Source organism: Chitinimonas violaceus (genome assembly GCF_052601015.1).
In genome coordinates this window covers 1-57,147 of the sequence record NZ_JBQXDJ010000020.1, presented here as the reverse complement: position 1 = coordinate 57,147, position 57,147 = coordinate 1, and the positions used below count along the sequence as shown (strand labels likewise).

The 57,147-nt window shown below is 54.9% G+C and carries 56 protein-coding genes and 1 pseudogene (1 of these 57 only partly in view); 23 read left to right on the top strand and 34 right to left on the bottom strand.

Going from position 1 to position 57,147, the window contains the following annotated elements; all coding sequences use genetic code 11:
• From ACUHMQ_RS09315 to ACUHMQ_RS09295, 5 genes are all read left to right on the top strand, one after another.
• On the top strand, positions 1-1,503 hold the 3' portion of the coding sequence (locus ACUHMQ_RS09315; RefSeq protein WP_445295185.1) for an ABC transporter substrate-binding protein. Its footprint begins 90 nt before the window's first position; the window shows 1,503 of its 1,593 coding nt (coding positions 91-1,593); its start codon lies beyond the left edge, outside the window; the stop codon is at positions 1,501-1,503.
• A gap of 283 nt (positions 1,504-1,786) precedes the next feature.
• Positions 1,787-3,385, top strand: a complete 1,599-nt coding sequence (locus ACUHMQ_RS09310; protein ID WP_445295184.1) for an ABC transporter substrate-binding protein — start codon at positions 1,787-1,789, stop codon at positions 3,383-3,385.
• A 98-nt stretch (positions 3,386-3,483) separates the two neighbouring features.
• Entirely contained in the window at positions 3,484-5,064 is a 1,581-nt protein-coding gene (locus ACUHMQ_RS09305; RefSeq protein WP_445295183.1) for an ABC transporter substrate-binding protein, read from the top strand.
• A 240-nt stretch (positions 5,065-5,304) separates the two neighbouring features.
• Entirely contained in the window at positions 5,305-5,757 is a 453-nt protein-coding gene (locus tag ACUHMQ_RS09300; protein WP_445295182.1) for a VOC family protein, read from the top strand.
• Between the two features lie 190 nt (positions 5,758-5,947).
• Entirely contained in the window at positions 5,948-7,195 is a 1,248-nt protein-coding gene (locus tag ACUHMQ_RS09295) for a M20/M25/M40 family metallo-hydrolase (protein ID WP_445295181.1), read from the top strand.
• Between the two features lie 220 nt (positions 7,196-7,415).
• Here ACUHMQ_RS09295 and mnmH read toward each other — a convergent pair whose 3' ends face one another.
• Positions 7,416-8,447 (bottom strand): tRNA 2-selenouridine(34) synthase MnmH, encoded by a 1,032-nt coding sequence (mnmH, locus tag ACUHMQ_RS09290; RefSeq protein WP_445295180.1) that lies wholly within the window; start codon positions 8,445-8,447, stop codon positions 7,416-7,418.
• 11 nt (positions 8,448-8,458) lie between these two features.
• Between mnmH and selD the strand changes: the two genes are divergently transcribed.
• Positions 8,459-9,496 carry a selenide, water dikinase SelD gene (gene selD / locus ACUHMQ_RS09285; RefSeq protein WP_445295179.1) on the top strand — a complete coding sequence of 346 codons (1,038 nt, stop codon included), beginning with the start codon at positions 8,459-8,461 and terminating at the stop codon, positions 9,494-9,496.
• A 211-nt stretch (positions 9,497-9,707) separates the two neighbouring features.
• On the opposite strand, the gene bioB is transcribed toward selD, so the two are convergent.
• Entirely contained in the window at positions 9,708-10,703 is a 996-nt protein-coding gene (gene bioB, locus ACUHMQ_RS09280) for a biotin synthase BioB (protein ID WP_445295178.1), read from the bottom strand.
• Positions 10,704-10,809: 106 nt separating this feature from the next.
• Here bioB and ACUHMQ_RS09275 point away from each other — a divergent pair, with 106 nt between their 5' ends.
• Genes ACUHMQ_RS09275 through trmL form a run of 3 tightly spaced genes read left to right on the top strand, consistent with a single transcriptional unit; the run spans position 10,810 to position 12,481 of the window.
• Entirely contained in the window at positions 10,810-11,487 is a 678-nt protein-coding gene (locus ACUHMQ_RS09275) for a ComF family protein (RefSeq protein WP_445295177.1), read from the top strand.
• A 10-nt stretch (positions 11,488-11,497) separates the two neighbouring features.
• Positions 11,498-12,010, top strand: coding sequence for a cupin domain-containing protein (locus ACUHMQ_RS09270; RefSeq protein WP_445295176.1), 513 nt, complete (start codon positions 11,498-11,500; stop codon positions 12,008-12,010).
• Between the two features lie 3 nt (positions 12,011-12,013).
• On the top strand, positions 12,014-12,481 hold the full coding sequence (gene trmL, locus ACUHMQ_RS09265) for a tRNA (uridine(34)/cytosine(34)/5-carboxymethylaminomethyluridine(34)-2'-O)-methyltransferase TrmL (RefSeq protein WP_445295175.1): 468 nt from the start codon (positions 12,014-12,016) through the stop codon (positions 12,479-12,481).
• Between the two features lie 57 nt (positions 12,482-12,538).
• Here the strand turns inward: trmL and ACUHMQ_RS09260 are convergent, their stop codons facing one another.
• The 16 genes from ACUHMQ_RS09260 to ACUHMQ_RS09185 form a co-directional block, all read right to left on the bottom strand.
• Positions 12,539-14,389, bottom strand: a complete 1,851-nt coding sequence (locus ACUHMQ_RS09260; protein WP_445295174.1) for a GGDEF domain-containing protein — start codon at positions 14,387-14,389, stop codon at positions 12,539-12,541.
• Between the two features lie 158 nt (positions 14,390-14,547).
• Positions 14,548-14,997 carry a 50S ribosomal protein L9 gene (rplI, locus tag ACUHMQ_RS09255; protein WP_445295173.1) on the bottom strand — a complete coding sequence of 150 codons (450 nt, stop codon included), beginning with the start codon at positions 14,995-14,997 and terminating at the stop codon, positions 14,548-14,550.
• A gap of 15 nt (positions 14,998-15,012) precedes the next feature.
• A complete protein-coding gene (gene rpsR, locus ACUHMQ_RS09250; RefSeq protein ID WP_099405923.1) occupies positions 15,013-15,240 on the bottom strand; it encodes a 30S ribosomal protein S18 in 228 nt (75 codons plus the stop codon).
• Between the two features lie 28 nt (positions 15,241-15,268).
• Entirely contained in the window at positions 15,269-15,586 is a 318-nt protein-coding gene (gene priB / locus ACUHMQ_RS09245) for a primosomal replication protein N (protein ID WP_445295172.1), read from the bottom strand.
• A 14-nt stretch (positions 15,587-15,600) separates the two neighbouring features.
• Positions 15,601-15,972, bottom strand: a complete 372-nt coding sequence (rpsF, locus tag ACUHMQ_RS09240) for a 30S ribosomal protein S6 (protein WP_445295171.1) — start codon at positions 15,970-15,972, stop codon at positions 15,601-15,603.
• Between the two features lie 153 nt (positions 15,973-16,125).
• Positions 16,126-17,445, bottom strand: coding sequence for an NAD(P)/FAD-dependent oxidoreductase (locus ACUHMQ_RS09235; protein WP_445295170.1), 1,320 nt, complete (start codon positions 17,443-17,445; stop codon positions 16,126-16,128).
• Between the two features lie 134 nt (positions 17,446-17,579).
• The gene (locus tag ACUHMQ_RS09230) at positions 17,580-18,347 is read right to left on the bottom strand and encodes an MBL fold metallo-hydrolase (RefSeq protein WP_445295169.1); all 768 of its coding nucleotides are present in this window, start codon (positions 18,345-18,347) and stop codon (positions 17,580-17,582) included.
• On the bottom strand, positions 18,347-19,120 hold the full coding sequence (locus ACUHMQ_RS09225; protein WP_445295168.1) for a TatD family hydrolase: 774 nt from the start codon (positions 19,118-19,120) through the stop codon (positions 18,347-18,349). Before ACUHMQ_RS09225 ends, ACUHMQ_RS09230 begins: the two co-directional genes overlap by 1 nt.
• 59 nt (positions 19,121-19,179) lie before the next feature.
• Positions 19,180-21,558, bottom strand: coding sequence for a penicillin acylase family protein (locus ACUHMQ_RS09220; protein WP_445295167.1), 2,379 nt, complete (start codon positions 21,556-21,558; stop codon positions 19,180-19,182).
• 105 nt (positions 21,559-21,663) lie between these two features.
• The gene (locus ACUHMQ_RS09215; protein ID WP_445295166.1) at positions 21,664-22,059 is read right to left on the bottom strand and encodes a PilZ domain-containing protein; all 396 of its coding nucleotides are present in this window, start codon (positions 22,057-22,059) and stop codon (positions 21,664-21,666) included.
• 5 nt (positions 22,060-22,064) lie between these two features.
• The gene (gene holB, locus ACUHMQ_RS09210) at positions 22,065-23,075 is read right to left on the bottom strand and encodes a DNA polymerase III subunit delta' (RefSeq protein WP_445295165.1); all 1,011 of its coding nucleotides are present in this window, start codon (positions 23,073-23,075) and stop codon (positions 22,065-22,067) included.
• Positions 23,075-23,704: a dTMP kinase gene (gene tmk / locus ACUHMQ_RS09205; protein ID WP_445295164.1), complete on the bottom strand. Its 630-nt coding sequence runs from the start codon at positions 23,702-23,704 to the stop codon at positions 23,075-23,077. Before tmk ends, holB begins: the two co-directional genes overlap by 1 nt.
• Positions 23,705-24,748, bottom strand: coding sequence for an endolytic transglycosylase MltG (mltG, locus tag ACUHMQ_RS09200; RefSeq protein ID WP_445295163.1), 1,044 nt, complete (start codon positions 24,746-24,748; stop codon positions 23,705-23,707).
• Entirely contained in the window at positions 24,723-26,801 is a 2,079-nt protein-coding gene (gene yoaA, locus ACUHMQ_RS09195) for a DNA repair helicase YoaA (RefSeq protein ID WP_445295162.1), read from the bottom strand. Before yoaA ends, mltG begins: the two co-directional genes overlap by 26 nt.
• 264 nt (positions 26,802-27,065) lie before the next feature.
• On the bottom strand, positions 27,066-27,257 hold the full coding sequence (locus ACUHMQ_RS09190; protein WP_445295161.1) for a YjfB family protein: 192 nt from the start codon (positions 27,255-27,257) through the stop codon (positions 27,066-27,068).
• Positions 27,258-27,319: 62 nt separating this feature from the next.
• On the bottom strand, positions 27,320-27,619 hold the full coding sequence (locus ACUHMQ_RS09185; RefSeq protein WP_445295160.1) for a hypothetical protein: 300 nt from the start codon (positions 27,617-27,619) through the stop codon (positions 27,320-27,322).
• Positions 27,620-28,332: 713 nt separating this feature from the next.
• On the opposite strand from ACUHMQ_RS09185, the gene dapD reads away from it, so the two are divergent.
• From dapD to ACUHMQ_RS09170, 3 genes are all read left to right on the top strand, one after another.
• Positions 28,333-29,157 (top strand): 2,3,4,5-tetrahydropyridine-2,6-dicarboxylate N-succinyltransferase, encoded by an 825-nt coding sequence (gene dapD, locus ACUHMQ_RS09180; protein WP_445295159.1) that lies wholly within the window; start codon positions 28,333-28,335, stop codon positions 29,155-29,157.
• Between the two features lie 322 nt (positions 29,158-29,479).
• Complete coding sequence (locus ACUHMQ_RS09175; protein ID WP_445295158.1) at positions 29,480-31,087, top strand: GGDEF domain-containing response regulator; 1,608 nt, start codon at positions 29,480-29,482, stop codon at positions 31,085-31,087.
• A 65-nt stretch (positions 31,088-31,152) separates the two neighbouring features.
• Complete coding sequence (locus tag ACUHMQ_RS09170) at positions 31,153-32,523, top strand: phosphomannomutase/phosphoglucomutase (protein WP_445295157.1); 1,371 nt, start codon at positions 31,153-31,155, stop codon at positions 32,521-32,523.
• A 226-nt stretch (positions 32,524-32,749) separates the two neighbouring features.
• Here the strand turns inward: ACUHMQ_RS09170 and gspK are convergent, their stop codons facing one another.
• The 11 genes from gspK to ACUHMQ_RS09115 all read right to left on the bottom strand — a co-directional run bounded on the left by gspK (position 32,750) and on the right by ACUHMQ_RS09115 (position 40,191).
• Positions 32,750-33,670 carry a type II secretion system minor pseudopilin GspK gene (gene gspK, locus ACUHMQ_RS09165; RefSeq protein WP_445295156.1) on the bottom strand — a complete coding sequence of 307 codons (921 nt, stop codon included), beginning with the start codon at positions 33,668-33,670 and terminating at the stop codon, positions 32,750-32,752.
• Positions 33,667-34,260 carry a type II secretion system minor pseudopilin GspJ gene (gene gspJ / locus ACUHMQ_RS09160; protein ID WP_445295155.1) on the bottom strand — a complete coding sequence of 198 codons (594 nt, stop codon included), beginning with the start codon at positions 34,258-34,260 and terminating at the stop codon, positions 33,667-33,669. Before gspJ ends, gspK begins: the two co-directional genes overlap by 4 nt.
• Entirely contained in the window at positions 34,247-34,615 is a 369-nt protein-coding gene (gene gspI, locus ACUHMQ_RS09155; RefSeq protein ID WP_445295194.1) for a type II secretion system minor pseudopilin GspI, read from the bottom strand. Before gspI ends, gspJ begins: the two co-directional genes overlap by 14 nt.
• A complete protein-coding gene (locus ACUHMQ_RS09150) occupies positions 34,615-35,139 on the bottom strand; it encodes a GspH/FimT family pseudopilin (RefSeq protein WP_445295154.1) in 525 nt (174 codons plus the stop codon). Before ACUHMQ_RS09150 ends, gspI begins: the two co-directional genes overlap by 1 nt.
• A gap of 16 nt (positions 35,140-35,155) precedes the next feature.
• Positions 35,156-35,584, bottom strand: a complete 429-nt coding sequence (gene gspG, locus ACUHMQ_RS09145; RefSeq protein WP_445295153.1) for a type II secretion system major pseudopilin GspG — start codon at positions 35,582-35,584, stop codon at positions 35,156-35,158.
• Positions 35,585-35,613: 29 nt separating this feature from the next.
• Positions 35,614-35,934: a nucleotide pyrophosphohydrolase gene (locus ACUHMQ_RS09140; protein WP_445295152.1), complete on the bottom strand. Its 321-nt coding sequence runs from the start codon at positions 35,932-35,934 to the stop codon at positions 35,614-35,616.
• A 64-nt stretch (positions 35,935-35,998) separates the two neighbouring features.
• A complete protein-coding gene (gene gspF, locus ACUHMQ_RS09135) occupies positions 35,999-37,207 on the bottom strand; it encodes a type II secretion system inner membrane protein GspF (protein WP_445295151.1) in 1,209 nt (402 codons plus the stop codon).
• Position 37,208: 1 nt separating this feature from the next.
• Complete coding sequence (locus ACUHMQ_RS09130) at positions 37,209-37,781, bottom strand: hypothetical protein (RefSeq protein ID WP_445295150.1); 573 nt, start codon at positions 37,779-37,781, stop codon at positions 37,209-37,211.
• Between the two features lie 54 nt (positions 37,782-37,835).
• Positions 37,836-38,216 (bottom strand): hypothetical protein, encoded by a 381-nt coding sequence (locus ACUHMQ_RS09125; RefSeq protein WP_445295149.1) that lies wholly within the window; start codon positions 38,214-38,216, stop codon positions 37,836-37,838.
• Positions 38,217-38,306: 90 nt separating this feature from the next.
• Positions 38,307-39,161, bottom strand: coding sequence for a formyltetrahydrofolate deformylase (purU, locus tag ACUHMQ_RS09120; protein ID WP_445295148.1), 855 nt, complete (start codon positions 39,159-39,161; stop codon positions 38,307-38,309).
• A 205-nt stretch (positions 39,162-39,366) separates the two neighbouring features.
• Positions 39,367-40,191 carry an AraC family transcriptional regulator gene (locus ACUHMQ_RS09115; RefSeq protein ID WP_445295147.1) on the bottom strand — a complete coding sequence of 275 codons (825 nt, stop codon included), beginning with the start codon at positions 40,189-40,191 and terminating at the stop codon, positions 39,367-39,369.
• 1 nt (position 40,192) lies between these two features.
• Between ACUHMQ_RS09115 and ACUHMQ_RS09110 the strand changes: the two genes are divergently transcribed.
• The gene (locus tag ACUHMQ_RS09110; RefSeq protein ID WP_445295146.1) at positions 40,193-41,590 is read left to right on the top strand and encodes an FAD-dependent oxidoreductase; all 1,398 of its coding nucleotides are present in this window, start codon (positions 40,193-40,195) and stop codon (positions 41,588-41,590) included.
• Between the two features lie 70 nt (positions 41,591-41,660).
• Here ACUHMQ_RS09110 and ACUHMQ_RS09105 read toward each other — a convergent pair whose 3' ends face one another.
• Positions 41,661-42,077 (bottom strand): MaoC family dehydratase, encoded by a 417-nt coding sequence (locus tag ACUHMQ_RS09105; RefSeq protein WP_445295145.1) that lies wholly within the window; start codon positions 42,075-42,077, stop codon positions 41,661-41,663.
• Between the two features lie 439 nt (positions 42,078-42,516).
• On the opposite strand from ACUHMQ_RS09105, the gene ACUHMQ_RS09100 reads away from it, so the two are divergent.
• From ACUHMQ_RS09100 to ACUHMQ_RS09085, 4 genes are all read left to right on the top strand, one after another.
• Positions 42,517-43,266: an electron transfer flavoprotein subunit beta/FixA family protein gene (locus ACUHMQ_RS09100; RefSeq protein ID WP_445295144.1), complete on the top strand. Its 750-nt coding sequence runs from the start codon at positions 42,517-42,519 to the stop codon at positions 43,264-43,266.
• Entirely contained in the window at positions 43,267-44,202 is a 936-nt protein-coding gene (locus ACUHMQ_RS09095) for an electron transfer flavoprotein subunit alpha/FixB family protein (RefSeq protein ID WP_445295143.1), read from the top strand.
• Positions 44,203-44,300: 98 nt separating this feature from the next.
• Positions 44,301-46,085 carry an acyl-CoA dehydrogenase C-terminal domain-containing protein gene (locus ACUHMQ_RS09090; protein WP_445295142.1) on the top strand — a complete coding sequence of 595 codons (1,785 nt, stop codon included), beginning with the start codon at positions 44,301-44,303 and terminating at the stop codon, positions 46,083-46,085.
• Between the two features lie 107 nt (positions 46,086-46,192).
• Positions 46,193-46,942 carry a hypothetical protein gene (locus tag ACUHMQ_RS09085; RefSeq protein ID WP_445295141.1) on the top strand — a complete coding sequence of 250 codons (750 nt, stop codon included), beginning with the start codon at positions 46,193-46,195 and terminating at the stop codon, positions 46,940-46,942.
• 64 nt (positions 46,943-47,006) lie between these two features.
• Here ACUHMQ_RS09085 and ACUHMQ_RS09080 read toward each other — a convergent pair whose 3' ends face one another.
• Positions 47,007-47,312, bottom strand: a complete 306-nt coding sequence (locus ACUHMQ_RS09080) for a hypothetical protein (protein ID WP_445295140.1) — start codon at positions 47,310-47,312, stop codon at positions 47,007-47,009.
• 191 nt (positions 47,313-47,503) lie between these two features.
• On the opposite strand from ACUHMQ_RS09080, the gene ACUHMQ_RS09075 reads away from it, so the two are divergent.
• The 3 genes from ACUHMQ_RS09075 (at position 47,504) to ACUHMQ_RS21605 (ending at position 51,573) form a co-directional block, all read left to right on the top strand.
• Positions 47,504-49,807 carry a phosphocholine-specific phospholipase C gene (locus ACUHMQ_RS09075; RefSeq protein WP_445295139.1) on the top strand — a complete coding sequence of 768 codons (2,304 nt, stop codon included), beginning with the start codon at positions 47,504-47,506 and terminating at the stop codon, positions 49,805-49,807.
• A gap of 421 nt (positions 49,808-50,228) precedes the next feature.
• Positions 50,229-50,420, top strand: coding sequence for a hypothetical protein (locus tag ACUHMQ_RS09070; protein WP_445295138.1), 192 nt, complete (start codon positions 50,229-50,231; stop codon positions 50,418-50,420).
• A 478-nt stretch (positions 50,421-50,898) separates the two neighbouring features.
• A complete protein-coding gene (locus ACUHMQ_RS21605) occupies positions 50,899-51,573 on the top strand; it encodes a Pepco domain-containing protein (RefSeq protein ID WP_510182274.1) in 675 nt (224 codons plus the stop codon).
• 204 nt (positions 51,574-51,777) lie between these two features.
• Here the strand turns inward: ACUHMQ_RS21605 and ACUHMQ_RS09060 are convergent, their stop codons facing one another.
• A complete protein-coding gene (locus tag ACUHMQ_RS09060) occupies positions 51,778-52,626 on the bottom strand; it encodes an oxygen-binding di-iron domain-containing protein (protein WP_445295136.1) in 849 nt (282 codons plus the stop codon).
• 183 nt (positions 52,627-52,809) lie between these two features.
• On the opposite strand from ACUHMQ_RS09060, the gene fabI reads away from it, so the two are divergent.
• Positions 52,810-53,592: an enoyl-ACP reductase FabI gene (gene fabI, locus ACUHMQ_RS09055; RefSeq protein WP_445295135.1), complete on the top strand. Its 783-nt coding sequence runs from the start codon at positions 52,810-52,812 to the stop codon at positions 53,590-53,592.
• A gap of 272 nt (positions 53,593-53,864) precedes the next feature.
• On the opposite strand, the gene fliD is transcribed toward fabI, so the two are convergent.
• The gene (fliD, locus tag ACUHMQ_RS09050; RefSeq protein ID WP_445295134.1) at positions 53,865-55,232 is read right to left on the bottom strand and encodes a flagellar filament capping protein FliD; all 1,368 of its coding nucleotides are present in this window, start codon (positions 55,230-55,232) and stop codon (positions 53,865-53,867) included.
• A gap of 124 nt (positions 55,233-55,356) precedes the next feature.
• On the opposite strand from fliD, the gene ACUHMQ_RS09045 reads away from it, so the two are divergent.
• Together ACUHMQ_RS09045 and ACUHMQ_RS09040 are read left to right on the top strand one after the other, a co-directional pair.
• On the top strand, positions 55,357-56,124 hold the full coding sequence (locus tag ACUHMQ_RS09045; RefSeq protein ID WP_445295133.1) for a class II glutamine amidotransferase: 768 nt from the start codon (positions 55,357-55,359) through the stop codon (positions 56,122-56,124).
• A 35-nt stretch (positions 56,125-56,159) separates the two neighbouring features.
• The gene (locus ACUHMQ_RS09040) at positions 56,160-56,936 is read left to right on the top strand and encodes a L,D-transpeptidase family protein (protein ID WP_445295132.1); all 777 of its coding nucleotides are present in this window, start codon (positions 56,160-56,162) and stop codon (positions 56,934-56,936) included.
• A 102-nt stretch (positions 56,937-57,038) separates the two neighbouring features.
• Here ACUHMQ_RS09040 and ACUHMQ_RS09035 read toward each other — a convergent pair.
• Positions 57,039-57,147: pseudogene (locus tag ACUHMQ_RS09035) on the bottom strand (IS5/IS1182 family transposase); the annotation flags it as partial.

Here is a 57,147-nt window from a genome sequence, read left to right as displayed (position 1 = left end):
GAAGGCAGCCCCGAGGGGTTCGACCCAGGCCAATACACCGCAGCCACCACCAACGATGCAGCCGCAGAACCCATTTTCGACCGGCTGGTGGAGTTTGAACGCGGCGTGACACAGGTCATTCCTGGCTTGGCGCAGAAATGGGATATCAGCCCGGACAGCCTCAGCTACACCTTTCACTTGCGCCGTGGTGTCCAGTTCCATCGCAATGAAATCTTCACTCCCACCCGTGATTTAAACGCAGATGATGTGGTCTTCACCTTCACACGCATGCTTGATCGCGACCATCCATTCCGCAAAGCCTACCCAAGCGAGTTCCCTTACTTTGTCGATCTGGGCCTGGAGAGCAATATCGCCAAGATTGAGAAGGTCGATACCTATACAGTCCGCTTCACGTTAAAGAAGGTGGACGCGCCTTTCCTGCAGGACCTGGCGATGGGTTTCGCCTCGATCCAATCGGCTGAATATGCCGATGCCTTACTCAAACAGGGCAAACCTACCGTCATCAACACCAATCCGATAGGCAGCGGCCCCTTTATCTTCAAGAGTTACCAGAAAGATGCTGCAATCCGTTACACAGCCAACCGTGCTTATTGGCTGAAGGACGACGCCAAGGTCGACAACCTGATCTTCGTCATCACGCCTGACAGCGCAGTACGTGGACAGAAACTCAAGGCTGGCGAATGTGATGTCGCCTTCCCGCCCAAACCTGCCGATGCCGAGATGCTTAAGCAGGCGGAGAAGGTAACTATCATGCAAAAGCCCGGTTTCAATGTCGGTTACCTGACCTACAACATCACCCACAAGCCCCTGGATAACCTGGGAGTACGCCGCGCGCTCGACATGGCCATCAACAAAAAAGCCATTCTCGAAACGGTTTATGCTGGTGCAGGTGTCGCCGCCACCAACCCGATGCCGCCCACACAATGGTCGTACAACAATAAGCTCAAGGACGCCCCGTACGATCCTGCACAGGCCAAGGCCTTACTCGCCAAAGCGGGCTTTACCAATGGGTTCGACATCAATCTGTGGGCCATGCCAGTACAACGCGCCTACAACCCCAATGCAAAGCAGATGGCCGAGATGATCCAGGCTGACTGGGCCAAGATCGGCGTGAAAGCCAGTATCGTTTCCTATGAGTGGGGCGAATATCTGAAACGTGCCAAGAGAGGTGAGCATGATGCTGCCCTGGTCGGTTGGAACGGTGACAATGGCGACCCCGACAACTGGCTGGGCGTGAACCTGGGTTGTGCTGCCATTGGCGGCAACAACTATTCGCAATGGTGCAACCCGCAGTTCGATGATCTGATCAATCGCGGTAAACAGACCACCGATGTGAAGAAGCGTACCGAGATTTACCTCAAAGCCCAGGAAATCTTCAAACAGGAATTACCCTGGACAACGCTGGCGCATTCAGTGGTCAGCATTCCCATGTCCAAACGCGTGCAGGGCTACAAGATCAGCCCGTTCGGCCGTATGTCTTTCAGCGGTGTTTCGCTGAAGTAAGCCATCCGTTGCGGCAACGAATCGGGACATCTGTCACGTTGCCGCAACACTCCATTCCATTACCTGTTGACACTCGCATGTCTGTGTTACCGTTCCCGATCATGCGGTAAACCCGCCGTTCTTAGAGTTTGCGCGAGCAACTGTCAGCAGGGCGCAGCGCAGAAACCGGAATGTACTTGGGTACATGAGGATTTCGAGCAGCACATAAGCCCTGATCACAACTGCACAGTAAGATCGTAGACAGATTCTTCCCCCTATTCTCCATTCCAAGAGGATGAATTCCATGAAGCAACTGACCTTATTGCAGATGGCGATGGCTGCTGCACTTGCCACAGGTGGCGTAGGTGCACACGCAGCCTCTACGCTGAAATACTGCTCTGAAGGCAGCCCGGCAGGTTTCGACCCAGGCCAGTACCAAGCCGGTACCGACTTTGATGCATCCGCCGAAACCGTCTTCAACCGCCTCGTGGAATTTGAGCGTGGTGCAACCAAGGTCATACCAAGCCTGGCTGAAAAATGGGACATCAGCCCCGACAGCCTGAGCTACACCTTTCATCTGCGTAAAGGCGTGAAGTTCCACAGCAACGAAAGCTTCAAACCCACACGTGACTTCAACGCAGACGATGTCGTATTCACCTTCGAGCGCATGCTGAGCAAGGAACATCCGTTCCGCAAGGTCTACCCGACTGAGTTCCCTTACTTCACCGATATGGGTCTCGACAACAACATCGCCAAGGTGGAAAAAGTCGACCCGCAAACGGTCAAGTTCACGCTTAAGAATGTGGATGCCGCTTTCCTTGCTGACCTTGCGATGTCCTTTGCGTCTATCCACTCAGCCGAATACGCCAACGCGCTCTTGAAGGCAGGCAAGCCTGCCACTATCAATGTCGCGCCCATCGGCACCGGCCCCTTCGTGTTCAAGAGCTACCAGAAGGACGCCGTCATCCGCTACACCGGCAACAAGGAATACTGGAACAAGGGTGACGTCAAGATCGATAACCTGATCTTCACGATCACTACCGACAGCTCAGTCCGCGCCCAGAAGCTTAAAGCCGGCGAGTGCGATGTCGCCTTCCAGCCCAAACCCGCTGATGTTGCCGTACTCAAGAGCGCGCCCAACATCACCATGTTGACGCAGCCCGGCTTCAACGTTGGCTATGTCGCCTACAACGTCAAGCACAAGCCGCTTGATAACCTGGCTGTCCGCCAGGCATTGGATATGGCCATCAACAAAAAGGCCATCATCGAGGCGGTTTACCAGGGCTCGGGACAGCCTGCTGTCGCCCCGATGCCGCCGACACAATGGTCCTACAACAAGAACCTGAAGGATGTAGCCTACAATACCGCAGCCGCCAAGGCCCAACTGGCCAAGGCTGGGTTTGCAAACGGCTTTGAGATCAGCCTGTGGGCCATGCCGGTGCAACGCCCATACAACCCCAATGCCAAGCTGATGGCAGAAATGATCCAGGCCGACTGGGCCAAGATCGGCGTGAAAGCCAATATCACAACCTATGAATGGGGCGAATACCTCAAGCGTGCCAAAGCTGGTGAAATCGATGCCGGTATGTTCGGTTGGACTGGCGACAATGGCGACCCGGACAACTGGTTGGGCACCAACCTGAGCTGCGAAGCCATCGGCGGTGGCAACTACGCGCAATGGTGCGATAAAGCCTTCGACCAGCTGATTCTCGATGCCAAGCGCACGACTGATGTGAAAAAACGTACTGATATTTACATCAAGGCACAGGAAATCTTTAAGAAGGAAATGCCCTGGAGTACGATTGCCCACTCCACCGTCAATGTGCCGGTGAGCAAGAAGGTGCAAGGTTTCAAAATCAGCCCGTTTGGTCTGATGGCTTTCTACGGTGTGTCTATCAAGTAAGACTGCCGTTGCAGGGAAAAGGACAGGCATGCCTGTCCTTTTTTACGTCACTTGTCCGCATCGGCATCCAGTCGATGTCCATTTACGCGAGTCGCCCTATGAAACTAGTCAAATACACCGCTATCGCCTTGGCGCTTTCCGCTGCAGCTCATGCCAAACCGCTGGTTTACTGTTCGGAAGCTGCGCCGGAAGGATTTGATGGTGGCATGTTCACCGCTGCGGCTACGCATGATGCTTCAACCGAAGCCCTCTACAACCGCCTGGTGGAGTTCGAGAAAGGCGGCACGCGCGTCGTACCAGCCCTGGCCGAGAAATGGGACATCAGCCCCGATGGCCTGGAGTACACCTTCCACCTGCGCAAGGGTGTGAAATTCCATACTACTGAATGGTTCAAACCCACCCGCGACTTCAATGCCGACGATGTGCTGTGGACGTTCGAGCGGATGATCGACAGCAAACACCCTGGCGCAAAAGCCAGCCCGCAAGGGTGGCCCTATGCAAGCGACATGGGTTTCCCAACCCTGATCAAATCAATCGACAAGATCGACCCCTACAAGGTCAAGTTCACACTGAGCCAACCTGAAGCACCCTTCATTGCCAACCTGGGCATGGGCTTTGCCGATATCGTCTCAGCCGAGTACGCACAGCAACTGGAGAAAGCCGGCAAACCCGGCGATATCAATCTCAAGCCTGTCGGTACCGGGCCTTACGTGTTCAAGCGCTACGACAAGGGTGCTCAGATCCGCTACGATGCCAACCCCAACTACTGGCGCGGCAAACCGGGTAGCAGCAAGCTGATCTTCTCCATCTCGCCCGATGGTTCGGTTCGTACTCAGAAGCTCAAAGGGGGTGAATGTAATCTGATGGTCTACCCGAACCCGGCTGATATCCCCACCCTGAAGTCCGACCCCAAGCTGACCGTGCTGCAAAACCCGGCGCTGATACTGACCTATGTTTCCTTCAATTCGCAAAAACCGCAGCTGAAAGACAAACGGGTACGCCAGGCCCTTGCCTACGCCATCGACAAACCCGCGATGATCAAGGCTATCTGGCAGGGCAATGCCACATCAGCACACCTGCCATTGCCCTCAAAGATGTGGGGATATAACAAGTCCATTCCCGAGTACAAACCGGATCTGGAAAAAGCCAAGAAACTTCTGAAAGAAGCAGGCTTTGAGAAAGGCTTCGATATCAACATCCTGGTCCGGAATGGCGGTAGCGGCTCCAACCCCAATCCAAAGTTAACAGCCGAGATGCTGCAATCCGACTGGAAGAAGATTGGCGTCAATGTGAAAGTGACGGTGATGGAATGGGTAGAGCTGCAAAAACGCACCAAAGCCGGTGAACATGATGTGACCATCTATGGCTGGGCTGGCGACAATGGCGACCCGGACAACTTCCTGACACCGAACCTGAGCTGCTCGGCGGCCGAGTCGGGCGAAAACCGCTCGCGCTGGTGCAACAAGGAATTCGACGGGTTAATCACCAAAGCCAAGCGTACTACCGACATCAAGGAACGCACCAAGCTGTACGAAGCAGCCCAGAAGGTATTCATCGATGAAATGCCGTATGCAAGCCTCGTGGAACCGTTGATTACCGTGGCCTTCCAAAAGAATGTGGCAGGTTTCAAGCCGAGCCCGTTTACTAATAACAACTTTGAGAACGTATCGGTTAACTAAGAACCTGTTCAAAATCTGCTGCGCGTCAGCAATACGGCGTTAAAAACAGCCTCGGAATGCTCATTTACCCCACGTAAACTCCGCTTCCTCGGCTGTTTTCGCCTTGTCTTGCTTTAGCTCGCGAGACTTTGAACGGGTTCTAAAACGATACGCAGACAAAACGGTGGCCCTACCACTGCACAGTAAGATCGTGAACAGCCCCGAGTTACCGTTCTTTTCATGCCTTCCTGGAGCCCTCGCATGCAAGCCCGCATCAGCTTTATCACGCTCGGCGTAGCCAACCTGGAAAAGTCGCGCCGCTTCTATACCGACCTAATTGGTTGGCCGCTCTCCCCTAAGAGCCAGGATGGGGTTGCGTTCTTTCAGCTCAATGGCTTCGTACTGGCCCTGTTCCCGGCTGAAGAATTGGCCAAGGATGCCGGCCTGGATAGCCAATCTGCCGGCTTCTCCCGAATATCACTGGCCCACAACGTGGCTGAACGGCTAGATGTAGACACACTAATGGCCCAGCTGGCCAGCAAGGGTGTCAACATCACCAAGCCGGCGCAGGACGCCTTTTGGGGTGGTCGGCACGGTTATTTTGCCGATCCCGACGGTTACTTATGGGAAGTCGCCTGGAACCCAGGTGGTTACTTGGACAAGGCTGGCAATTTCAACTTTGAATCCGCTCCCGATCTTGCTGCGCAGCCGTGATCAGGCCTCACGTACCAGCATACTTTCCAGCGTCTGTGCTGCGCTTTGCCCTGCTGACAGCCACTCGCAACAGTTGACGCCTCCCTCATAGGCTTGGACTGTCCAGAAAACCATCTGCACATAGCGGGACCATTGGCGCGAAGTACAGGCTCTCAATACGAACAGCATGCGACTTCGCCGGAGACATGGCATGAATACTTGGATCAAACATACCGTTACCGCCGTAATGCTGAGCTTTGCCAGCTATGGGCAGGCAGCCGACAAGGCAGTGATCGCACCGCATTACCGCCAACTGCTCCAGCAACTCGTCGATATCAATACCGACACACGCAATGTCGCTGGGCTTGAAGATGCGCGCAAGATGCTGATTCCCGAATTCGAAGCACTCGGAATGGTGCTCACTCGGCATCGGCTTAAACAAGATGGACGCGAAGTATTGGCTTTTGAAGTACCCAATGCGCAACCCCAGATCTTGTTCGTGGGGCACATCGACACTGTATTTGCGTCGAGTAGCAAATTTCGCCAGTTGACTGAGCAGGCGGACCGCTTGGTTGGCCCCGGCGTCATCGACATGAAGGGTGGCGTGGTGTTGATGCTGAACGTCTTGGCCCAGCTAAAACAGACTGGCCAACTGGATAAGGTGCGAATTGTCCTGAACGATGATGAAGAAATTGGATCCCCTTGGTCCAAGGAAACACTGCGGAGCCTCGCCAAGGGTATTCCCTTTGGCCTGGTCTTCGAACCAGGTCTGTCGGATGGCGCCGTGGTCAGCAGCCAATCGGGTGTACGTTGGATCAAGGTGACCAGCAGCGGTAAGGCCGCTCATGCTGGCCTGGAACCGGAAAATGGCATCGATGCCTGCCGTGACATCGCCTTGAAGATCAAGCAGATCACCGAGTTGGCGAAGCCCGATCGAGGCCTCACCATCAATCCTGGCGTTGTGGAAGGAGGGAGCAAACCGAACGTCGTTTGCGAAAACGCCTCTGTAACTTTCGACATTCGATTCCGCTCGCCAAAAGACTGGGAAGAGCTATCGACCGCCATCGAACTCATCACCAAGCATAGCGATGTCTTCAACGAGCGCTTGCAAAAGGGTCCCCAGACCACCGCCGTCCAAATAGCGGAACTACCACCATTGTCAGAAGGGCAAACGACGCAATTGCGCAAATTGCTTGAAGCATCTGCCTCGACACTTGGCCAATCCGTTCAAGCGCGGCCGGTGGGTTATGGCAGCGATGGCAACCATCTGGCTGTTACCGGGATGCAACTTCTGGTCGGCCTTGGCCCCTTTGGTGGCGGCATGCATTCGGAGCAAGAGTTCATGCGAATCGATGCTTACGCAAACCGACTTGATCTGATCACGCATATGGTTGGCAAGTTACTGAATCAAGGGATGTCTCACTCTCAGGCTCTTACTCAGCCGGGCGTGAATCACTAAGAGCCTGTCTCAAGTCTGCTGTGCGTCAGCAATACGGCGTTGAAAACACCCTCGGAATGCTCATTTACCACGCGTAAACTCCGCTTCCTTGGCTGTTTTCGCCTTGTCTAGCTCTAGCTCTAGCTCTAGCTCTAGCTCTAGCTCTAGCTCTAGCTCTAGCTCTAGCTCGCGAGACTTTAGACAGGTTCTAAATACGCACAGCAGACTTTGGGCTTGGCTCTTAAACAGCAGCAAGCAACGTCTTTGCTGCATCTTCTAAATTACCCGTCGGGTCCACATGCAAGGTATGGCTGACGGGCTGATGTTTGATAGGGTTGTTACGCTGATAAGCCGGGTCGTAATGGCGGGTTACCAAATCAGTGAACAGGAGCTGCATTTCGCTCTGTTCAATCAGCGCATGCCAGTGCTCAATCGTCTGCTTGCCATGCAAGGCCGTCAGCCTGGTCAATTGATTCTTGAACCGTGCCGGTTGAACAAATAAATGTGCATAGTCGCGACATAGATAAGCAATCCGTGACTCAGTATCGGCCTGTACTTCCACCACGCGCCCTGCCCGCATAGCTTGCATCAGGGTTTCGGGCAGATGCAGCAGACCGACACGCTTGCTTTCAGCCTCGATAAACACCGGGCGAGCCGCATCCATACCTGCCAAAGTAGCAACCAAACGGCTATCAAACGCCTTCTGCGTGGGTTGGACAGTATCGGGCCATGCACCCAGTATTGAACCTCGGTGGCATGCGAGCCCTTCCAGGTCCACTATCTGCGCTCCCTGTGCAGCCAAGGTTTCGAGCAAACGGGTCTTGCCACAGCCGGTGTAGCCCGTCAGCAAAACAAACTGTAACCGCGTCGGCACCTCATTCAGCTGTTCCAACACCCATTGCCGGTAGGCTTTGTAACCACCAGCCAACTGTCTGGCACGCCAACCGATCAGATTCATCCAGGCGGTCATCGAACCCGAACGCTTCCCGCCACGCCAGCAATACACCATAGGCCGCCAAGTATGGGGCCGATCGGCAAACAAGGTATCGAGATGGTGGGCAAGATTACGTGCCACCATCGCAGCCCCCACACGGGTTGCCTCGAAGGGGTTCTGCTTATACAAAGTGCCGACCACGATGCGTTCCTCGTCGCTCAACACCGGGGCATTGATCGCACCAGGAAGGTGGTCTAAGGCATACTCAGCCGGTGTGCGCACATCAATGATCTCGTCAAACCGGGAACGCTCTGCTAGCGTCGCGAGCTGATCTTTCACAGGCTTCAACCATGTCGATAAAACTGACTCAATTGTCCCACGGTGGCGGCTGTGGCTGCAAAATCGCCCCCTCGGTTCTGGCAAACATGCTGGCTAAACTACCGGCAGCGCAGGCTTTCCCTCAGCTATTGGTCGGTACCGAAACGTCGGATGATGCTGCGGTATACCAGATCAACGACCAACAAGCCGTCGTCGCCACCACCGACTTCTTCATGCCGATTGTGGATGACCCATACGACTTCGGCCGAATCGCCGCGACCAATGCCGTCTCAGACATCTACGCGATGGGCGGCGTGCCTATCATGGCCTTGGCGATTGTGGGCATGCCGGTCAATACCCTGCCGGTGGAAGCGATCCAGCAGATTCTGGCCGGTGGCGCAGAAGTCGCACGTGTAGCAGGATTTCCCATCGCAGGTGGCCATTCCATCGACGCACCGGAACCTATTTATGGATTGGCTGTTATCGGGCTGGTCGACCCCAAGCAGGTAAAGCGTAATAGCGACGCCAAGGATGGTGACCGGTTGATTCTGGGTAAACCGCTGGGCATCGGTATTCTGGGTACCGCCATGAAAAAAGGTCTGCTGGATGACGCTGGCTATGCCGCTTTGATTGCGACCACGACCCAGCTCAATCAAGTAGGTGCAACCCTTGCTAGCCTGCCCGGCGTACATGCCATGACGGATATCACCGGCTTTGGTCTGCTGGGCCATCTGCTGGAGGTATGTCGAGGCAGTAAATTGATGGCCACCCTCAATAGCCAATCGCTACCGATGTTGGAAGCCGCCATTCACTTTGCCCAACAAGGCATCGGCCCAGGTGCTATCGAACGTAATCTTGCAAGCTTTGGCGACGCAGTGCGCTTTAGCACTACCGTAACCGACTGGCAACGTCGCATCCTTGCAGATGCTCAAACATCAGGTGGCCTGCTGGTGTCCTGCGCGGAAAGTGAGGTCGAAAAGGTGCTGCAAACCTTCCATCAAGCTGGTTTTGGCCAAGCTATGGATATTGGTAGCCTGAAGGCAGGGCCTGCTGAAATTATCGTGAGCTGATCTTGGAACCTGTCCAAAGTCTGCTGCGCGTCAGCGATACGGCGTTGAAAACACCCTCAGAATGCTCATTTACCACTAGTAAACTCCGCTTCCTCGGCTGTTTCCGCCTTGTCTCGCCCTAGCTCGCGAGACTTTGAATAGGTTCTTGGGACTGATTACTAAAACAAAACGCCGGTGCTTCACAGTCCGGCGTTCTTGTAGGCACAGCGAATTAAAGTGGTTGGATATCCAGCTTGGCGAACAACAGTCGGTCACCATCACATTCGGGGTTGCCGGTAGTCAATAGTTTTTCACCGTAGAAAATCGAATTGGCCCCAGCCAGAAAACACAGCGCCTGGACTGATTCCGGCATCTGCTGGCGACCCGCCGAAAGACGGACAAAGCTCTTGGGCAACACCATGCGGGCGACGGCAATCGTACGTACGAACTCACTCCAATCGATGCCTTCCACATCAGCAAGTGGCGTACCTTCCACCTTGACCAGATTATTGATGGGCACCGATTCGGGTTGCGGGTCGAGGTTGGCCAGCTGCGCCAGCAGTCCTGCTCTTTCCTCGCGCGTTTCCCCCATGCCGACGATGCCACCACAGCAAACATTCATTCCGGAATCACGCACCTGGCGCAGTGTATCCAGCCGGTCGTCATAACCACGGGTACCGATAATGTCCTCATACTTCTCAGGTGCGGTATCCAGGTTATGGTTGTAGTAATCCAAGCCAGCATCCTTGAGCTGGTCGGCCATACCATCCTTCAACATGCCCAATGTGGCGCAGGTTTCCATACCCAACGCTTTCACACCGGCAATCATCTGCTTCACTTCTTCCAGGTCGCGCTGCTTGGGGCCACGCCATGCCGCACCCATACAAAAACGCGATGCCCCGGCTTGCTTGGCTGCCTGTGCAGCTGCCAGCACTTCATCCAGGGGCAATAAATCCTGGCTGGTCACACCGGTGTCGTAACGCACCGACTGCGGACAATAACCACAGTCTTCCGGGCAGCCCCCTGTCTTGATTGATAGCAAGGTCGACAGTTGTACCCGGTTCGGGTCGAAGTGTTCACGATGCACCGTCTGCGCACGGAATAGCAGATCATTGAATGGCAGGCTGAACAGTGCCGCCACTGCCTCGGGTGTCCAACGCTCAACTTCTGCATGAGGAACCGGCTTTCGGTGAAAAGTAAACGCTTTGGGCTCGATAGCTTGATTCATAAGGGGAAGCTGGGCATGAAGTTGTTAGAATTGCTCCGAATTCTTGGCCGGGCAGCCCCTCTTGTCAAATTTAACCAACACATAATTAGACAAGTGCACGAAATTTATGCAGCGCGGGCTTGATCTGCTGTTGCCTCAACATTGCGTACTTTGTGCGGCGAAAAGTGGCGCAAGCGGGCTGTGCGCACTCTGCCTTGCAGACATGCCTCAGTTGGGTCCGCTGCGTTGCCCCAGCTGCGCCATTCCAACTCCACAGGGCGAACGCTGCGGGGAATGCCTGCAACATCCTCCCGCCTTCGACCATACCATTGCGGCTTGGGCCTATGATTGGCCGCTCGATCGGCTTGTGCCCGCTTACAAATACAATGCGGAACTGATCTTGGCGACACCGTTGGCCGAGGGGCTTGTCCACCTGGTGCAGACTGCACCACGGCCGGACTGCCTTCTGGCCATGCCCTTGCACCCTACCCGGCTGAAGGAACGCGGTTTCAATCAGTCGCAACTGCTGGCTAGTCATTTGGCCAAGGCATTGCAGATTCCATTACGAAACGACCTAGTGGAGCGTATCAAGCTCACCCCACCACAAGCTAGCCTGCCACGCGATGCACGCCGCACGGCTATCAAAAAAGCATTTCATGTCCGTCGGGCGGTTAGCGGTATGCATATCGCCTTGGTAGATGATGTAATGACGACCGGCGCAAGCCTGGACGAACTGGCATCGACCCTCAAACAAGCAGGCGCCCACCGTATCGACTGCTGGGTCGTTGCCCGCACAACAAAATAAGCGAGACCATATGCAAAAACCCGATTGCATCAAGCATTACACCGACATCCAAGAGGCTGATGACAAGCACTACCCCGGCAGCGCAGAGTTACACTGCATTACCGGTCGGTTCGGTCAGCAATTTGGCTTTGAACGACTGGCAATTAACCACCAGGTATTGCAACCAGGCCGTCGTACCTCCTGGCCTCACGCCGAAAAAACCGAAGAGGAATTCATCTACGTCATCGAAGGCACGCCGGATGTCTGGCTGGATGGTGTATTGCACAGACTGCAACCGGGAGATGGGGTCGGCTTCAAACCAGGAAATGGTTTGGCGCATACCTTTATCAATAACACAGATACCAATGTTTACCTGCTGGTTGTGGGTGAAGTAGACCGAGCCGACAATCAAGTCCACTACCCAATGCACGCTGCCCGCAATGCCGAGATTGGCAAGTGGCATTGGCAATCGGTTCCCGTACGGCCACTGGGGTCCCATGACGGTCAACCCGATGCCCTGCGAGCCCAGACCAACAAGGAATGATCGTTGTTTGCCGTTATTTTGTTTCAGCCTGAGATTCCCCCCAACACAGGCAACATCATCCGCCTATGCGCCAATACAGGTTGTGAGCTGCACCTGGTCAAACCTTTGGGCTTCCCACTTGAAGATGCCAAACTGCGCCGCGCGGGCCTTGATTACCACGAGTACGCGGACATGCAGGTGCATGAAAGCTGGGAAGCCTGCGTTGCAGCCATGGCGGGCCGACGTATCTTCGCATTGACCACGCGAGGTGCCCGGCGCTACGACCAGGTCACTTATCAACCGGGTGATGTTTTCCTGTTTGGCCGAGAGTCTGCCGGCTTGCCAGATGAGCTGCGCAATGGGTTGGCGCCAGAACAACGGATCAAGCTGCCTATGCGCCCAGACAACCGCAGCCTGAATCTATCCAACGCCGTGGCTGTGACAGTATTTGAAGCGTGGCGACAGCATGACTTCGCAGGTGGTTTGGTTTAGAACCAGTTCACGATCTTACTGCGCAGCCGTAATCAAGGCTTATGTGCTAAACAGGTGTCAGTTGCCCTTACCGGGGCGATCTGCCACGTTGACCTGGTTCTTGCCCGACTTCTTCGCTTCATACATAGCCTGGTCGGCGCGCTCTACCGTGGCTTCAGGGTGTTCACCCTGCTCATAGCGTGTAATGCCTGCCGAAAACGTGATCAGTACACGCTCGTTATTGTTGAGGAAGAAGCATCGGGTCAGCTCGCGCTGTACGCGGCGCATAACATTGGCCGCTTCAGACAGAACCAATTCCGGCAGTAGCACAACGAACTCCTCACCACCGTAACGTGCAACGATATCTGTCGGCCTCAATACTTCCTTGATGACCTTGACCAAGTGGACCAGCGCATCGTCACCCGCCTGGTGACCCCGTTGGTCATTCAGTTTCTTGAAGTTGTCGATATCCAGCAACGAGAGACACAACGGCTTGCCACTGCGCTCTGCACGCGCGATTTCTGCCATGAAAGCTTCATTGAACCCACGCCGATTCAATGCACCAGTAAGCTGATCCTCCCGGATCTTCTCACTCACATAACGCAGCTCGCTCTCCAGCTCCTTGATCTTCGTATCGGCTGCTGCAGCTTCCGTTCGAGCAGCCAGTAATTCATCACGTGAACGCGCCATATCAAGCTGCATCACACGCGTATCCTGCATCAACTCATCCAACAATACATTGAGGTCTGGAATATTTTGTACCGCTTCTATCCTGCTTGCGTAGCCTTCTATCTTGGTATGGTAGCCACTGGTGTTATCGGCCATGCCACCCAACCGGTCGATAAATAGCGAGACCATATTGCGCAGCGCTTCCTGGGCTTCATCCAGGTTGTGCTTGAGCATGCTCTGCTTGTAAAAGACTTCCTTGAACCCGGCTTCCACTTCATACAGCTTGTTGATGCTTAAGGGCTTGGTCAAAAGGTCATGCACCACCGCCACTTGGCCACGTACCCATTCGTCTGCACCAGATAGTTCGACCAGGTTATCGCTAAGTAAAAGAAGCAGATTTACCAAAGCGCCTGCAATTCTTTCATCCTGTTCCGTCTGCAGCGCCAACTGTACCCAGAAACGCTTCAGCCGCTGCGCCAGAAAATCCATACCTTGCTGGCTGCTGACCGTCTCTGCAGCCAATGCAAGACTGGTCGCCTCTTCCAACAGGCCAGGGTAGCCTACCATCCGTTCAGCAAGTCCTTGCCGTAAGGTAGCCACCAGCATTTCACGCCAACGCTGCCAGTCCAACCCACCCGTACCGGCACTCGCATCCGCCATTGCATCGGGTACAGCTGCTGCGGACTGCTCTGCCGAACCATCGGCAGGGGCATCACCGGCAGCAGCTTCGCCATCCTCCAGCTCTATACTTCCTTCCCCGCCCGTACCTTCGGCCCAGCTGCGTACCAAGGCATCCAATTTCTCATTGAGCAAGCTTGGATAGTTGCCAAAATTCAACAAAACCTTGGCCAGGGATTCGCGCTTACGCGTTGCAGAAAAATGGGGACTGCGCAAATCCCACTGATGCAGAAGGTCGCGAATCAGTTCAGACCATGCCCGTGTCAGACTTGCCTGTCCGCCTTGGGTCTCGATAGCCTGTAGGAACAACGCAGGAATAAGCGTCCACTCACGCGAGTGGGCCGCTTTTTCGATATGGATAATTTGCCGTTGTAAGTCGGGTGACTGCTTTGGAAACGCCTTCAATGTTGCCAGCAGCTCAGTCGCCAGGACGTTGACGAAACCATTCTGCCCCGGCTTGCCTTCGGCGATTTCGTAGTAAATCTCTTCGTAACGTTCAGGGGTAGGAGGAATGCGACGAGCCGCCAGCAGCTTCAATGCCTCACGCGCAAGATCAGTGGGGTTGCTGAGCTTATTGGTCATGCCGGCAAGTCTGGAAGAAACGCTCGGGGGAAGTTATTGGCAAGATTATAGAAGTTGCCTTTCGGCAGTGCCGGAAAATCCACATCCAACGCTCAGCAAAAAACAAAACGGGTGTTCGATTGCTCGAACACCCGTTCTTTTACTGCCTACCGCGTCAGTTATGCGCTGACAACGGAAACCTTCAGATTGGCAGTCACATCGTGGTGCAATGCAACGACCAAATCGTACTCGCCGATAGCCTTGAATGGGCCTTCAGGCAAACGAACTTCCATCTTGGCAACCTTAACACCAGCAGCAGCAGTGATTGCTTCAGCCAAGTCTTGGTTGGTAACCGAACCGAACAGACGACCGTCAACACCGGCCTTCTGAGCGATAGTCACAGCAAAGCCTTCCAGCTTTTCAGCGCGGGCCTGGGCTTGGGCCAGCACTTCAGCTTGCTGGGCTTCCAATTCAGCGCGGCGGGCTTCGAAAGCCTTCAGGTTGGCTTCCGATGCACGCTTGGCCTTGCCTTGCGGGATCAGGAAGTTACGAGCGTAACCAGGCTTCACATTAACAACGTCGCCCAGACCACCCAGGTTAGCTACTTTTTCCAGCAGAATAATTTGCATGTTCTTTACTCCGGCTTAGTGCTTGTCGGTGTAAGGCATCAGCGCCAGGAAACGAGCGCGCTTGATAGCATCCGACAATTGACGCTGGTAACGGGCCTTGGTGCCGGTAATACGAGCCGGGATGATCTTGCCGTTTTCGTTGATGAAATCCTTAAGCAGATTTACATCTTTGTAATCGACATGCTTGATGCCTTCGGCGCTGAAGCGGCAAAACTTCCGGCGCTTGAACAGATGACGTGACATGATGACCTCTAAATTTCAAATAACTTAATTAAGTGCTTGGCGCCTGAACACGCTTCCAATCGTTGATGTGCAGAACCAGACTGTGCTTGTAACGTTGATTACGGGCAGCGAGGAAACCTTTAACGACGATTTCAACTTCGGTACCCAGCACCGCTAGCGTTTTGGCCTGCTCACCTAGGCAAATGCAAACAATCTCACATTCAACCTGGCGGGCGATGCCGACTTCCTGCTGACTTGAATAATGATTTAACCGAAATTCAAGTGCCGGGATGCCGGCAGGGGTATAACGCAGCGGCTCGACATCAAGCAGTCGGCCGGTAACAACAACTTGGTTACGCGCGCTCAAGCCACTGGCCTAAATCAGGCAGCAGCCGCTTCCTTGGCCTCAGCGGCCGGGGTCAGCGACTTGGACTTTTCTTCCTTCATCATCGGCGATGCTTCGGTAATGGCAGCATCGGTACGAATGGTGAGGTGGCGCAGCACAGCGTCGTTGAACTTGAAGGCATGCTCGAGCTCATCCAGGGTAGCCTGGCTGATTTCGATGTTCATGAGCACATAGTGAGCCTTGTGCATCTTCTGGATTGGGTAAGCCATTTGGCGGCGGCCCCAGTCTTCCAGGCGATGGATCTTGCCAGCATCGTTGGTAATCATCGTCTTGTAGCGCTCGATCATGGCGGGCACTTGCTCGCTTTGATCGGGATGCACGATGAACACGATTTCGTAGTGTCGCATGTGATCTCCTTGCGGATTTAAAGCCTCCCGCCATGCGGTAGCGGTGAGGCAAGGGTGGAAAGCCGAGCATTCTAGCTTTGAATGCCTTGATCAGGCAAGGAAATCAGCGGCTTATCAATCAGCCCTCTCCACCCTCTGTCGTTATACCCGGCTTCAATGCAGCTTTATCTTGGGCCGATGAACCCGATCCAGCCATTCCGACAAGGTGATAAGCACCGTCCGGAAGAATCCTGACAACGCCATCTGGTGCTGCTTGTGCAGACCCCAATACATCAGCTTGGCGATCTGACCTTCAACGAACAGACTGCCTTTGGAAAGACTGCCCATCAGCGAACCAACCGAAGAATAACTGGCCAACGAAACCAGTGAGCCGTAATCCTCGAAACGAAAGTCCTTGAGCGGTTTTCCCGTTATGGCGCGCACAATATTGGCTGCCAGAACAGCACCCTGCTGATGAGCAACCTGGGCACGCGCTGGCACCCAACCACCGGCCCCATTGGGGCAAGCTGCACAATCACCAAAAGCAAAGATACGCTCGTCGCGGCTGCTGCGCATCGTGGCGTCTACCACGATCTGATTGAGACGGTTCGTCTCCAACCCACCGATTTCATGCAAGCCATCGGCCGCCTTGATGCCAGCTGCCCATACGGTCAACGTACTCGGGATGAACTTGCCGCTCCCCATCTTTACGCCGCTTTCACTGACCTCCACCACCCGCTCGTTGCTATGGATCTCAATGGCCAATTTACGCAGCTCCTGCGCAGCCGCATTGGAAAGCCGCTCTGGCAAGGCGGCGAGAATACGCGGGCTTGCCTCAACCAGCACAATCTTCAATTCAGTATCAGGATTGATGTGCTCAAGCCCGAAACTGGTAAGCACATGTGCTGCCGCATGCAGCTCCGCTGCCAGCTCGACACCCGTGGCGCCAGCACCAATGATGGCAACAGTCATACGCCCCTTACCTGCCTCCACCGGCAGGTTTTGCGCCCTTAAGCAGGCATCGATGAGTCTTTCATGGAAATGCCGGGCGGCAGTCGGGCTATCGAGGCATATTGCATGCTCCTGCACCCCTGGCGTACCGAAATCATTGGTCTGGCTCCCTACCGCCAGCACCAGATAGTCGTACGCCAACCGCTGTGCTGCGATAATTTCACGGCCGCTGCTGTCAAGCAGCGGCGCAATCAGGATTTCACGTGTACTGCGGTCAAGCCCTACCAGCTTGCCCTGACGGAATCGGAAGTGGTGCCATCGAGCCTGGGCGAGGTATTCGATTTCCTCTGCATGGCTGTCGTAGCTACCGGCAGCCAACTGGTGCAAAAGCGGTTTCCAGATATGGGTGCGTTGGGCATCGACCAGTACAACCTCAGCCTTCTTCTTTCTGCCGAGCTTATCGCCCAACCGGGTGGCCAATTCCAGCCCCCCAGCACCACCACCCACAATCACAATGCGTGGACATCGCGCGGCTTCCGCCATACACCACCACCCTTTTCGCTTGGTTCTGTTTACCTTTGCTGCCCGCCATCGGGAAGGAAAACTACGAGCAACAAAGGTAAACAGCCAATGCGCGCACCCATTCTACATGGTGACCAGGGTCGCAAATACAATGCCTAGCCCGAATTCAGCCGCATCCCGTCATAAGCGACTTCAATACCATCGGGCAAGCGTTCAGATAACGCTTGGTATTCCAACTCATGCGTCATGTGGATGAAAACCGTACGGCGTGCACCAATACGCTTGGCGGACGCAATAGACTGCTCAACGCCAAAATGGGTGTAATGCGGCTCATTGCGCAGACAATCGAGTAACAGCAGCTCCAATCCATCGAGCAGTGCGTAACTTTCTTCCGGAATTTCCGATACATCGGTGATATAGGCAGCATTCCCGATGCGATAGCCATAAATGGGCCAACGACCGTGCAGGACAGGAATCGGAGTAATCACTACACCACGGTGGCTGAATGGCCCATCCACCGGCGTCGGCAACAGCACAGGCTTATCCCACCATTGACCGGGAGGCAGGGTCGTATAGTGGAACCGCGTCGCCACGTCACGCATCATGAATTCATTGCCAAAGATAGGCAGCGGCGCTTTGTTCAGATAACAAAAAGCACGCAGATCATCGATACCATTGAGGTGATCAGCGTGCGGGTGGGTATAAAGTACGGCGTCGACCTGGGTCAGCCCTTCACGCAGGGCCTGAGTGCGCAAATCCGGCCCGGTATCGATCAGAAAGCTCAGGCCAGCTGTACGAAATACTGCCGACGCGCGTGTGCGCCGATTGCGTATATCTGGCGAGGTACAGGTCGAGCATTTACAGCCAATAGCCGGTGTACCCGCACTGGAACCACATCCAAGCACCAGAACCTCGACGCTCATTACAGCTGTCCTTCCAGCTTGAACAGACGGGCAAAGTTAGCGGTCGTCGCACGCGCCACTTCCTCGACGCTGATGCCTCTCAAGTCCGCGATATGTTCGGCCACATGCTTCACATAGGCAGGCTGGTTCTGCTTGCCACGAAAAGGCATGGGGGCAAGATAAGGCGAGTCGGTTTCGATCAACATCCGCTCAAGCGGTATTGTCTTCGCCACTTCCTTCAGTTCTTCTGCCTTCTTGAAAGTCACGATACCCGAGAAGGAAATGTAGAAATTCATGGCAATGGCCGCATCCGCCACGGCTTGCGATTCCGTAAAGCAATGCAGCACACCACCGGCGTCCCCTGCTTTTTCCTCTGCCATCAAACGCAGGGTATCGTCCGCTGCGCTGCGGGTGTGAATAATCAAAGGCTTCCCTGTGTGGCGCGCTGCACGGATATGCACACGAAATCGCTCCCGCTGCCATTCCAGGTCTCCCTGTAAGCGGTAGTAGTCGAGCCCGGTCTCGCCAATTGCGATCACCTTGGGATGCTGGGCCAATTCAACCAGCTGCGCCACTGTCGGTTCGACTTCATCCTCATAGTCAGGATGCACCCCCACCGAGGCATAGATATGCGGATATCGCTCGGCCAGCGCAATCACATTAGGCCAATCCGGTAGATTTACCGAAACGCACAGCGCATGGCTGACCTGATTACTGGCCATATTGGCCATCAGCTCATCGGCGCGCTCGGCAAGTTCAGGGAAATCGATGTGACAGTGAGAGTCGATAAACATAGCGGTGGGACAGATTGGAAAGCAGGGATCAATTTGCCAATTCTAACTGGTTCAATGGCTTACTTCGGTGCGAATGTCAGTGTGTACTGCGGCTTACCGGGCAGAAATGGCGCAGGCTCACCCTTTACCCAATCTGCATGCCCTGCCAGAAAGAACGGACTAAGCGGGTGACCGCTCTGGCCACCGGGCATGGTCAAAATGCCCTGCTCCTCCTTGCCTGGGGATACCACCATGCGTTCTGACTGTCCAAACTCCGGGCCTGCAACACGTGGCATATTCTCATCACCCGGCATAGGGTCAGCGGGCGCTGAAAGCCAGGGGCCAAGCATAGGCAACAACTTAACGAACGGGTGGCTTATCCTCGCCGTGTTGCGCTCCCCCCAATTGGCAGCCGCCAGTGGCTTACCACCAGCAGTCAAATCAGCAATAGTCCTGTCGATCGCCGCAAGTTCAACCGCCCGCCAGTCGCGACCTTGCAACCAACCCACGGGTTTTTCATCCAACAGCCTGGCGATCACCACAGGCCAGCGCGGATTGGCAACATCAAAGTCCGCTTTCTCGACCAAGGTTCCCAATTGCGCATCAATACGTCCGAACAGTTCTGCATACAGGCCATATAAATAGCCACGAGCCAAACGGTAACCCACCGAACTGGTACTCGCATGGCCATCCCAGCTGGTTTGGAGCAGCTGAAGAAACTCTGCTCTGGCGGGGCGGCCATCCACGGCCTCCTTATCGAGCACTTTTATTGCTCTGTCCCGCCAGGTGGAGATGAACAGTGCACGATCATCGAGGCCAATCGCATGCACCTGCTTTTCGTCTGCCTGGGTCAGCGTCTCCAAACCATCACGCACCTGTCTGGCGCGGGCACCAAAATCTGTACCGCCATCACCCAGTTTGCTGTATTCCTCACCTGCCAGCTGCCTGCTGTTCGCCGTCCACAACCGACCTTGGGCTGGGTCGACAACACGGGGGTATTCATTTGGCGCTCGCAAGTCGCGCCACCCTTGCCGCACTGCGGCGGAATAAGGAAAAGTATCTTCCCAGCCTGCACGTCGTTGCGGTAATGGCCCCGCTATCGTCCAACCTATCCGGCCAGCCGTATCGCCAGCCACCATATTCTGGGCGGGGATACCAGTACGGTTCGCCACAGCCAAAGCCGCGGTAAGATCCTGCGCACCTTCCAGCTGTGTCAGCCCCATATTGACGGCACCCGGCGCATGCGCAATCCAACGTACGGCATAGTAGCGCCCTCCTACTTGTCGGATAGGACCAAGCGAGCTTTCCAGTACCCGGTACTCAACCGCTTCCTCTCCCTTTACCGGTAATTGCTCGCGCCACTCCGCCACCGTTTCCCAACCGGCTGAGGTCTTGAACCGGAGAGAACTGGTCGGATCGCGCTCCAGCTCAATCAGATCAAGGTAATCGCCATAGCTGTTGGTGAATCCCCATGCCACCTGGCCATTGCTGCCTACAACCACCATAGGTCCACCAGGCAAGGTCACACCCGCAATACGCCGCATCTTGCCTGTGGCATCCGGGTACTCGATGACTGCGCGATACCAGATATGTGGCAGCCGTATGCCCAAATGCATGTCATTCGCCACGATGGCTGCACCAGCCTTTGAATGCTTACCGGCCAATGCCCAGTTATTGCTGCCTACTGAGCTGCGGAACGCAATGCCAGCCATGGTTTTACTGGCCGGGAAACCGAACCATGATGGCGAAACTGCTGGCGTAGCTACAGGTACAACTGGTACATCACGGGCATCCAGCGGCGCATCGTAAACCGATGCTTCCGGCAACAGAAAAGCCAGTTGCTCAGCACTGGTATGTTCTTTCAACCAACCACGGGCAAACTCACGTCGTTCCTGAAAGCCTTGCAGGTCAAAATACATTGCCCATACAACCAACATTGAATCCGCTGCCTGCCACGGTTCGGGCTGAGTGCTCAACAAACCGTATTCGAAAGGTCGGGACTTCAGGGCAGCCAACCCTTCGTTCACACCAGCCACATAACGCTCAAGCATCTGCTTGTCTGAGGTAGGCAATCGCGCCAAGACTGCTTCAGCACGAGCACGAAAACGGTGGAATCGATGTTCGCGGTCCATATCCAGCGCCGCGGCGCCAAATAGACCTGCCAGCTCCCCCGCCGCTACGCGGCGTAGCAGATCCATCTGGAAGAAACGTTCCTGCGCATGGATGTAACCGGTGGCGTAAGCCACATCATTACGGTGCTTGCCACGGATAGTCGGGATGCCTTGCGCGTCACGAACAACACTTACCGCCTCTGCCAGGCCATTCGCACTGACTTCTCCCTCCAGCCGGGGCAGACTGCCACGCAAAAATACCCACAATGCCAAGGCTGATACGAACAACAGAACCAACATGACCAACAATACGCGCTTCGACCAACGCCAAACTCTACCCAATGCCACATTGGCCTTTCTAGGAAATGTCCTGATATTTACAAACCGGTTCACGGTGCCATTTGTGAAAAAAGCCCGGTTTTCGCCGGGCTTTTTGCGTGTAGCAACGCAAGGTCACATGGTATGCGTGGTACGCGAAGACTGCAGCGCACCGCCCAGCAAACCTTCGATCTTCGCCCGTGCCTGGCCGCCGGCCTCATTGGCCGTAAACTGGACACCGATACCCTGAGTACGATTGCCATGCCCACCCACAGGGCTGATCCACACCACGATGCCGGATACGGCAATACGAGCCGGATCATCCAACAGCTGCAAAAGCATGAAGACTTCCTCACCCAGGCTGTAGGCCTTGGGGGTAGGAATAAATATGCCGCCGCCCTTTATAAAGGGCATGTAAGCGGCAAACAAGCCGGCTTTTTCCTTAATGCTGAGGGACAACACACCACCGGCACGGGGTGCTGCTGCAGCGGCTCCTGCGGCTGCAGGAGCGGATTTCGGCGCTTCAGACATCGGATTCAACCTTTTGGCATGGGCCTGACGGCCTGCTGATAAGCAAAAAACAATTGTTCGTAAACAAGCCGGGCATTAAGCGGATGGGAAGCAAGCTTCCGCGCGGCCAATACACTGTCGTGATAGCGCATCAGCTTAACGGGGTCTAGCGACTTCGCCAACGGTGCAATCCGGTTGGTCTCGTCCGGATAATAGCGGACAGACCCCGAGAGCCCCAAGCGCGCAAGATCATAAACCCATCTGGAAAGCCAGTCGGTCACCCGCTCGACCTCCACTTTCTGTTTATCCAGCTTCTCTGCCAACGTCAATGGATCGAGTTGACGCGGATCGGCCAGTTCAGCCATAAACGCGCGTCGTAAAACCAGAACAGCCGCATCAGCACGCTCAACGGCAGCCAATGGCGCGCCGCCAGCTTCCGCCAGATGCGCTTCGGCATCCGCCAAACCCTGGTTCTGTAACCAAACCAATGCTGCCGCCTTATCCGGCACGGGCAATGCCAACTGACGGCAACGGCTACGGATGGTAGGCAACAATCTGCGCCATTGGTGGCTAACCAGGATAAACATCGCCCCAGGTGGCGGCTCTTCCAATGTCTTCAGTAAAGCATTGGCTGCTGCAAGATTCATGGCCTCGGCCGGCTGAACCAGGGTAACCCGCAATCCGCCCCGGTGGGCGCTCAAATGCACAAAGTCATTCAACTCCCGCACTTGATCGATAGTAATCCAGGCTGAGGGTTTCTTCTTGGCTTTGGTATCACCTTCCGCCTCTTCGTCGTCAACTGCCGGCGCCAACTCGCGAAAATCAGGATGGTTACCCGCCTCCAGCCAACGGCATGCATCACACACACTACACGGTTTGGCCAGATCAGCACTCTCACACAGCAACGTCTTTGCAAGATGGCGACCGAAAGCAAGCTTACCGATCCCCGACTCTCCCGTAATCAACAATGCATGGTGCTGCCGCTCACCTTGGGCTTGCAACGCTTGCCAAGCTGCGGTCTGCCAGGGGTAAAGCATCAGGCGTGCTCCAGTTTGGCAAATATCTGCGCCAATTCGTCCTGGATGACATCCAGCGTTCGGGTTGCGTCAATCACTTTGATACGGCCACCGGATGCCGCAGCACGGTCATGGTAAGCATTGCGTACACGAACAAAAAAGGCATCCTGCTCACGTTCGAAACGGTCCAAGTCGCGGCCATTAGCCATACGGGCACGACTGACTTCAAGTGGTACATCGAACAACAACGTCAAATCCGGTTGTAATACGCCATCAGCCCTGCCCTGCACCCATTGCTCCAGCGTATTGAATTTATCCAGGTCCAAACCCCGACCACCCACCTGATAGCCATAGGTAGCATCGGTAAACCGGTCGCATACTACCCATTGACCTGCAACCAACGCAGGCTCAATCACCTTAGCCAGGTGCTCGCGCCTCGTGGCGAACATCAACAATGCTTCGGTTTCCAGGTTCATCTCTTCATTGAGCAACAAGTTACGCAACTTTTCGCCGAGCGGTGTTCCTCCGGGCTCGCGGCTGACAACATGATCGATACCGCGTTGCTTGAGTAGTGCAGTGAGCCACGCAAGGTGGGTGCTCTTACCCGCGCCATCCAGGCCTTCCAGCGAAATGAATTTTCCACGCGTCATTTACTTGGCCCCCAGCAAATAGCGGCGTACCGCCTGATTATGTTCCGCCAAGGTGCTGGAGAAATACGAACTGCCATCTCCCTTGGCGACAAAATAGAGTGCCTTCGACTGTGCCGGGTTGGTCGCTGCCAGCAAGGATGCCACCCCGGGCATGGCAATAGGGGTGGGCGGCAGACCGCCACGGGTGTAGCTGTTATAAGGCGAATCCGTCTCCAGATGAATCTTGCGCAGATTGCCATCAAACGCTTCACCGAGGCCATAAATCACAGTTGGGTCGGTCTGCAAGCGCATACCGATGCGCAGGCGATTATGAAATACCGAGGCGATCATGGCTCTATCCTTCGCCGCGCCGGTTTCCTTTTCGATGATCGACGCCAGAATCAAAGCCTCGTAAGGTTTGCTCAACGGTAAATTGGCGGAACGCGCTTCCCAGGCCGCAGCAAGCTGCTTTTGCAGTGCCTCATGCGCACGCTTGAGCACCTGCAGATCAGAGCTTTGCTTGGCAAAATGATAGGTATCGGGAAACAACAATCCCTCGATACTGGCTTCAGTAATACCGAGTTTGGCAAGCAACTTGGCATCGCTCAATTGGGCGGTATCGTGGCGCAGATCTGGATGGCGCGCCAAGGCCGCTTTCACCTGTCGCCAGTTCCAGCCTTCCACCAAGGTCAGCGTGGCGCTGGTTACATCGCCATCTGTCAGCTTGGCCAATAATTGCAATGGCGTCACCGCTTCGGTCAGTTCATAACTCCCAGCCTTGATACGGGGTGCTGCACCATTAACACGCGCCACCATCGAGAATAGCCATGGCTCTGTCACCAATCCTTCTGCAGCCAGCTGGTTCGCTGCCATGCGCATGGTGGTGCCCCGCTCCAATACAAAGGCACGAGGTGCGTTATCAAGTGGAAACGGCGTCGTGAGATACCGCCACACATAAGCGGCAAGCGCCGCGGCTACCACAAGGATGATCAGCACCAGCACGCCCAGGGCGCGTCCGGTCTCTGTTTGCCGCCGAAGTTTAGTTTTTGTTTGGCGTTTGGCCATGGTCAACCATGCTGAAGAATTGTTCAACGACTGAAAACTCACGGGTACGGCGCATCGGCGGAAGGGCCTTCCAAATTGCCTTACCGTATGGCTTTTCAACCAGACGCGGGTCAGCAATCATCAGTACGCCTCTGTCCCCCTCATCTCGGATCAACCTGCCTGCACCCTGCTTCAGCGTAATGGCTGCGCGCGGCAATTGGTATTCCATAAAAGCATTCCGACCAGCCTTGTTGATCTTATCGATACGGGCAGCCAGCACAGGGTCATCTGGCGCAGCAAACGGCAGTTTGTCGATAACCACCAGCTGCAACTGTTCACCCTTTACATCGATACCTTCCCAAAAGGTCTGGCTGGCGATCAGCACTGCATTGGGCAGTGTTCGAAAGCGCTCCAACAGCTCGGTGCGCGTTCCTTCGCCTTGCAACAACAAAGGGTAAGACAAGCCCAAAGCCGGTAGACGTGCCTGGATCAGATCATAAGCCTCACGCATGGCACGCAGGCTGGTAAAGAGCAAAAAGGCTCGTCCTTGCGACAATTGCAATAACGGCAACGCCGCTTCCACCACCCGCACCGTATATTCACGACTGTTGGGGTCCGGCAGCCCTTGCGGTACATAGAGCACCGCCTGCTGCTTGTAGGCAAATGGGGACTCCCAAGCTGCCTGCTCGGCATCCCATAAGCCCATCTCATGCGTGTAATGCTTGAAGTTACCATCCATTGCCAAGGTGGCGGAGGTAAAGACCCAAGCCCGCTCTTCATTCATCTGGCGCGCAAACAATCGGGCAATATCGAGCGGCGTAGTATTGAGCTGAAAACCCTGTGGCGAAACTTCCAACCAAAATACCGCGTCATCTAATGGGTCTTTGGCACGCGGTTTGGTAGTTCCCTTATCCCCTTCGGCAATAGGCGGCTCGGCTTGCTTGGCATCATCCACAGGATTTGCATTACCCTGAATCCACACACTCAACGTCGCAAGCTGCTCCACAGCCCGGCGTCGGCAGTTCTCCAAGCCTTCAGAACGTTTGGCCTGATCGGCGAGACGATCAGCCAAGTCGCCCAATGCCCCTTCCAATACTTCCAGTGCAGCATGAAACTCCAGCTTTTCTGCAAGGGCATGCTTCGGCGCACGGATCGTTTCCTGCCCGAATACCAGGCGCAAATCACGCACCGCTTTATCGAGTGCCAACGCAGCTGCTGGCAAATGAACGAAATCCTTGGCGGCCGACAGGGCTTCTGCACGGCTATCCCTCGCCAATTCCAGCAAAGCGCCCGATGACACCACCTCGCCAAAGAACAGACTCGCGACTTCAGGCAGTTGATGCGCCTCGTCAAAAATAACCGTATTACAACGCGGCAGCAGCTCCCCAGCCCCCTCGTCTTTCAACCAGACATCGGCAAAAAAGAGATGATGGTTAACCACCACCACATCCGCATCCAACGCTTGGCGACGCGCCTGCAGAACAAAGCAGTCCTGATGGTATGGGCACTCTGACCCGAGACAATTCTCACGGGTGGAAATGGCATGCTGCCAAACTGGGGAGGACTCCGGCACAGCTGCGCAACCCGACTTGTCACCGTCAGGCGAAGTCGCTGCAAACCGGACAATCGCATGCAGCTGGGCTACATCCTCTTTGCGGGCGAAGCGGCCTTCATTCATGGCACGCTCAAGATGGTAACGGCACACATAGTTGCTGCGGCCCTTGAGCAACGCAGTCGTCACCGGCACTTTCAAGGCAGCGCGCACCTTGGGCAGATCACGATGGAAAAGCTGGTCCTGCAGTGTTTTTGTACCGGTGGAAACAATCACCTTACCGCCCGAAAGCAACGCAGGCACGAGATACGCATAGGTCTTGCCCGTGCCGGTGCCAGCCTCGGCAATCAAAGGCTTTTTGTTGCGGATGGCACGCTCGACGGCCTCGGCCATCTCGACCTGCTGAACGCGAGGCCGATAACCGGGCATGGCTTGGGCAAACAGGCCACCTTCAGAAAATACATCGGCTAGCGTAGTCACGGTGGGAGGTAGGAATGAGAAAAAACCGGCGGATTCTAGCATGGTGCATGCGGCAGTCTTTGCCTGCCAGAGTTAGCCCAAACTATATGACTGCGCGTGGCGGTTTTTGAATCTCCTCAAAGTCTCGCGAGCTACAGCGAGACAAGGCGAAAACAACCGAGGAAGCGGAGTTTACAAGTGGTAGTTGAGTATCCCAAGGATGTTTTCAACACCGTATCGCAGACACGCAGCAGACTTTGAACAGGTCTCTATGAAAAACGCCACTCTAATGGAGTGGCGTCAGTTGTCATGCTGAATCAAGCGCGCCTACGCATATACATCGACCACACTCCCCAAATGTGAGGGATTACTGGCCGGTTGCGGCAACGCCTGTAGCAAGGTCGTGGCGTTCTGCGACTGGATATCCAAGGCCTTACGCAGCATGAGTACAGATACAGCAGCCTGCGTTTGGGCCGCCGCTGAGTTTGAAGCTGCACTTGCAATGCTGGAAACGTCCATGTGATTCCTTTCACTCCATATGCCGCCCCTATCAAACAAGGAACGAGCCTGAAGCTTATCGGCTATTTCTTGCGTTTCTTTAGCGGCTTGTTCGACTTTGCCTTGCCACCGGACTTGTGCTTTGCTGCTGCCGCTTTGCTGTACCCCGTCTTACGCTGTGCAGCCTTGCCTACCGAGCGCTTGCCATTCTGGCGCTTGCCGACATCACGCTTACGCGACTTTTTGCCGCCCACTTCACCGCGCGACTTGCCCTTGGCGCTTACGGCCCGCTTGGGGCTACCTACAGGTTCTGCAGCACCGGGTACATCGCCAGGCAACGGGTTATCCATTGAAGCTGGGGCGACAGGGGGCGCACTACTCACTGGCACGGCATCCTCGGCCAAGGCCGGTATAAACAGAATACAGCCCAACAATAGCGGACTCAGAATTCGGGAAATTTTTTGGGACGGTATCAACATCGACCTTCTTATCTCATTGCCTGATCAATACAGGCTACGAATAGAAAATGGGCGTACATCTTAATAAGGTGCTGACGCTATCACTACACTTGGTAGAAGTCAGTGCAACGCGAATGCATCTATCTCTGATGCCCGGGAAGTGTTTTTATATATACCACAGGCTCTGTTTTGCCCTAATGCAAAGCGCCTTTGAACCTGTTTACGATTCTTACTACGCAGCCGTGATCAGAGCTTATGTGCTGCTCTTCGCCCCGCTGACAGCCGCTCGGGACAGATCGTAAACAGGTTCGTATAATCCGAGCGCTCGTTCGTTTTCCGATGTATCCAAACTCATCGGTTTACTACTGACCAGCTTTCGTCATTACCCGTTCAAACAGATTAATGCTTGGCCGACAGACGCAAGTCTAAGCTTTTCGATCTGGTGCTATTTACCCAGTCCATGTATTGGGCAAATGTCGGGCAGCGACGATAACACCATTCGTCGCCTCGGCATTGCGGCCTCCGCCTACGTAACGAACTAAAAGAAACAGCGTGCGATCTATTGTTGATTGCCCCCATCAAGCATCCTTGTAGATCATACCCAGATTACAAGCCATCACCACGACGAGTTCCAAGCCATGACCCATTCCTTGCAAAACCTCATCGAAACCGCTTTTGAAAACCGTGCCGAGATTTCCCCAACCAGCATTGCGCCAGAACTACGTACCGCCATCGACCAGGTCATTCTCGAGCTGGACCGAGGCAACTTACGGGTAGCTGAAAAGCAGGACGGCAAGTGGGTTGTCAACGAATGGCTCAAGAAAGCTGTTTTGCTGTCGTTCCGCGCCAATGACAACCGTGTGATGGAAGGCGGCGAAACCAACTTCTTCGATAAGGTGGACAGCAAGTTCGCCGGTTGGGGTGATGACGACTTCCGCAAAGCCGGCTTCCGTGTCGTACCGCCGGCCATGGCGCGTCGTGGCAGTTATATCGGCAAGAACGCCGTGCTGATGCCGTCCTACGTCAATATCGGTGCTTACGTGGATGAGGGCACGATGGTGGACACCTGGGCTACCGTCGGCTCCTGTGCACAAATCGGCAAGAACGTCCATTTGTCGGGCGGCGTGGGCATCGGTGGCGTGCTGGAACCCTTACAAGCCTCCCCAACCATCATCGAAGACAACTGTTTTATCGGCGCACGCTCGGAAATTGTCGAAGGCGTGATCGTGGAAGAAGGTTCAGTGATTTCGATGGGCGTCTATATTGGACAAAGCACCAAAATTTATGACCGGGAAACTGGCGAGGTCAGTTACGGCCGTGTACCTGCCGGCTCGGTGGTGGTCAGTGGCAACCTGCCCAGTGCTGATGGCAAATACAGCCTGTACTGCGCAGTGATCGTCAAGAAGGTCGATGCCAAGACACGCGGCAAAGTAGGTATCAACGAATTGCTGCGCGGTATTTGACGGGAACCTGTTCACGGTCTGTCGCAAACAGCCGTCAACAAGATGAAGCGTGGAAACCCGAATGTAGTTGATAAAAGGGGCTAAGAACTGCTGCGGGCATATAAGTGCCAGGGCAGTGCAGCATCAGCTTATACGGGTTTTCGGGCAGCGCCTGCAACCCGACAAGTAGCGCACAATAGAACAGTGAACAGATGCTCAGTAGGGTGTACTGCCAGCGCGGTACACAAGGGAATGTAAAAGTATAGGAGCTCGAAAAAGGGCCATAACCGGTAAGTCCGTGAACAGGTTCCAGGCTTTATGCCATTGCAATAGGGTATGTTGAATGTCCTGCCCACCCGTCGAACTGCACAAGAAGTCCGAGGTCTTGCGTGCCAACTGGCACGCTTACCAAGGCTCGATGCGTTTTGAGCAGTTCGTCGAATTCGCCATTTCTCTATCCAGTTTCGCAGGTTTCCTCGATGCGAAGGCCTTGTCGGGTCTGCATCAAATCGCCCGGGATCTTGAGCAGCAAACACTCAATCTGTTCGGCGATGAGGATAGCCACCCAATCTCCCCCGAATTGATGGCCGACCTTGATGGTCGCCTCAACACGCTACTCGTTCGGATGGACAGTTACATCGAGCGCAACGTACAACCCAAAGCAGAACGTCGTTCCGGCGCAGAGCCGCAAGTCACCAAAGCAATCTCACCAAGCCGTCGGATATGGTTCTTTGGCGACCTCTCCCCCAAATGGCAAGACCTGATGCAGCAGCTGCGTTATTTCGGGATTGTCGTTGAACAAGGGAAATGGGAGATATCAGGCGAGGGCGACGAAGAAGCCATTGTGGTGCTGTTTGAAATTGCCGGCCTGGAAGAAACGGTGTGGCCGGAACGCATTCGGGCGCTACGCCAACGTTTTGCAGCAGGCAAACTGATCGGACTGGGTATTCCGCCCGACTTCATCAGCCTGCAAACCGCACTTTCGGCAGGTTGCGACTATTGCCTTCCCCAAGCCACGCCGTTACCCACAGTCATGGCGAAAATCCTCGAGCTGAACGACAGCGAAGAGGAAGCCCCCTACCGGGTGCTGGTCATCGAAGACTCACCGACGGCAACCCGCTTGATCGTGCGCGCCCTGGGTGAAAGCGGTATCGAATGTTCGGCAATTGCAGATCCGATCGATGCGCTGACGCTGCTCAAACGCTACCAGCCCGACCTGATTCTGATGGACATGTATATGCCCGGCTGCACAGGTGTTGAAGCTGCGCGGGTGATACGCCAGCACACAGAATTTCTTTCCATTCCGATTGTCTACCTGTCAGCCGAAACGGATGTGGCGCTGCAAATTGACGCACTGCGGCTTGGGGGAGACCATTTTCTCACCAAGCCTTTCAACCCCGTCATTCTCACTGCCATTGTCCGGACTAAGATTGAGCGTTACCGGTCGCTACGGCGCTCCATGTTCCATGACAGTCTGACTGGGCTACTAAACCACACCAGCTCCAAGCAACGCCTTGATGTAGCCATCGGCAATATCACTTCAGATCAGGAATCACTGTCGGTGGCGATGATTGATATCGATCATTTCAAGAAGGTCAACGATACCTATGGCCACCCTGTCGGTGACCAGATCATCCGCAGTTTGGCTTGGCTGCTAAAACAACGGTTAAGGAAGTCCGATATCGTCGGGCGCTATGGCGGTGAGGAATTCATGGTGGGTCTACCCAATGCCAATGGTGCACAGGCCTTTCAGGTACTAGACCGTATCCGGCGTGACTTCAGCCAGATCAAGCATCCATATAACGACACCTGGTTTCACACAACATTCTCCTGCGGCATTGCCTGCTACCCCGCCATCACCAGTAGTGAAGCACTGGTGAAATCCGCTGACGAAGCACTCTACGAGGCCAAGCGTGGCGGCCGCAACCAAGTAGTCATGCCCCAACCCTAGCCACCGCGGTATGATGAAACGCTCGCCGCCTTGGCGCCTACTTGCTTTGAGAGCCGCCCTACTCCATGACTATGCTGAACCCAGCCATTTTCAAGGCTTATGATATCCGTGGCATTGTCGGCAAAGAGCTCGATGAAGCCGGCATGCACCTGATAGGCCGTGCCATTGGTAGTGAAGCGTTGGCGCGTAAACAAACGCGTGTGGTGCTGGGGCGCGATGGCCGCCTGTCCAGCCCCATGTTGGCGGGGGCGCTCTGCGAAGGTCTGCTATCGTGCGGGCTCAATGTAGTCGACCTCGGTCAGGTCCCTACTCCACTTGTCTGGTTTGCGACACATCAACTGGAGACCTCCTCCGGCGTCGTACTCACTGGTAGCCACAACCCACCCGAATACAATGGCGTTAAAATCATGCTGGGTGGCGAAACTCTGGCAGGGCCCGCCATCCAGGCGCTGCTAAGCCGCATCAACGCGGGTGAGTTCACAAGCGGCGAAGGTAAGCTCAGCAGTGTGGATATCCGCGAGTCCTACTACCAGCGCATTACCGATGATTTGAAGCTACAACGTCGTTTCAATGTGGTGGTCGATGCTGGCAATGGCGCTGCCGGCCCCATCGCCCCGGTGTTGTACCGCCGCCTTGGTTGCAGAGTACGGGAGCTCTTCTGTGAGGTGGATGGCCGCTTCCCCAACCACCACCCCGACCCGGTCAAACTAAGCAATCTGAATGACCTGCGCATTGCGCTCGAAAAGACCGACGCCGAATTGGGATTGGCTTTCGATGGTGATGGCGACAGACTTGGCGTGGTCTCCAAAGATGGGGAGGTTGTGTATCCTGACCGCCTGCTGATGCTGTTTGCTGCCGATGCACTCAGCCGGCAGCCTGGCGGCAAGATTCTTTACGATGTGAAATCCAGCCGGCTTGTTGCGCCCTGGGTCAAGGAAAACAAGGGTAAAGCCATCCTAACCCGTACTGGCCACAGCTATATGCGGGCCAAGATGAAAGAAACCGGTGCCCTGGTCGGTGGTGAACTCAGCGGCCACCTGTTCTTTTCAGAACGGTGGTATGGGTTTGATGATGGTATCTATGCCGGTGCGCGCCTGCTGGAAATCCTCTCCCAGGTCGACGACCCGAGCGATCTGCTCAAGCGTCTGCCTCAAGGCGCATGCACACCAGAGATCCAGATCGACATGCCCGATGGTGGCGGACACGCCCTGATCGAACGCCTGAAGGAAAGCAGCCACTTCGAGGATGCCGAAGTGCTGACGCTGGATGGCCTGCGGGTCGAATATACAGATGGGTTCGGCTTGCTGCGAGCTTCCAACACCACACCCAGCCTGGTGCTCAGATTCGAAGGTGACGACAACGCAGCGCTGGAGCGCATACAGACCACCTTCCGCTCGCTGCTGGTCAACGAGATCGACGGCCCCCTGCCTTTTTGAGCTGCGCTTCTTCCCCCTTGCAGGGGCTTTCGAGCAGCACATAAGCCCTGATCACGGCTGCGCTGTAAGATCACGAACAGGTCCTTGAAAACTTATTCAAAGTCTCGCGAACTACGGCGATACAAGGCGAAAACAGCCAAGGAAGCGCAGTTTACGAGTGGTAAATGAGCATTCCGAGGGTGTTTTCAACGCCGTATTGCCGACGCGCAGCAGCTTTGAACAGGTTCTAACGCCGCCTGAGCCAAACTACTCTCGGCACCTCATCAGCATCTCGACTCAACAGAGCACGGTACGCAATGGTTACCCGGCCAAAGCGGGCATCGACATCGCTAAGGAAATAGTTCGTCTTAACCTCGACTTTGTCTGCCGCCTCCCGTACGTTTTCCGGCAGCGCAGCCTTCACATCTTCTGGTTTTTCAAATGGCTTGGTGGTGCGCTGCTGCACCAATTTACGCGCAATACCCATATTCACGCCCATAACTGCCGCCAGTACCTCCGGCGGAGCGAAATTGACGTTGACCTTGGTCCCGAACTTCGGTAGCGCAATCATATACGGGCGTAGTTTCTTCACTATCTCACTATTGAAACCACGCACTTGACTCAACTCGTCCAGATCAAAAAGCAGTCGGTTCGCAGCACGGCGTGGTGGCGTTTCAGCGAGATATTCCAAATCTTCCGCCCCGCCTGGGTACCGGGTCTCGGAATCTGCATCTATCCAATCCAATACTGCATTGGCGAGGTCGGGTGATAAGCCCTGCCCCTCCAGTAAGGTTTTAAAGGCTTGCAGACTCGGCTCATCAAGCTGCCCCTCCCTAACCAGATTGTTCACATTGAATAGGCCTTGCACGTCCTTGATCGCGCCGCCGGCATTACCCTGCTCCACCGGCAGGTTGGGAATCGGTATCGCCCAGACATCATTTGCCGAATCAAACTGATTGCGCCTCGCATCATCCTGCAAACTCAGCCTGCATAAGTCAACAGCAGCACGGGCTACACCGCGTGCCTGTATCAGGTCGTTCTGGTTCTGTACCTGATGCAACCAAAGACTGTGACGAAATGCCATAGCGCCAGCCAACGCAGCCACGAGGGCGGCAACGGCAACGGCGGTGATGATGGCAATACCACGCTGGCGGGAAGGCAGACTCATGGCAGGACAAACAGACGGGTAATGGTTTCACCACTTTGCAGGGTCAGCACTAGCTCCACCCCTCGTGGCAGTACTTCGTTTTTTGAACCCTGCGGCCAGCTGAGCTGCCATTGCGAATTTTCATCAAGAAAACGTACCTGGAAACGGCTGACCTTCTCCAGCAATGGCAAGGCGGTAGGGGCACTGCGCGGCGCCAGATCCAACGAGGGCCAGAGCAGCAGTTCCAAAGTGTTTTCGCGCAAACGGTAACCGAGATGTATCAACTGCCCTCCGTCAAAGCGCACCAGCTCCAGCTGCGCTCCATTGGAATCGATTGCACCGGCACTACCCCGTACCGCAGGCAGGCTGATACCGCCCTCATCGCGCCATTGCCGGTTAGCAGCCTGGGAAAAGTCCTCGTCGAAGCGGGCCAAGGCTACCGTCAATTCACGCCACTTCCGGTTATCCGCATCCAGCACCAGCTTGGTGGAGGCCATACGTGCAACCCCCTGGTAGGCGATCACCGCCAGTACACTGAAAACAGCCAGCGCCACCAGGATTTCAATCAAGGTAAAGCCGCGTACACGGCGGGGTGTATCAACGCGGTACATTGGCGATATATCCAACCAGTACAATATCCGCATGGTCCGGACGATTAGGCTCGTACACGCGTACCTCGACACGGCGGAACGACTTGTTAGGGGTAGCAGACACCGTCTCGCGCCAAGCGAAGTCCATTCCGGCCTGTTGCTCGTTGCCTTCGCTCACCCCCGGTTCGGGAAACTGGCGACGCGCGATATAGTTGTTCAGACGATTCTGAGCCACCCAGCCGCCGGCCAGATGCCGATGCAAGGTCTGGGAGCCATCGCTGACTGCGATAGTAGCGCGCACCGCCGCAGCAAGGGCAATACCCAGCACAGCCAATGCGATCAGCACTTCAATCAAAGTGAATCCACGATGACGCATCAAGGCGTGGCCTGCTTTGGTTGAGCAACCGGCACATCCGGATCGGCTACCGACATGCGCCCCATCGGGTCGGCGCTCAGCACACGCCGGTAGGCACCAGCCCGCAGCACCAAGCTGAACGGCGCATTCACCCCAGATGGGGAGAATACCAAGTAACCATCTCCAGGCAAGGCCACCAGATTGACGCGTATGTTTTCCAGAATCACAGGTGTAGGCAATTCACGAGGGCGCAGCACTTCGTTCTTATCCAGCACCGCCCACTTGGATTCGGGCCCCTGCTGGTAAAAAAGGTAGCCGCCGCTCTGCAGGCCGAATCCGATTGGTTGCCCGAGACTGATCGCTTCATCGCGTGCTGATTCCAAGAGCAGCGCAAGCCGTTCAGACTCGCGCTGCACCGTATCCTGGTCGGACATACCAAAACGCACAGCCGCCAACGCCACCACAATACCGATGATGACGAGTACGACCAGTATCTCGATCAGAGTAAAGCCAGCGTTGTGAGCACGAGGAAAAGTAGGGCGCATTCAATAAGATGAGGAGTCATAAAAGCCAGGAACCAATATCCGCGGCGTGGCCTTCACCGCCGGCCTGACCATCGGCCCCATAGCTCATCACGTCGATTTCACTCTTCAAACCCGGGTTCAGATAGATGTATGGATTGCCCCAAGGATCGTTCGGCAGCTTGTCGAGATAGGACTTCCAGTTACTTGGAATCTGCCCGGTGGTAGGTTTCTCCATCAGGGCCTTCAAACCTTGCTCTGTGCTCGGGTAGACGCCATTGTCGAGCTTATAGAGCTTCAACGCCTGCACCAACGACTGCACATCCTGTTTGGCCGCCACGACGCGGGCCTCATCGGGGCGGCTCATGATCTTCGGCACCACCAAAGCGCCAAGAATCGCCAGAATCGCGATCACCACCAGGATTTCAATCAATGTAAAACCGCGTTGCGCGGTCCGCTTCAAAGTCATATTTCGCACCTTTCTAACTAATTTTTCACTTACTTGCCGGCAGACACCGGAAAGCGATTTTCGTTCTTGGCAAGCTTGGCCTTGACGGCAGCGGCCACATCAATATCCAGGCTATTGGCAAAAGCCAATGCGTACATCATCACATCGGCCAATTCTTCAGCAATCGCGCTCTTATCAAGCACTTCAGCTGCAGGCGGCGACCATTGGAAGTGCTCCATCAGCTCAGCTGCTTCAATGGCAATACTCATCGCGAGATTCTTCCCGCTATGGAAAGGCTGCCAGTCGCGCTCTGCAGCAAAGTCGGCAATTGCAGCCTTCAACTCTCCAACGGTACAGGTTTGATCTTGCATTACTCACACTCATTGGCACGCACACGTCGCGACACACCCGGCTTACCAACCCGTGCCGTCCCGCTCATTTCACCAATTGGTTCATCTCAAAGACAGGCAGCAGAATCGCCAGCACAATCAGCAATACCGCCACCCCCATCAGCAGCACCATGACCGGCCCAAGCAGGCTGGTGAAGGTTGCCACACGTTGTTCCAACTCACCGGCCTGCTGGCGCGCTGCTTTATCAAGCATGGCTTCCAGCCGACCGCTGGCCTCACCACTGGCAATCAGATGGACCAATACGGGCGGAAAGAGTTTTTGCCGCTCCAATGCCTTGGACAAAGGGGCACCTTCACGCACATCGCGTGCCGCCGCGGTCACTGCCGCCCGCAATACGCGGTTTTCCACCACACCCGCAGCCGCCTCCATCGCCTTCAAAAGCGGCACACCGCTACCCACGAGAATCGACAATGTGCTCGCCAACCGTGCCGTATTACCGGCTTTGTTCAACCGGCCAAACAGCGGCAGCTGCAATAGCCGGGCATCGAGCTTATTGCGGAAATTATCCTGCTTGAGCAATCGGCTGAATATAAAACCCGCAAAGCCCAGTACGATAAAACCCACCACCCCGTATTCGCGAATGCTCGCCGAAATGGCCAAAAGCGCCCGAGTGAGCAGCGGCAGTTCCTGCTTGGATGACTGAAACACGCCAACCATCTGCGGCACCACCCACCACAACATGCCGATGATGACCAGCATCGACACCGACAAGACCACCGCAGGGTAGATGAACGCCAACGCAACCTTGGAAGACAGCGCCTGACGCGCTTCGATGTAGTCAGCCAGCCGCGCCATGACACCGGCCGCCTTGCCCGATTCCTCGCCCGCGCGGACGATGGTGCGGTACAGCTCGGGAAACACGCGTGGGTGCCGACTCAAGGCAACCGACATGGGCGAACCCGCCAGCACTTCGCTGCGCACGCCAGCCAACACATCGCGCAAGCGTAGGTTTTCGGCTTGTTCAATCAATACGGTCAACGCACGCTCGATAGTCAAGCCAGCATCGAGCAAAGTAGCGAACTGGCGGGTTACCAGCGCCAACTCTGAGGTCGATACGCCTCTGCTACGGCTGCGCTTGCCTGGAGCCTCGCCACTGGAGAGCTCCTCCATGTCGAGCACCCACAAGCCCTGATCACGCAGCTTGGCGCGCGCCAACCGCGCATTGTCCGCTTCGACTACGCCATCGAGCTGCTTGCCCGCGCCATCCAACACCTGGTAACGAAAACCCGCCATATCAGAACTGCCCTGTCGAGACGGTTGCGGGAGTCTTCCCATTGGCAGGCGGCATACGAATCCATCCGGCCTGCAGGGCTACGATCGCCAACAAAATGGCGATCAGAATACACATGACAAAGTACAACAACAGCCCATTGACCATATGGCGCTTAGGCAACCCCGTGCTGATGGCCAAGGCATGGATCAGCACCGAGAACTGGTAGAACAACATCGCGAGCATAGCAACGGTAAGCAACAAACCCGGTATCAATGGCAGCAACAATCCTGTCAGTTGTGTGGTGGTGGACAGCACGACCAAGGGAAAAAGACTACCCTGGCCACGCCAATCCTTATGGCGTTTCACCCACCAGCCAAAGAAGAAAGTGAACAACAACACCTGCACCCAATTTATGGCGATTGCGAGCACTACCAGGGCTGCCAGGTTGTCCGTCCGGCCAATTGCAGTGAAGGCAGGCAATGCCGCCAACACCGTCAACCAAAGTACCGGCTGCCACCAGTCATACACATAGTGTTCCAGCGCTTTGACACGAAAGCGGGCAATATCGAGGGCATCCTGAAAAATCGGTGGCATGGGCGAATAAAAAGCGAAGCCGCCAGCTGGCGGTCTTGTATGAGTTCAGAGAGGTCAACTTGTGTGGCAGTCGGTCCGTGTCTCGACTTGCTGCACTACAAGTTCAAAGTCCTGCTTGTAAGGGTTGTCACGCTTGGCAACCAGATAGTAGCGCTTGCAGGCTTGTATGGTAAACGGCACATCGCGCTCGGCAGGCTGGGTGAAGATGCCGGCAGGCGGTGCGCTGACCCTTAGCACATGCTCACCTGGCTCTATGCGCACCAACTGGTTATCTATCGTATACACCCCATCAATCGCTAGTACACGTACCGGATAAGTATGCAATTCCGTACGACCGAAGCTGCGGCTACCATCCAACAAACTGGTATTACGCACACTGGCGCACCCCGCCAGACTCGCGATCAACAAAGAGCTTAGTGCGGATATCCACTTCATGACAATTTATCCTTCCACACAGGTTGGCATTGTCATTCTGCTCGCAAAACCCTCAACAAGCACCGTTAGACAAGCAGATTTACCACTGTTTCAATCAAACACAACCGTCTTGTGCCCATAGACCAGGACACGGTGGTCCAGATGCCAGCGTACCGCGCGGCTCAATACAACACGCTCCAGATCCCGCCCCTTCTGGATGAGATCATCCACCGTCTCGCGATGCGAAATACGCGCTACATCCTGTTCGATGATCGGACCATCGTCGAGCACCTCCGTCACATAGTGGCTGGTCGCGCCAATCAGCTTTACCCCACGGGCATGGGCGCGGTGATACGGCTTTGCTCCCTCGAAGGCCGGCAGGAAGCTGTGATGGATATTGATCACCCTGTGCTTGTAAGCGCTGCTGAATTCCTGTGACAACACCTGCATATAGCGCGCCAGTACGATCAGGTCGATCTGATGCTCCTGTAACAATGCCTGCTGGGCTGCTTCTGCCTCGGGCTTGTTGTCCTTACCCACAGGAATCACATGATAGGCAATGCCGTAGAACTCAGCGATCCGGCGGCAACCTTCATGGTTGGAGATCACCAGCGGAATTTCACAGGCCAACTCACCGCTATGCCAGCGATGCAGCAAATCCACCAGGCAATGGTCGTACTTCGACACGAAAATCGCCATGCGCGGTTTTTGCCTGGACAACTTGAGCTTCCATTCCATGCCGAAGCGCTCGGCAATCGGCGTAAAAGCTGCGTCAAATGCGCTCATATCCAGCGCGAAGCCGTCGAGGTCCCACTCGATACGCATCAAAAACAAGCCTGCATCATCGTCCTGATGCTGGTCAGCATGCAGGATATTGGCGTTATAGGTGTAAAGAAAATTCGCAATTGCCGCCACGAGGCCTTTACGGTCGGGGCAGGAAATCAACAAGGTAGCCGTATTTTTCATTCTGTCTTTCTAAATACGCGTTTCAGCTGGGGCGCGTTCCCTAAAAACCTGTTTACGATCTTACTGCGCAGTGGTGATCAGGACTTATGTACTGCTCAAAAGCCTCATGTACCTAAATACATTCCGGTTTCTGCTCTGCGCCCTGCTGACAGCTGCTCGCAACAGATCGTAGACATGTTACTACTGAAAATGCCCTTCCCCTTGGTTAGCGTCTCAATTCACGGCGGGCGAAATAGCGGGCTGGCGAATCACCGAATGATCGGCGAAACATGGCGATGAAATTGCTGGGGGTCGCGTAACCCAATGCTTCTGCCACATCGGCGACAGCTTCGTTACGCGCCAACCTTTCCAATGCGAGCGTAAGGCGGGCTTGCTGCCGCCACTGGGCAAAGCTGATGCCGGTTTCGGCCAGGAACAGGCGGCTGAGGGTACGGACCGACATTCCTGCCCAAGTTGCCCACGCCGCCAGCGAGCGATTATCGCTGGGTGATTGCAGGATCGCAGTGGCAATTCGAAGTGCACGACGATCAGTCGGCATGGGTAGGTGTAGCGGCTCTTGCGGTGCGCATTGGATTTCGGCGAAGAGCACTTCGATGATCTGTTCCTGGGCTTTATTAAGCGGTGTTTGCGAAGGCCAGGAGGCCGCGCGGCGAACCAAAGCGCGCATGACTTCGTTGATACCGACTACACACGGTTGAGCCGGCAGCATGCTGGCCGCTATTGGCGTGACCAGAAGCGTCCAACCACTCATTGCACCGCTGATGGTGACACGATGACTTTCCCCTGGCGGTATCCAACCAGCACGGTGCGGTGGCAACAGCCACGAGCCTTGAGCTGTACGCACATGCACCAGACCACTTTCGATGCAGAACAACTGACCCCTAAGGTGGCTATGCCAATCGACCTCGCGGGTACCGAGCTGGAATTCGCTGTCGTTGCGGTCTTCTCCCCAAATAGCAATCAGGATAGGGCCATCGGCACGCTCGCTTGAATCATCCAATGGGGATGGCGTACCTGATAGTGTTTGCATCGTGGCCGGAATTCATTATTTTCTGTCAATACATCGTTATCAAGTCTACCTGCTTCAGTTCAATACTGCCTACCTGGGCGTGCCATTCGGTATGCCCGAGGTGGATGGCCCACCAACACGGTATCGGGCCATGCGACTGATGTGTACGAAGGGGAAGACGATGAACTCAAGACCACTTTATGTTGTTATCGTTGGCGCCGGCCTGGGGGGACTTTGCCTGGCGCAGGGGCTGAAAAAGCACGGCATCGCGTTTGATGTATTTGAACGAGACGCTGCGCCGGATAGCCGAACCCAGGGCTATCGAATCAAGGTGGACCATATGGGCCAACAATCACTAAAGGCTTGTCTGCCTGAAGACTTGTTTACGCTATTCAATGAAACAAGCGCCATGCCAGTACAAGGGGTACATGTGCTGGATACGCAGCTCCGTGCGGTGGCAGGTAAGTGGGTATCGTCGTGGCGACGGGTTGCCGACATGACTGCGACCGATGATGTGGCGGATGACGTGAATGTAAATCGGCTTACGCTACGCCAGACCTTACTTTGCGGCATTGAAGAGCATGTTCACTTCGGCAAGGCTTATATTGCTTACCGCGAACGTGAGGATGGCCGGGTTGTGATCTCTTTTGCCGATGGCTCATCCATTGTGTCAGACGTTTTGGTGGCAGCAGATGGCGTGCACTCCAAAGTACGGCAACATCGTCTTCCTGGCGCCAACCCCGTCGATACCGGCTCGGTGTGTATCTATGGAAAAACCTTTGCGTCGCCCGCTGCGCTCTCCCGCATTTCCGGTCTGCTGCACAACACCACCGCTATATTTTTCGGCGGTCATCTCGCTGCCGTGGTCGATGCAATGCGTTTTCGAGCATCGCCTGAGCCATTGGTGCTGAATAGGCATGCCCGGTTTGGCATCAGCCATGTTGATGACTATCTGTACTGGGCGATGATCGGGCCGCGTGTACATCTGGGTGTTGACGAGTCAGCTATCCCGAGTTTGAGCCAGGACAACGTCGCGGCACTTGTCGAGCGTATATCCGAAGGGTGGCATGACGGAGTACAAGCACTTTTTAAAATGGCGGATCGGGCCTCGATGGCGCTGATGCCTGTTTGGACTGCACTGCCCCTCGATGCGTGGGTTCAGAATGGCATCACGCTGCTTGGCGATGCCATCCATGCGATGAGCCCTGCCGGCGGCCTGGGCGCAAACACAGCGCTTTATGATGCGGCGCTACTATCGGAATACTTAGGCAAGGTAGCTAAGGGGCAGTGCACGCTGGGCGCAGCGATTGGCGAATATGAAGCAGCCATACGCGAACAGAGTACCCGTGCAATCTTGGCGTCACAGCGTGGTGCGGAGGTTTTATTCGGCGCCGTCAGCGACCATGCGGTTCAAACATAGAGTAAACGCGCATTCCGAGGGTGTTTTCAACGCCGTATCGCTGACGCGCAACAGACGTTGGAACAAGCTCTTATAAGCGGCCTGGCGCCTTCACCAGCGCCTCCCCTTCCAATACGATATTCCCGCCGACGCTGCAACGGGTAGCCAGGGTCACCCTACGCTTGGCCTTATCCAAGGCGATCACTTCCACACTGGCTGTCACCGTATCGCCGATAAACACAGGGGCCATGAAGCGCATGCTTTGCGACATATAAATGGTACCGGGCCCAGGCAGCTGATTGCCCAATACCGTAGAGACCAGACTGGAAGTCAACAATCCATGGGCAACACGTCGACCAAATGGCGTATTGCGCGCGTACTCCTCATCGGTATGCACCGGGTTATGGTCCCCCGTGATGCCAGCAAACAGGACAATATCCGCCTCGGTTACCGTCTTACGAAAGGAGGCCGTCTGGCCCATGGTGATGTCTTCGAAAAAAACGGTCATATGTTGCCAACTCCTTTTGTGCGGATACTGCGCTACCACCACAGCCAGCACCATGCTGATTGCAAGGCAAGCGCGAGACTTTGAACAGGTTCTTAGCCTTCTGAATTCGAATACAGCGTAAACCTTTTGATAAACAAGGAGTCAATAACTTCCGTTTCTCCATGTTGATGGAGGAATCAGTTTGTCGCGTTGAACCCACACATACAAATCAAACGCTTGTTTAAATCAAATGTTCGATGCAAAGTTGCATCATACGCAAGTTGTAACCCTTGCCACGGTCACTCGCGATGACGTGCCACCCTGGCCGGTGCTATGCTTCAGACCCTTTACGTACACGTAATCATTGGCGTGGCCTTCGCAGATACAGCCGTGCATTTACCGGCACCTGCAACCCACCCATCAGTCCGAATTCCTTATCCGACCCCCAGCGGAGGCCGTTTTGAAAATCCTGGTCGCAGTAAAGCGCGTTGTTGATTACAACGTCAAAGTCCGAGTCAAATCTGATGGCAGCGATGTCGATATCGCCAACGTGAAGATGTCGATGAACCCCTTTGACGAAATCGCAGTGGAAGAAGCCGTTCGCCTGAAGGAAGCCGGCAAGGCAACCGAGATCGTGGCGGTTTCGCTGGGCGTGAAACAGTGTGAGGAAACGCTACGTACCGCTCTGGCCATGGGTGCCGACCGCGCTATCCATGTCGAAACAGACACCGTATTGCAGCCCCTGGCTGTCGCCAAGCTACTGAAGGCCGTGGCAGACAAAGAGCAGGCCCAGCTGATTATCCTTGGCAAGCAGGCAATCGATGACGATGCCAATCAGACCGGCCAGATGTTGGCTGCGCTCTTAAATGCACCGCAAGGTACTTTCGCTTCCAAAGTGGAAATCGCCGGCGAGAAGGTGAACGTCACACGGGAAATCGATGGCGGCCTGGAAACGGTTTCGCTGTCCTTGCCCGCAGTCATCACCACCGACTTACGCCTGAACGAACCCCGCTACGTGAAGCTGCCAAACATCATGGCCGCCAAGAAGAAGCCGCTCGACAAGGTGAGCCCGGCTGATCTGGGTGTCGACCCCGCGCCACGCCTGAAGGTACTGAAGGTAGCCGAGCCCGCCTCACGTTCAGCAGGCATCAAGGTAAGCTCGGTGGCCGAGCTGGTGGCAAAACTGAAGAACGAAGCGAAGGTGATCTAAATGTCCATTCTGGTTATTGCTGAACACGACAACGCATCGTTGAAGTCCGCCACGCTGAATACCATCACCGCAGCGGCAAAGTTGGGTAGCGACATCCATGTCCTGGTCGCCGGCCACAATGCCAACGCTGCAGCCCAAGCTGCCGCCAAGGTAGCAGGCGTGACCAAGGTGCTGCTGGCCGATGGCGAACACCTGGGCCACGGTCTTGCCGAGAATCTCGCACCCGTCATCGTCGACCTCGCCAAGTCCTACAGCCACATACTTGCCCCAGCCACCACCCATGGCAAGAATGTCATGCCACGGGTTGCAGCCCTGCTGGATGTCGCGCAGGTTTCGGATGTGATCCGCATCGAATCCGCCGACACTTTCGTGCGCCCCATCTATGCCGGTAACGTGATCGCCACCGTTCAATCGGCCGACGCGATCAAGGTGCTCACAGTACGGACCCCGGCATTCGATACCGCAGGCCAAGGTGGCGCAGCAGCAGTGGAAAATGTTGGCGCAGGCAACGATGCCGGCAAGTCGCGCTATGTATCTTCCGAGTTGACCACCTCCAGCCGTCCTGAACTGGGCGCGGCCAAAGTTATTGTCTCCGGTGGCCGTGCCTTGGCCTCCAATGAGCAATTCCATGCAGTGTTGGAACCACTGGCCGACAAACTCGGCGCGGCTATCGGCGCGAGCCGTGCGGCTGTCGATGCTGGCTATGCACCCAACGACTACCAGGTCGGCCAGACCGGCAAGATCGTCGCGCCGCAGCTGTATATCGCGGTCGGCATCTCAGGCGCCATCCAGCACTTGGCAGGGATGAAGGACTCCAAAGTCATTGTCGCCATCAATAAGGATGAGGAAGCCCCGATCTTCCAGGTAGCAGACTATGGCTTGGTAGCCGATCTGTTCACCGCGGTGCCGGAGTTGATTGCTGAATTAAGCAAGTAACGTCGCGATGCACTAGGACGGTCACCATGGTGGCCGTTTTATAAGTCAAAATAATCAAGCAAGCGCTCGAACGTATTTAATCTGATCTGGAGATCGTCATGACCTACCGCGCCCCTGTAGCCGACATCCGTTTCGTACTTAATGAGCTGGCCGGCCTGAGCGAAGTTGCCGCTTTGCCCGGCAATGAAGATGTGAATCCCGAGCTCGTCGATGCGATTCTGGAAGAAGCTGCCAAGCTGGCGGAAAACGTGATTGCACCGTTGAACAGGGTGGGCGACCAGCATGGCAACCAGTTAAAAGACGGCGTTGTCACCACCGCGCCGGGCTTCAAGAGTGCTTACCAGCAGTTTGCTGAGAACGGCTGGATCAGCCTGCGTACACCAACCGAGTTCGGCGGCCAAGCCATGCCGGCACTGGTAGCCATGGCCACAGATGAAATGTGGTGCGCTTCCAATGTCGCGTTTAGCCTTTGCCCGCTCCTTACACTGGGCGCATTGGAGGCATTGGCGCACCATGGTTCGGCCGAACTCAAAGCCACCTACCTGCCCAAGATGGCGACTGGCGAATGGACTGGCACCATGAACCTGACCGAACCCCAGGCTGGGTCCGACCTTGCCCAGGTGCGCAGCAAAGCCGTACCGGTGGGCGATGGCACCTACAAGATATCGGGCCAGAAGATCTTCATCACCTGGGGTGAACACGATATGGTGGACAACATCGTCCACCTCGTCCTCGCCCGCCTGCCCGATGCACCAGCCGGCGTGAAAGGCATTTCCCTCTTCGTCGTGCCCAAGTTCATGGTCAATGCCGATGGGTCGCTCGGCGCGCGTAACGATGTGAAGTGCGTGTCGCTGGAACACAAGCTCGGCATCCACGGTTCACCAACCTGCGTGATGAGCTATGGCGATAACGGCGGTGCGATTGGTTACCTCGTCGGCGAAGCCAATCGTGGCTTGAGCTATATGTTCACCATGATGAATGCAGCCCGTCTCGGCGTGGGTGTGGAAGGTATGGCGATCGCCGAACGTGCTTACCAGCAGGCGGTGGCCTACGCCAAGGATCGCGTCCAGTCCCGCGAGCTGGGTTCGGAAAATACTGCCCCTGCTCCCATCATCAAGCATCCGGACATCCGCCGCATGCTGATGACGATGAAGTCGCAGATCGAGGCCCAACGCGCCCTCACCTACTTCACCGGTGCGGCGCTCGACAAGGCTGGCAGCCACCCCGATGCGCACGAAAAAGCCCGCTGGCAGGCTGTCGTCAACTTCCTGATTCCTATCGTCAAGGGCTGGAATACGGAGCAGGTCAACGAAATCGCCAGCCTGGGCGTACAAATCCATGGTGGCATGGGCTTTATTGAAGAAACCGGCGCAGCCCAATACCTGCGCGATGCACGCATTACTGCTATTTACGAAGGCACCACCGGCATCCAGGCACTGGACTTGGTTGGCCGCAAGACTGCCGCCGAACGTGGTATGACTGCAAAGGCACTGCTAAGTGAAGTCGAAGCCACCGCAGGCAAGCTCAAAACTGCCGGCCTCTCAGACATCGGTGATGCGCTTAACGCAGCGCTGGTACATGCCCGTGCAAGCACGGACTACGTCGTTGGGCAGTTTGACGCACAGCCACGCGATGTAGCAGCCGGCTCGGTCCCCTTCCTCAAATTGATGGGCATTGTGCTGGGTGGCTGGCAACTGGGCCGTGCTGCACTGGTGGCCAAGCAGAAACTGGCTGATGCAAGTGCCGACACAGCTTTCTTTGATGCCAAGCTGATCACCGCACGTTTCTTCGCAGCTCACTTGCTGCCACAAGTGGGTGGTTTGGCTGCTGCGATTCAGCAGGGGGCGGAGAGTGTGTTGGCGATGCCGGAAGAAGCCTTCTGAACCTCACAACAAACCAGCCTGAATAAAGATAAAGCCACCTACGGGTGGCTTTATCTTTTTATACAAACTATCTTCTAACAAGAATAATAAGATCGCTAAACGATGTTATGGCAAACAAAGATCAAGAACGAGCTTACGCCCAAAAAGCTGCTGAGCTCTTACCTCAGAACTGGGAAATCATTGATATTCCAGAGCCACCCGATTTTGAAATCAAATACAACGGCAATACTTTTGGCCTGGAAATACGGCAGGTATTTAACCGGGAAAACAATATCTGCGATGAACCAGACGAAGACAAACAAAAAACCAATATATGTGACGACGAAATTGGAACAGGTTCTCCAACTAAGTACCGGGAAGTACTCAATAGCAGGAAAATTAACAGGCTGGCGAAACTATATTACCAATCAAACGGGAAACCGATAAGAGCAGTTTTCCATGGAAACTTGTTAGAAGCAAACATGCGAGAAGTACTGGATTACTTGCTTAAACTGCCTTCGACATACCCTACCCCTCCAGAGTTTCATACAGTTTCCAACCTTACAGTTCATATCATACCGTTACCAAACGATGGTAAATCCTCAGGCTACCCTCATTGGCAATACGTAGATGACCGAGTGGGCTGGGTAGGACAAGTCTCCCCAGAAATATTGCAAAATGCTATTGATCGAAAGGCACAGAAACTGGATTCATATAAAAAGAAATACAATATCATCGATCTTCTGCTTGTAGCAGACCACCGGTTTAATTCTGGAAAGTTGGACATAAATGAATCAACCGACTTCGAACTAAACAACCCTGGCTTCCGAAATATCTACTTTCTTTCATTTCCCGATTCAATCAAGCAAATTGCTTAGATGTCTAGTCCCCAGTTATTCATTGTATCGCCATCAACCCCGGCCGATAAATAATACGCGGTAATCAGCGTAGCTTTAACTCGCCACCAATCTCCGTCTTTTTAGTCTTCTTGTCGTACACACAAATAATGCTCAGCACATCCTTGCTGTGTGCCGACTGGCCCTGCACCAAAGCCAACCCATAGGATTCACTGCCGAACGGGTCTACTGTCACTTTCGGCTTTTTTATCTGGTCCTTCGTTGCAGCAATACATGCTTTGGTCACGTCCTGGCGAAACTCAGCCCAACCGTCTGAAGACGATGCGTTGGCTGTTGCCGACATTGTAGACAGGACACCAGCAACAAAAACTGCTTTATATATCGATTTCATATGCACCTCAGTTTGTTCCAAAGCTAACTTGCCGTTGAGTTAGACCAGTCTAAAAACCATCTGCTTCATGTTGCTGAAACATGACGCCAGGAAGATACGCGGCAATGCGATGTGCTGTACCACGGCCATAAGCGCCCACTGCAGGTTCTTAGCGATCGCATTCCAACCGCCCTTCTTCCACGAGACTAATCATGACTATAAAAAACCGTCGGCAGTTTCTTAAATGGGGATTACAGCTATCTGGCGCTGCGGCATCCACCAGCGTACTCCCAAAAAGCATTCGCGATGCCTTGGCCATACCCGCACACAAGGTTACCGGCACATTGGAGGATGTGGCGCACATCGTCGTACTGATGCAGGAGAACCGGTCGTTCGACCACTACTTCGGGACCCTGAATGGCGTACGTGGCTTTGGCGACCCACGACCCGTGCCTTTGCTCAGCGGCAAACCGGTCTGGTTCCAACCTGTAGGCAGGAATGGGGGCCAGCGTAAGGGCTATGCCAATGTGGGGCACAGCAACTGGCATAAGAAAGACACCTGGTACGAGGACAACCCGGCAGCACAGGCCCGTATGGACTACGTACTGCCGTTCCGGCTCGATACCTCCACAACCAGCGCACAGCAAGTCGGTGGAACCGACCACAGCTGGAAATTGGAACAAGGCATCTGGAAAAACTGGGATGCCTGGGTACCACTGAAAAGCAGGATGTCGATGGGGTATTACGACACAGAAAAAGACTTACCGTTCTACTACCAGCTGGCCAATGCCTTCACGATCTGCGATGCAAATCACTGCTCGTTCTTCGGCAATACCGAACCCAACCGCCAGTATTACACCAGCGGCGCAAGCGTCTACACCATGACGGGGTACGACTCGGCCAACAGGAAGAAGCGCTTACGCGGGCGCGAGCTCGACAGCAATTGGACCGGCGATATGGCGCAGGACGAACCCTGGGAAGGCCTGCTCTGGAAAAGCTACGCCATGCAGCTGCAGGAAAACAATATCGACTGGCAGGTGTACCAGGCTTATTCCAATTACGGCTGCAATTCGCTGGCCTACCACAAGGCATTCAGAAAGCTGGACAAAAACTCCGACCTCTACAAACGCGGTCGCGCCTATGTGGGCAACAAACTCAGCTCAAACGATGCGCCATACGACGAGGTACTGGCCAATGCGATTGCTGAGGACGTGAAGAACGACCGGCTGCCCAAGGTCTCCTGGATAGTGTGCCCCGATGCCTATTGCGAACACCCTACATCTACACCGGCTGCCGGCCAGGCGCTGGTCGATAAACTGTTACAGGCACTGACTTCAAACCCTGCTGTGTGGGCGAAGACCGTATTCATCGTCAATTACGATGAGAACGACGGTTTCTTCGACCATATGCCGGCCTATGTGCCGCCGGTAAACACCCGCCTGTATGGCTACCAGGGCCGCAGCACCGTCTCTGTCGATGCCGAAAACTACAACGGCGTGCCGATTGGCCTGGGGCCGCGCGTGCCTATGCTAGTCATTTCGCCCTGGAGCAAAGGTGGTTGGGTCTGCTCGCAGGTGTTCGATCACACCTCTGTGCTGCGTTTCATCGAACAACGCTTCGGTGTGATCTGCGAAAACATCTCGCCATGGCGGCGCGCCATGTGTGGCGACCTGACCAGCGCTTTCGACTTCAGAAACCCCGATATTGCCCAGCCGGTATTGCCCGATACCCGCAACTACAAAGCGGTGGCTGACGCCAGCCGGCCCTGGCCCGGCCCGGTACCCCCAGTCATACCCAACCGGCCGGTGCAGAAGCTTGGCCAACGGCGCTCGCGTGCATTGCCCTATACGCTATTCGCTCATGGCCGGCTCGACCCAGACGGGAAACAGTTCTGGATAGACTTTGCCAACTCAGGCACTGTCGGTGCCGGGTTTATCGTCTATACAGATGACCACGCGGTGTTCAACGATGCCGACAAACCCTACGAACCCAATGATTCGGTGTTTCCCGATCGCTCATTCGTCAACGTCAATGACCACAAAGGCCCGTGGCAGTATTCGGTTGAAGCCGGCAAAACACTGTCTGACAGCTGGATGCCCGTACTTGCCGATGGCGTTAAAGCCACCTACGCGTTTTCGGTTTATGGCCCGAATGGTTTCTTCTGCCAATTCCAGGGCAGTTACACCGCAGCAGGGGAGCAGCAGGCAGAACCCGAAGTGCAGGTCCGCTATGACAAACCCAGCGGCAGCCTCTTGCTCACCCTGCGCAATACCGGCCAAGCCACATGCAATTTTGTGGTGGCGAACGGATACAACGATCAGGACACAAGGCGCTTTACCGTCCTTCCAGCATCATCCACCACAGATGTCTGGAACCTTTCCGCCAGCGCGCAGTGGTTTGATGTCAGCGTCACTGCGGGTAATGGTTTTTTACGCCGGTTCGCAGGCCATGTCGAAACCGGCAATCACAGCCTCACCGACCCGAAAATAGGGGGTATCGCAAAAGATGTGAGGTGAGGCACTGCACAGCTCGCAGTAGTGCAAAGGCAGGGCTATAAAACAGCTTTTCTCCTGTGGAGAATGCACCATGCAAAGCACCAGCACCTGCCTTTGGTTCGACAGTATCCAGGATCTCAGTACCGCTATTGGGACAATGATTTCTGGGCTCGATGATGAAAAGCAAAATTGAAATAATGGTGAGTATGCCTGTTCTGGCAGCAGCAGTTTTCAGTTCTGGCGGATTAAAGACACACACAATCTCACGCTGATAGCAGAGGATTTTAGCTGTTTACGCTACAGAAGATGAGGCCATGAACTGGCACAACGCTGTACCCCTCACTCAATTGCAAGCAACGAATAGTGTCGCCAGTAGTGAGTTGTAACACCTCAAAGGAATCTCAGCACTATTCCGTTTACTGCTGAAAATATTCCTCAGTCAATGGGCAATAAACCGTGTGTTTTGACGATCGTGGGTGCCGTGCAAGACATCATCGTGATGTCCAAACCTGCCAATCAAGATTTCAATAAGTACGAAGTGCGCACCAAAATCCTAGAGGGAGACAATACGCTGATAATCGATACGTTCGGGGTATTCGAGAACGAGGGCAACACGCTAGTCATTGACGAATGAGGATATGAAAAACGCCGTACGCAGACACCGCAAGTGCAAGCTAATCCGGTAATTGATGTGAAGCCGATTTCATTCGCAACGCTGGCCCGAGTCGAGGGTGGTAACGATACTCACTTGATCGATGAAGATAGCGTATTTCATTCTGAGTAAACAACACTCGTTGCCACGGAAGATGGATTTACAGGTAGCGGTGAAGAACCATAGCCAGTGCACCTTTCGGCAGTAATTGCATTCTCGATTTGGCGGTCTATATTGCTAGTCCCTAACTGTAATACCCATCAAATTTGAGCGCGCCTTTTGGTGCGCTCTTTTTTTGCCAGATGAGCTTGCCATTTTTTTACGTTAACGCATGTAAATATATTGATCTTCGCTATAACTACACTACAGGCAGGTGGTCTCCATTCATCACCGGACCTCGCAGTAACGATTGTTTTGAATGATATTTTTGGTTATGGGTTCTTATTAAAGGAGTTAGAAAATGGCTACGACTCAATCCCCAGCGTCCAAATTGGCTAGAGCCGCTTCTGGACTGCTACAAAGCAAACCAGCACCAGCAAAAGCAAAGCCCGCTACAGTTTCTGCCTTATCACCAAGTAAAGCACCACCAGCAAAAGCAAAACCTGCTATGGGTGCCGCTTCATCACCAAGTAAAGCAGCACCCGCCAAAGCAAAACCCGCTATGAGTTCTGCTTCGTCACAAAGTAAAGTGGCCACCAAGACTGCCAAACCGGCAACCACCGCAAAGGCCAAGCCAACCACAAATGGCGCAATGAAGTCAGCCAAACCTGCTTCAAAACCAGCAGTTAAGGCAAAGGCAAGCCCGGCGAAGAAAGCAAGCCCTGCTAAAAGCGCTGTTAAAAAGGCTGGGGCCAGTTCAAGCAGTGCAGCAAAGAAGTCCAGCGCAGCCAAGGCGAAACCGAAGGCAGCCAAACCCAGCGCACTCATCTCAGCTGAAAAACTGAGCAACGGTTTGGCGAGTGCCAAGGGTGAAATCAAAAAAGTGCTGACCAGTTTATCCTCAGCCTTCACTGGCGATTACGGCCTTAAGGAAGTTCAACTGACTGTCAGTTTTGGTTCGGATGGTAAGTTCTTGGGATTCGGTTCTGGTGGTAGCGCATCCATGGCCGTAACCCTCGCACCGGGGAAGAAGTAGAGGCTCATCAAGCACTGTAGCTACACTTGAGTATTACGCCCTCACTCAATCTTCACCTCATGAGCCCAACTTGCACCAGCAAGCTGGGCTCATATTTATCTACGCCAAACTCTGCCGTTTCCTCGAAGGTCCGATTACAACATTCGCAGTCTGCAAATCTCGTCCGAGATATTCACCTGACACCTGCCTATACAGCACCTTAATTCACACAACCGCGTATGGTTGCTCCACTGCCCCTATCCTGCTACGACTCGCAGTCTGCCCCGGTATGCGGTAATGGCCTTCGTCGAAGCGGTCTATGCCGCAACTGAGGTTGGATATCCAATCGAGGAAAGCTAACAGCACCGTCTTGCCGACAAAGTAACGGCCATGCTGTGGTACCAGCATGGTGACTTCACCCCGCTCAACCAGGGGCCGGACCATATTGGCCCAGAGGCGGCATACCTTGTTAGCTACCATATAGCGCCGGTGGAATCCTTCCATGCTGGCGATGTGTTGGTTGAATTCCGCCAAGCTCGCAATCGGTGCTGTAACTGCCTCATGCTCCACCATCGAAGCACCCATATCGCCCGAGAAAAGGATGCGCGATGTCGGGTCATAAAAATGAAAGTTGCCTTCTGCGTGCAGAAAGTGAGCTGGCACCGCAGCCAGCTTGCTGCTGCCCAACGTAATCCAGCAGCCTTCGTCCGGTACGCCAGTGATGCGGCCTGCCGAATTACCCACATTGCAAAAGTGCGGCACAAAGCGCGACCAAAGCTTGGAAACCAAAAGCTGGCATTGGGTACTTACCAGCCATTTGTTCAATGAGGCAACGATGTCCGGGTCGCCATGCGACGCCAAAATGTATTTGAGCTCACGCGCGGGGAAGTAGCGCGCCATGGCCATGATCAAGGCGTTGTAGGTCATATTGCCTGCCGGGTCGATCAAGGCTCCTTCTTTGCCCGAGACAATCAGGAACTGATTCGCCTGCACGGCCTCGTTATTGGTATCGTCCACGAGGTCAGCGAACATCAGGCATCGGTGGGTGCCGTTGTCGAACAGGGAAATAGCCATGCAAGGCGCCTCGATTTACAAAAAGGGCGCACCGTAGCGCGAAACCGAGCGCTGTTTATTGATACAGCGCAAAGCAAGTCGGTAAAACAGCTGCAAATCAAGCGATTGACCGGTTTGTCGGCATTGGCCCAACGTAGTCAGCGGGCTACAATCGGCGCTTCCCAAAGTGAAGGAAGTCAATAAATGGGTTTTCTTGCCGACAGAAAGATCCTGGTCACCGGCCTCTTGTCCAACCGCTCCATCGCCTATGGCATTGCCAAGGCCTGCCACCGTGAAGGGGCCACCTTGGCCTTCACGTACGTGAACGACAAGCTCAAAGACCGCGTCGTCGATCTGGCAAAGGAATTTGGCAGCGATATCATCCTGCGTTGCGATGTCGGTTCTGACGAAGAGATTGCCGCCATGGCTGCCGACTTGGGCAAGCATTGGGACCGGGTCGATGGTGTCGTCCATTCAATCGGGTTCGCACCGCGCGAAGCGTTGTCGGGGGATTATCTCGATTCAGTCAGCCGTGAAGCCTTCAACATCGCCCACGACATCAGCAGCTACAGCTTTGCTGCCTTGGCCAAGGCCCTGCGCCCGCAGCTGAGTGCCGATGCATCGTTGCTGACGCTGAGCTACCTGGGCGCTGAACGCGCCGTGGTCAATTACAACGTGATGGGCTTGGCCAAAGCCAGCCTGGAAGCCAATGTGCGCTATATGGCTTCGTCTCTCGGCGGCCAGGGCATCCGGGTGAATGGCATTTCCGCCGGCCCCATTAAAACGCTGGCCGCTGCAGGTATTGCCGGTTTTTCGAAGATTCTGCACCACGTCGAGCAATCGGCACCGCTGAAGCGCAACGTCACCATTGAAGAAGTCGGCAATGTGGCGGCCTTCCTGCTGTCCAACCTCTCTTCAGCGGTGACGGCGGAAATCATGCATGTGGATAATGGGTATAGCACCGTTGCCGCAGGTATGGACGAGTAGCACGGCGAACAAAACCCTTCTGGCGTTGTTATGCACACTTGCCGTACCTACGTACTGTCTGCGTTTGCATGCCTAGCCAGAATCGCTTCGCTGGGGTTTGTTGGCCGCGCTTGCGATCTTGCTGCGCCGCCGTGATCAGAGCTTATTCACTACTGACGGTTGCTCGCGACAGATCGTGAACTGGTTTTAATCGCGATCGGCTTTTTAAGTAAGACTGTAACCATCCAAATAAAAACGCCCGGTAAATCCGGGCGCTTTTATTGGTGGCTCCGCTACAACCCCGCTATGGACAAGTATTGGGACAAGCCATATAGGTTCTGCGTGCTAGGCGAGTAGGAAAGCAGTGTTGGTTGCTGCTCGGTATAGCGGCTCTGGAATTGCGGTATGCGCGTCTGTGCAGCATAAGGGTTGTCACTGCGAGCTAGCAGGTTTGTGCTATCGAGGGTCGTTATACGCTGGCTGTTGGTCAGCGCCGTCGTGCTGGAGGTACTGACACGGCTTGCCGCATCGGCTAGCAGGCCGCTTACCTGCTCGGCATCCTTGGCAAATGCCTTGCTGAACTTCTCTTCATCGAGCTTCAACTGCCCCTGCCTGTCACGCTCTATCCCGACCTGTTCGAGCGTAAGCCGATTCGTCTCACCACTGCTTTGCGCAGCACTCAAAGCCTTGTCGATCTGGCCGACCACCTTGCGGGATTGCGTATCGCTGCGCCCCCCTGCCACCTGATCGTTGAAACGATTAACCGCGTCAACAAAAGTACGGGCGCTGCTGCTCGCCTCATCCACCTCACGTGCAAGATCAACCTTGGCAACACCGGTAGCGCTCAACCTCAATGAAATACCACGGTCCACATTGCTGACATCATTGGTCGCGCTGATGATGGCTTTGCCATTCAAGGTCAATTCCGCAAACTTGGCATTACGGTTTATATCCAGATTACGGCCCGTGCCCGGCACTTCGCTCGGATCATACGCCAGACGCGACAGCCCCTGACTGTTGTCCTGGTTGCTGCCGTCGTTATCGCTTACGCGAATACGGAAAGCCTGGTCGCCACCGGTCTTTTGACCACTTAAGTCCAGACGGAAGCTTCCGTTGTCCTCAACCACCTTGGCATCAATGCCGACATTGGCACGGTTAATCGCCTTGGCAATCCCATTCAGCGTGCCATCCCCAGCCGAGATACTGACAGTACGGCGCGTACCTTCGGTGGGTGTAAAACTATTGCTGGAACTGTTGAAGCGCCCAAACTCCACCTGCAAACTGCCAGTACCGACAATGCTACTGTCGCGGTCCGCGAAAGCCTGGCTGCGCAGCTGCTGCGACTGAGCTAGTTGATTGACCTGGACATCAAACGACTTGGGTTCCACATCGGTACGGTTCGTTACCGCTGTGATGTCCTTGTTGTCCGACTTCGCCTTTACCTTGGCGACCTTGTCTTTGCTATCGAGGGCACTAGCGGAGGTTTTGAGATCTGACAAAGCCGATTGCAACCGACCGGCTTCAGAAAGGCGTACATTGGTCGAGCCGATTCTGCGCAACTTTTCATCGTTGCCCGATGCAGATTGCACTGCGCCATTGCGGCCAATGCCACTTAATGTAAACACCTGACTGACCGAATTACCAATACCATAGAGGTTCATCTTCACCCCCCTCGGAGGTCTATCGGTTGGCCTCCACGCAGAATTCTTTCAAGTATACGCTTGAAAATACCGAGGTAAGTCGCCGTTTGGCCGAGATTTACCGCTGTAACAAGGACTATTCAAGATGTGCCAATTGCTCGGCATGAATTGCAACACACCTACCGATATCTGCTTCTCGTTCGAAGGCTTCCGCAAGCGTGGCGGGCTGACGGACCACCATGCCGACGGCTGGGGCATCGGCTTTTTCGAGGGGCCGGGCTGCAGGTTGTTCCTCGACTGGCAGTCGTCCAGCACCTCGCCGGTGGCCGAGTTGGTACGGAACTATCCAATCAAATCAACCAACGTTATTGCACACATCCGCAAGGCAACAGTAGGCAATATCAATCTGGCCAATACCCACCCCTTCCAGCGTGAACTATGGGGGCGCTATTGGGTATTTGCCCACAACGGCGACTTGAAGACCCTGCCAGCATTAGTTGGCGAGAGGTTCAAACCGGTAGGCGATACCGACAGCGAACATGCCTTCTGCTGGTTGTTGCAGCAGCTTGCAAGCCGGTTTGATACAGAACCGCCTCAGGATCAGCTATACACTGCCCTGCGCGAGTTGGTGACAACACTCAGCGCACACGGCAGCTTTAATTTCTTGCTGTCGAATGGGCAATGGCTGGCTGCACATTGCTCTACCAATCTGCACTATCTGGTGCGCCAAGCACCATTTGGCAATGCCCATCTCATCGATCAGGACGTGAGTGTGGATTTTAATTCGCTGACTACGCCGGCCGACCGGGTTGCGATGATTGCGACGCAACCGCTGACCGACAACGAGCAGTGGACGCAAATGCAGGCCGGGGAACTCGTGATCTTTCAGGATGGGGAACCCAACCGGTACTGAGGCCTCAAAGTGCTCATTCGTCGCGCTGAGTTTTCATGAAGCCCATTACCCGCATTTACCTCATTCTGCTTTGCATCATTCTGGTAACCATGGCGGTAGTCCATTTCGCACATGACTCTCGAAAAAGCATCAAGTCTTACTTTATGAGCGGTACACGATACACCGTGAATGAACGGTTGACTGAATATGGCTCGGCAGTCGAAGCCCGGCTGCGTGCAGAAGTCGTCGCGGCAGGTCTGAGCTATCCGCCCAAGGAGTTGGCTTATGTGGCCTTCAAAGATGCACGCCGCCTGGAAGTCTATGGCCGGACCACATCGCAGCAACCTTGGCAGTTCGTGAAGGCCTATCCCATACTTGCCGCCAGCGGGAACCTGGGACCCAAGTTAAAGGAAGGCGACGAGCAGGTTCCCGAAGGCATCTACCAAGCGGAGTCCTTGAACCCCAACAGCCGTTTTCATCTTTCAATTCGCCTGAATTACCCGAATGCGTTTGACCGGCACATGGCGCAGGGGGATAAGCGGCACAATCTGGGTGGTGACATCATGATTCACGGCAGTTCAGTTTCAATCGGCTGCATTGCCGTGGGTGACGAAGCAGCCGAGGACCTGTTCATACTTGCCGCTCAGACCAGCAAGCCCGTACGCATCATTGTCAGTCCGACCGATTTTCGCCAACCGTCTGTGACTACACCCGAGACTGCACAACCTACGTGGTTACAGACGTTGTATGCATCCCTAAGTGCTGAGCTTCAGCAGTACCACGTACCACCTGAAAAATACCAAACGTCGTTGTACGTCAACGATACGGCGTAGAAAACAACTACGGAATACTCAATTACCACTTGCAAGCTCCGCTGCCTCAGCGGTTTTCGCCTTGTCTTGCCTTATTTCACAAGGCTAGGGTCTGTTGACGTTTCACATAGGTAGCCATAGAAACCCACAGGCCATGGCAACCATGCTTTCATAGTTCCGTTTCAGTTTGTCGAACCGGAACGCCACTGCACGGTAATGCTTCAGCCTCGCA

Excerpts from the sequence above, each read along its gene's own strand:
- ACUHMQ_RS09310 (WP_445295184.1), top strand. The coding sequence starts at position 1,787 with ATGAAGCAACTGACCTTATTGCAGATGGCGATGGCTGCTGCACTTGCC.
- ACUHMQ_RS09305 (WP_445295183.1), top strand. The coding sequence starts at position 3,484 with ATGAAACTAGTCAAATACACCGCTATCGCCTTGGCGCTTTCCGCTGCA.
- ACUHMQ_RS09300 (WP_445295182.1), top strand. The coding sequence starts at position 5,305 with ATGCAAGCCCGCATCAGCTTTATCACGCTCGGCGTAGCCAACCTGGAA.
- ACUHMQ_RS09295 (WP_445295181.1), top strand. The coding sequence starts at position 5,948 with ATGAATACTTGGATCAAACATACCGTTACCGCCGTAATGCTGAGCTTT.
- selD (WP_445295179.1), top strand. The coding sequence starts at position 8,459 with ATGTCGATAAAACTGACTCAATTGTCCCACGGTGGCGGCTGTGGCTGC.
- bioB (WP_445295178.1), bottom strand. The coding sequence starts at position 10,703 with ATGAATCAAGCTATCGAGCCCAAAGCGTTTACTTTTCACCGAAAGCCG.
- ACUHMQ_RS09275 (WP_445295177.1), top strand. The coding sequence starts at position 10,810 with ATGCAGCGCGGGCTTGATCTGCTGTTGCCTCAACATTGCGTACTTTGT.
- ACUHMQ_RS09270 (WP_445295176.1), top strand. The coding sequence starts at position 11,498 with ATGCAAAAACCCGATTGCATCAAGCATTACACCGACATCCAAGAGGCT.
- ACUHMQ_RS09260 (WP_445295174.1), bottom strand. The coding sequence starts at position 14,389 with ATGACCAATAAGCTCAGCAACCCCACTGATCTTGCGCGTGAGGCATTG.
- rplI (WP_445295173.1), bottom strand. The coding sequence starts at position 14,997 with ATGCAAATTATTCTGCTGGAAAAAGTAGCTAACCTGGGTGGTCTGGGC.
- rpsR (WP_099405923.1), bottom strand. The coding sequence starts at position 15,240 with ATGTCACGTCATCTGTTCAAGCGCCGGAAGTTTTGCCGCTTCAGCGCC.
- rpsF (WP_445295171.1), bottom strand. The coding sequence starts at position 15,972 with ATGCGACACTACGAAATCGTGTTCATCGTGCATCCCGATCAAAGCGAG.
- ACUHMQ_RS09235 (WP_445295170.1), bottom strand. The coding sequence starts at position 17,445 with ATGGCGGAAGCCGCGCGATGTCCACGCATTGTGATTGTGGGTGGTGGT.
- ACUHMQ_RS09230 (WP_445295169.1), bottom strand. The coding sequence starts at position 18,347 with ATGAGCGTCGAGGTTCTGGTGCTTGGATGTGGTTCCAGTGCGGGTACA.
- ACUHMQ_RS09225 (WP_445295168.1), bottom strand. The coding sequence starts at position 19,120 with ATGTTTATCGACTCTCACTGTCACATCGATTTCCCTGAACTTGCCGAG.
- ACUHMQ_RS09215 (WP_445295166.1), bottom strand. The coding sequence starts at position 22,059 with ATGTCTGAAGCGCCGAAATCCGCTCCTGCAGCCGCAGGAGCCGCTGCA.
- holB (WP_445295165.1), bottom strand. The coding sequence starts at position 23,075 with ATGCTTTACCCCTGGCAGACCGCAGCTTGGCAAGCGTTGCAAGCCCAA.
- tmk (WP_445295164.1), bottom strand. The coding sequence starts at position 23,704 with ATGACGCGTGGAAAATTCATTTCGCTGGAAGGCCTGGATGGCGCGGGT.
- mltG (WP_445295163.1), bottom strand. The coding sequence starts at position 24,748 with ATGGCCAAACGCCAAACAAAAACTAAACTTCGGCGGCAAACAGAGACC.
- yoaA (WP_445295162.1), bottom strand. The coding sequence starts at position 26,801 with ATGCTAGAATCCGCCGGTTTTTTCTCATTCCTACCTCCCACCGTGACT.
- ACUHMQ_RS09190 (WP_445295161.1), bottom strand. The coding sequence starts at position 27,257 with ATGGACGTTTCCAGCATTGCAAGTGCAGCTTCAAACTCAGCGGCGGCC.
- dapD (WP_445295159.1), top strand. The coding sequence starts at position 28,333 with ATGACCCATTCCTTGCAAAACCTCATCGAAACCGCTTTTGAAAACCGT.
- ACUHMQ_RS09175 (WP_445295158.1), top strand. The coding sequence starts at position 29,480 with ATGTCCTGCCCACCCGTCGAACTGCACAAGAAGTCCGAGGTCTTGCGT.
- ACUHMQ_RS09170 (WP_445295157.1), top strand. The coding sequence starts at position 31,153 with ATGACTATGCTGAACCCAGCCATTTTCAAGGCTTATGATATCCGTGGC.
- gspK (WP_445295156.1), bottom strand. The coding sequence starts at position 33,670 with ATGAGTCTGCCTTCCCGCCAGCGTGGTATTGCCATCATCACCGCCGTT.
- gspJ (WP_445295155.1), bottom strand. The coding sequence starts at position 34,260 with ATGTACCGCGTTGATACACCCCGCCGTGTACGCGGCTTTACCTTGATT.
- gspI (WP_445295194.1), bottom strand. The coding sequence starts at position 34,615 with ATGCGTCATCGTGGATTCACTTTGATTGAAGTGCTGATCGCATTGGCT.
- ACUHMQ_RS09150 (WP_445295154.1), bottom strand. The coding sequence starts at position 35,139 with ATGCGCCCTACTTTTCCTCGTGCTCACAACGCTGGCTTTACTCTGATC.
- gspG (WP_445295153.1), bottom strand. The coding sequence starts at position 35,584 with ATGACTTTGAAGCGGACCGCGCAACGCGGTTTTACATTGATTGAAATC.
- ACUHMQ_RS09140 (WP_445295152.1), bottom strand. The coding sequence starts at position 35,934 with ATGCAAGATCAAACCTGTACCGTTGGAGAGTTGAAGGCTGCAATTGCC.
- gspF (WP_445295151.1), bottom strand. The coding sequence starts at position 37,207 with ATGGCGGGTTTTCGTTACCAGGTGTTGGATGGCGCGGGCAAGCAGCTC.
- ACUHMQ_RS09130 (WP_445295150.1), bottom strand. The coding sequence starts at position 37,781 with ATGCCACCGATTTTTCAGGATGCCCTCGATATTGCCCGCTTTCGTGTC.
- ACUHMQ_RS09125 (WP_445295149.1), bottom strand. The coding sequence starts at position 38,216 with ATGAAGTGGATATCCGCACTAAGCTCTTTGTTGATCGCGAGTCTGGCG.
- purU (WP_445295148.1), bottom strand. The coding sequence starts at position 39,161 with ATGAAAAATACGGCTACCTTGTTGATTTCCTGCCCCGACCGTAAAGGC.
- ACUHMQ_RS09115 (WP_445295147.1), bottom strand. The coding sequence starts at position 40,191 with ATGCAAACACTATCAGGTACGCCATCCCCATTGGATGATTCAAGCGAG.
- ACUHMQ_RS09105 (WP_445295145.1), bottom strand. The coding sequence starts at position 42,077 with ATGACCGTTTTTTTCGAAGACATCACCATGGGCCAGACGGCCTCCTTT.
- ACUHMQ_RS09095 (WP_445295143.1), top strand. The coding sequence starts at position 43,267 with ATGTCCATTCTGGTTATTGCTGAACACGACAACGCATCGTTGAAGTCC.
- ACUHMQ_RS09090 (WP_445295142.1), top strand. The coding sequence starts at position 44,301 with ATGACCTACCGCGCCCCTGTAGCCGACATCCGTTTCGTACTTAATGAG.
- ACUHMQ_RS09085 (WP_445295141.1), top strand. The coding sequence starts at position 46,193 with ATGGCAAACAAAGATCAAGAACGAGCTTACGCCCAAAAAGCTGCTGAG.
- ACUHMQ_RS09080 (WP_445295140.1), bottom strand. The coding sequence starts at position 47,312 with ATGAAATCGATATATAAAGCAGTTTTTGTTGCTGGTGTCCTGTCTACA.
- ACUHMQ_RS09075 (WP_445295139.1), top strand. The coding sequence starts at position 47,504 with ATGACTATAAAAAACCGTCGGCAGTTTCTTAAATGGGGATTACAGCTA.
- ACUHMQ_RS09070 (WP_445295138.1), top strand. The coding sequence starts at position 50,229 with ATGGGCAATAAACCGTGTGTTTTGACGATCGTGGGTGCCGTGCAAGAC.
- ACUHMQ_RS21605 (WP_510182274.1), top strand. The coding sequence starts at position 50,899 with ATGGCTACGACTCAATCCCCAGCGTCCAAATTGGCTAGAGCCGCTTCT.
- ACUHMQ_RS09060 (WP_445295136.1), bottom strand. The coding sequence starts at position 52,626 with ATGGCTATTTCCCTGTTCGACAACGGCACCCACCGATGCCTGATGTTC.
- fabI (WP_445295135.1), top strand. The coding sequence starts at position 52,810 with ATGGGTTTTCTTGCCGACAGAAAGATCCTGGTCACCGGCCTCTTGTCC.
- fliD (WP_445295134.1), bottom strand. The coding sequence starts at position 55,232 with ATGAACCTCTATGGTATTGGTAATTCGGTCAGTCAGGTGTTTACATTA.
- ACUHMQ_RS09045 (WP_445295133.1), top strand. The coding sequence starts at position 55,357 with ATGTGCCAATTGCTCGGCATGAATTGCAACACACCTACCGATATCTGC.
- ACUHMQ_RS09040 (WP_445295132.1), top strand. The coding sequence starts at position 56,160 with ATGAAGCCCATTACCCGCATTTACCTCATTCTGCTTTGCATCATTCTG.